This window comes from Mesorhizobium sp. NZP2298 (assembly GCF_013170825.1).
GTDB lineage: Bacteria > Pseudomonadota > Alphaproteobacteria > Rhizobiales > Rhizobiaceae > Mesorhizobium.
In genome coordinates this window covers 6,468,496-6,526,166 of the sequence record NZ_CP033365.1, presented here as the reverse complement: position 1 = coordinate 6,526,166, position 57,671 = coordinate 6,468,496, and the positions used below count along the sequence as shown (strand labels likewise).

The 57,671-nt window shown below is 63.0% G+C and carries 42 protein-coding genes and 1 tRNA gene (1 of these 43 running past the window's edge); 24 read left to right on the top strand and 19 right to left on the bottom strand.

The window, feature by feature from the left end; genetic code table 11:
* From EB231_RS31085 to EB231_RS31065, 5 genes are all read left to right on the top strand, one after another.
* Positions 1–2,480, top strand: the 3' portion of a protein-coding gene (locus EB231_RS31085; RefSeq protein WP_172352214.1) for a GumC family protein. Its footprint begins 88 nt before the window's first position; the window shows 2,480 of its 2,568 coding nt (coding positions 89–2,568); its start codon lies off the left edge, out of view; the stop codon is at positions 2,478–2,480.
* 183 nt (positions 2,481–2,663) lie between these two features.
* Positions 2,664–3,563 carry a bifunctional methylenetetrahydrofolate dehydrogenase/methenyltetrahydrofolate cyclohydrolase FolD gene (gene folD / locus EB231_RS31080; RefSeq protein ID WP_172352213.1) on the top strand — a complete coding sequence of 300 codons (900 nt, stop codon included), beginning with the start codon at positions 2,664–2,666 and terminating at the stop codon, positions 3,561–3,563.
* 28 nt (positions 3,564–3,591) lie between these two features.
* Positions 3,592–4,590: a GlxA family transcriptional regulator gene (locus tag EB231_RS31075; RefSeq protein WP_246740789.1), complete on the top strand. Its 999-nt coding sequence runs from the start codon at positions 3,592–3,594 to the stop codon at positions 4,588–4,590.
* A gap of 200 nt (positions 4,591–4,790) precedes the next feature.
* Positions 4,791–6,173, top strand: a complete 1,383-nt coding sequence (locus EB231_RS31070) for a tetratricopeptide repeat protein (protein WP_172352211.1) — start codon at positions 4,791–4,793, stop codon at positions 6,171–6,173.
* Positions 6,174–6,259: 86 nt separating this feature from the next.
* The gene (locus tag EB231_RS31065; RefSeq protein WP_172352210.1) at positions 6,260–7,927 is read left to right on the top strand and encodes a vWA domain-containing protein; all 1,668 of its coding nucleotides are present in this window, start codon (positions 6,260–6,262) and stop codon (positions 7,925–7,927) included.
* Positions 7,928–7,987: 60 nt separating this feature from the next.
* Here EB231_RS31065 and edd read toward each other — a convergent pair whose 3' ends face one another.
* The 3 genes from edd to zwf form a co-directional block, all read right to left on the bottom strand.
* Positions 7,988–9,811 (bottom strand): phosphogluconate dehydratase, encoded by a 1,824-nt coding sequence (gene edd, locus EB231_RS31060; protein WP_172352209.1) that lies wholly within the window; start codon positions 9,809–9,811, stop codon positions 7,988–7,990.
* A 70-nt stretch (positions 9,812–9,881) separates the two neighbouring features.
* Positions 9,882–10,598: a 6-phosphogluconolactonase gene (gene pgl / locus EB231_RS31055; protein ID WP_172352208.1), complete on the bottom strand. Its 717-nt coding sequence runs from the start codon at positions 10,596–10,598 to the stop codon at positions 9,882–9,884.
* Positions 10,580–12,049 carry a glucose-6-phosphate dehydrogenase gene (gene zwf, locus EB231_RS31050; RefSeq protein ID WP_172352207.1) on the bottom strand — a complete coding sequence of 490 codons (1,470 nt, stop codon included), beginning with the start codon at positions 12,047–12,049 and terminating at the stop codon, positions 10,580–10,582. The genes pgl and zwf overlap by 19 nt, the downstream gene beginning before the upstream one ends.
* A gap of 308 nt (positions 12,050–12,357) precedes the next feature.
* Here zwf and EB231_RS31045 point away from each other — a divergent pair, with 308 nt between their 5' ends.
* Positions 12,358–13,104, top strand: a complete 747-nt coding sequence (locus tag EB231_RS31045) for an SDR family oxidoreductase (RefSeq protein WP_172353103.1) — start codon at positions 12,358–12,360, stop codon at positions 13,102–13,104.
* 188 nt (positions 13,105–13,292) lie between these two features.
* On the opposite strand, the gene EB231_RS31040 is transcribed toward EB231_RS31045, so the two are convergent.
* The 3 genes from EB231_RS31040 to EB231_RS31030 all read right to left on the bottom strand — a co-directional run bounded on the left by EB231_RS31040 (position 13,293) and on the right by EB231_RS31030 (position 17,343).
* Positions 13,293–14,099, bottom strand: coding sequence for an SH3 domain-containing protein (locus tag EB231_RS31040; RefSeq protein WP_246740788.1), 807 nt, complete (start codon positions 14,097–14,099; stop codon positions 13,293–13,295).
* A 427-nt stretch (positions 14,100–14,526) separates the two neighbouring features.
* On the bottom strand, positions 14,527–15,813 hold the full coding sequence (locus tag EB231_RS31035) for an NAD(P)/FAD-dependent oxidoreductase (protein ID WP_172352205.1): 1,287 nt from the start codon (positions 15,811–15,813) through the stop codon (positions 14,527–14,529).
* Positions 15,814–15,906: 93 nt separating this feature from the next.
* Positions 15,907–17,343 carry a glutamine synthetase family protein gene (locus EB231_RS31030; protein WP_172352204.1) on the bottom strand — a complete coding sequence of 479 codons (1,437 nt, stop codon included), beginning with the start codon at positions 17,341–17,343 and terminating at the stop codon, positions 15,907–15,909.
* Positions 17,344–17,490: 147 nt separating this feature from the next.
* On the opposite strand from EB231_RS31030, the gene EB231_RS31025 reads away from it, so the two are divergent.
* Positions 17,491–18,207, top strand: coding sequence for an HAD family hydrolase (locus EB231_RS31025; protein ID WP_172352203.1), 717 nt, complete (start codon positions 17,491–17,493; stop codon positions 18,205–18,207).
* A gap of 11 nt (positions 18,208–18,218) precedes the next feature.
* Here EB231_RS31025 and EB231_RS31020 read toward each other — a convergent pair whose 3' ends face one another.
* The 3 genes from EB231_RS31020 to aceA all read right to left on the bottom strand — a co-directional run bounded on the left by EB231_RS31020 (position 18,219) and on the right by aceA (position 20,493).
* Complete coding sequence (locus EB231_RS31020; protein ID WP_172352202.1) at positions 18,219–18,662, bottom strand: response regulator; 444 nt, start codon at positions 18,660–18,662, stop codon at positions 18,219–18,221.
* A gap of 241 nt (positions 18,663–18,903) precedes the next feature.
* Entirely contained in the window at positions 18,904–19,146 is a 243-nt protein-coding gene (locus EB231_RS31015) for an SMc00767 family acetate metabolism repressor (protein WP_006202762.1), read from the bottom strand.
* A gap of 57 nt (positions 19,147–19,203) precedes the next feature.
* Positions 19,204–20,493, bottom strand: a complete 1,290-nt coding sequence (gene aceA / locus EB231_RS31010) for an isocitrate lyase (RefSeq protein WP_172352201.1) — start codon at positions 20,491–20,493, stop codon at positions 19,204–19,206.
* Between the two features lie 228 nt (positions 20,494–20,721).
* Between aceA and EB231_RS31005 the strand changes: the two genes are divergently transcribed.
* The 6 genes from EB231_RS31005 to EB231_RS30980 all read left to right on the top strand — a co-directional run bounded on the left by EB231_RS31005 (position 20,722) and on the right by EB231_RS30980 (position 27,691).
* On the top strand, positions 20,722–22,170 hold the full coding sequence (locus EB231_RS31005) for a helix-turn-helix domain-containing protein (RefSeq protein WP_172352200.1): 1,449 nt from the start codon (positions 20,722–20,724) through the stop codon (positions 22,168–22,170).
* A gap of 134 nt (positions 22,171–22,304) precedes the next feature.
* Positions 22,305–23,258, top strand: coding sequence for a DMT family transporter (locus EB231_RS31000; protein WP_172352199.1), 954 nt, complete (start codon positions 22,305–22,307; stop codon positions 23,256–23,258).
* 321 nt (positions 23,259–23,579) lie between these two features.
* The gene (locus tag EB231_RS30995; RefSeq protein ID WP_172352198.1) at positions 23,580–24,677 is read left to right on the top strand and encodes a polyamine ABC transporter substrate-binding protein; all 1,098 of its coding nucleotides are present in this window, start codon (positions 23,580–23,582) and stop codon (positions 24,675–24,677) included.
* 81 nt (positions 24,678–24,758) lie between these two features.
* Positions 24,759–25,898: an ABC transporter ATP-binding protein gene (locus tag EB231_RS30990; RefSeq protein ID WP_172352197.1), complete on the top strand. Its 1,140-nt coding sequence runs from the start codon at positions 24,759–24,761 to the stop codon at positions 25,896–25,898.
* A 9-nt stretch (positions 25,899–25,907) separates the two neighbouring features.
* Entirely contained in the window at positions 25,908–26,876 is a 969-nt protein-coding gene (locus tag EB231_RS30985; RefSeq protein WP_172352196.1) for an ABC transporter permease subunit, read from the top strand.
* Positions 26,873–27,691, top strand: a complete 819-nt coding sequence (locus EB231_RS30980) for an ABC transporter permease (protein ID WP_140774844.1) — start codon at positions 26,873–26,875, stop codon at positions 27,689–27,691. The genes EB231_RS30985 and EB231_RS30980 overlap by 4 nt, the downstream gene beginning before the upstream one ends.
* A gap of 91 nt (positions 27,692–27,782) precedes the next feature.
* Here the strand turns inward: EB231_RS30980 and EB231_RS30975 are convergent, their stop codons facing one another.
* A complete protein-coding gene (locus tag EB231_RS30975) occupies positions 27,783–29,636 on the bottom strand; it encodes an AsmA family protein (protein ID WP_172352195.1) in 1,854 nt (617 codons plus the stop codon).
* Positions 29,637–29,835: 199 nt separating this feature from the next.
* Here EB231_RS30975 and EB231_RS30970 point away from each other — a divergent pair, with 199 nt between their 5' ends.
* Complete coding sequence (locus EB231_RS30970) at positions 29,836–31,806, top strand: acetoacetate--CoA ligase (RefSeq protein WP_172352194.1); 1,971 nt, start codon at positions 29,836–29,838, stop codon at positions 31,804–31,806.
* A gap of 245 nt (positions 31,807–32,051) precedes the next feature.
* Here EB231_RS30970 and EB231_RS30965 read toward each other — a convergent pair whose 3' ends face one another.
* The gene (locus EB231_RS30965; protein ID WP_172352193.1) at positions 32,052–35,966 is read right to left on the bottom strand and encodes a PAS domain S-box protein; all 3,915 of its coding nucleotides are present in this window, start codon (positions 35,964–35,966) and stop codon (positions 32,052–32,054) included.
* 247 nt (positions 35,967–36,213) lie between these two features.
* Here EB231_RS30965 and EB231_RS30960 point away from each other — a divergent pair, with 247 nt between their 5' ends.
* The 3 genes from EB231_RS30960 (at position 36,214) to EB231_RS34990 (ending at position 37,748) form a co-directional block, all read left to right on the top strand.
* Positions 36,214–36,672: a phasin gene (locus EB231_RS30960; protein ID WP_056566362.1), complete on the top strand. Its 459-nt coding sequence runs from the start codon at positions 36,214–36,216 to the stop codon at positions 36,670–36,672.
* A gap of 355 nt (positions 36,673–37,027) precedes the next feature.
* Positions 37,028–37,104, top strand: a tRNA-His gene (locus tag EB231_RS30955).
* Positions 37,105–37,154: 50 nt separating this feature from the next.
* Positions 37,155–37,748 carry a hypothetical protein gene (locus tag EB231_RS34990; RefSeq protein WP_206681874.1) on the top strand — a complete coding sequence of 198 codons (594 nt, stop codon included), beginning with the start codon at positions 37,155–37,157 and terminating at the stop codon, positions 37,746–37,748.
* A gap of 51 nt (positions 37,749–37,799) precedes the next feature.
* Here the strand turns inward: EB231_RS34990 and EB231_RS30945 are convergent, their stop codons facing one another.
* From EB231_RS30945 to EB231_RS30925, 5 genes are all read right to left on the bottom strand, one after another.
* On the bottom strand, positions 37,800–38,123 hold the full coding sequence (locus EB231_RS30945) for a DUF982 domain-containing protein (RefSeq protein ID WP_172352192.1): 324 nt from the start codon (positions 38,121–38,123) through the stop codon (positions 37,800–37,802).
* A 2,457-nt stretch (positions 38,124–40,580) separates the two neighbouring features.
* A complete protein-coding gene (locus EB231_RS30940; protein ID WP_172352191.1) occupies positions 40,581–41,615 on the bottom strand; it encodes an NAD-dependent epimerase/dehydratase family protein in 1,035 nt (344 codons plus the stop codon).
* Positions 41,616–41,684: 69 nt separating this feature from the next.
* Positions 41,685–42,788 carry a DegT/DnrJ/EryC1/StrS family aminotransferase gene (locus EB231_RS30935; RefSeq protein WP_172352190.1) on the bottom strand — a complete coding sequence of 368 codons (1,104 nt, stop codon included), beginning with the start codon at positions 42,786–42,788 and terminating at the stop codon, positions 41,685–41,687.
* Between the two features lies 1 nt (position 42,789).
* Positions 42,790–43,815 carry a Gfo/Idh/MocA family protein gene (locus tag EB231_RS30930; RefSeq protein ID WP_172352189.1) on the bottom strand — a complete coding sequence of 342 codons (1,026 nt, stop codon included), beginning with the start codon at positions 43,813–43,815 and terminating at the stop codon, positions 42,790–42,792.
* 298 nt (positions 43,816–44,113) lie between these two features.
* Positions 44,114–44,599, bottom strand: a complete 486-nt coding sequence (locus EB231_RS30925) for an acyltransferase (RefSeq protein WP_172352188.1) — start codon at positions 44,597–44,599, stop codon at positions 44,114–44,116.
* A gap of 239 nt (positions 44,600–44,838) precedes the next feature.
* On the opposite strand from EB231_RS30925, the gene EB231_RS30920 reads away from it, so the two are divergent.
* The 4 genes from EB231_RS30920 (at position 44,839) to EB231_RS30905 (ending at position 49,499) form a co-directional block, all read left to right on the top strand.
* Positions 44,839–46,425 (top strand): glycosyl transferase family 1, encoded by a 1,587-nt coding sequence (locus tag EB231_RS30920; RefSeq protein WP_172352187.1) that lies wholly within the window; start codon positions 44,839–44,841, stop codon positions 46,423–46,425.
* A gap of 276 nt (positions 46,426–46,701) precedes the next feature.
* Positions 46,702–47,559, top strand: a complete 858-nt coding sequence (locus EB231_RS30915) for a polysaccharide deacetylase family protein (protein ID WP_246740787.1) — start codon at positions 46,702–46,704, stop codon at positions 47,557–47,559.
* Complete coding sequence (locus tag EB231_RS30910) at positions 47,556–48,527, top strand: glycosyltransferase family 2 protein (protein WP_172352186.1); 972 nt, start codon at positions 47,556–47,558, stop codon at positions 48,525–48,527. Before EB231_RS30915 ends, EB231_RS30910 begins: the two co-directional genes overlap by 4 nt.
* A 6-nt stretch (positions 48,528–48,533) precedes the next feature.
* Positions 48,534–49,499, top strand: a complete 966-nt coding sequence (locus EB231_RS30905; RefSeq protein ID WP_172352185.1) for a glycosyltransferase family 2 protein — start codon at positions 48,534–48,536, stop codon at positions 49,497–49,499.
* 5 nt (positions 49,500–49,504) lie between these two features.
* Here the strand turns inward: EB231_RS30905 and EB231_RS30900 are convergent, their stop codons facing one another.
* Both EB231_RS30900 and EB231_RS30895 read right to left on the bottom strand, forming a co-directional pair.
* A complete protein-coding gene (locus EB231_RS30900; protein WP_172352184.1) occupies positions 49,505–50,593 on the bottom strand; it encodes an acyltransferase family protein in 1,089 nt (362 codons plus the stop codon).
* A 21-nt stretch (positions 50,594–50,614) separates the two neighbouring features.
* Complete coding sequence (locus EB231_RS30895; protein ID WP_172352183.1) at positions 50,615–51,709, bottom strand: acyltransferase family protein; 1,095 nt, start codon at positions 51,707–51,709, stop codon at positions 50,615–50,617.
* Positions 51,710–52,464: 755 nt separating this feature from the next.
* Here EB231_RS30895 and EB231_RS30890 point away from each other — a divergent pair.
* From EB231_RS30890 to EB231_RS30880, 3 genes are read left to right on the top strand one after another with little or no spacing between them, the layout of a single operon-like run.
* Positions 52,465–53,688 carry a DegT/DnrJ/EryC1/StrS family aminotransferase gene (locus tag EB231_RS30890; RefSeq protein WP_172352182.1) on the top strand — a complete coding sequence of 408 codons (1,224 nt, stop codon included), beginning with the start codon at positions 52,465–52,467 and terminating at the stop codon, positions 53,686–53,688.
* 9 nt (positions 53,689–53,697) lie between these two features.
* Positions 53,698–55,374 (top strand): lipopolysaccharide biosynthesis protein, encoded by a 1,677-nt coding sequence (locus tag EB231_RS30885; protein ID WP_172352181.1) that lies wholly within the window; start codon positions 53,698–53,700, stop codon positions 55,372–55,374.
* A complete protein-coding gene (locus EB231_RS30880; protein ID WP_172352180.1) occupies positions 55,361–56,413 on the top strand; it encodes a GNAT family N-acetyltransferase in 1,053 nt (350 codons plus the stop codon). Before EB231_RS30885 ends, EB231_RS30880 begins: the two co-directional genes overlap by 14 nt.
* 491 nt (positions 56,414–56,904) lie before the next feature.
* Here EB231_RS30880 and EB231_RS30875 read toward each other — a convergent pair whose 3' ends face one another.
* Entirely contained in the window at positions 56,905–57,636 is a 732-nt protein-coding gene (locus tag EB231_RS30875) for a hypothetical protein (protein WP_246740786.1), read from the bottom strand.
* Between the last annotated feature and the right edge of the window lie 35 nt (positions 57,637–57,671).

Genomic DNA, 57,671 nt, shown 5'->3' with positions numbered 1-57,671 from the left:
CCCTGGTCTCGATAGGGGATCGGGCGGACCCGTCATGGCGCGAAGATGCCGCCACGCGCCATCGCCTTGCCCGTTCACGACGTGAGGCGCGGACGAACCCAACGCCATCGGCGGCCGCCGTCGAAACTGACCCGTTCCGGCGGGACGAGCAGCCGGAAGCGGCCGCACAGGACGACGCCTGGCGCTCGCGGGAGGACGCCGGCAGCGGCGATCTGCCGCCGGCCGTGCAGCGCGCACGGATGGCACCTGAAGAAACTTACGGCAGCGCTCGATCTGGTGACGCATCCCGCCGATCCGGCGAAACGGATGCCTCTTTCGGCGGGCGTGGGGACGACCAGCAATGGAAACCGCTGATCGATCCGATGCAGGTGGTGCGCGGCATTGCCAGGTCAAAGCTGCTGATCATCACGACCACCCTGATCGGTGCCGGGCTCGGCATCGCGATCGCGCTGTCGACACCGAAGAAATATGAAGCCACCGCCGAACTGATCGTCGATCCGCGCGACCTCAAGCTCACCGATCGCGACCTCACCCAGAATGTTGTCGCCTCCGACGCCACCCTTGCCATTGTCGAGAACCAGGTCAGGGTGCTGACCTCGGGTACCGTTCTCAACAAGGTTGTCGACAAGCTCAACTTGACCAACGATCCGGAGTTCAATGGCCAGGGTGCTGGCGGGCTCGGCATCAGGTCTCTCATTCGCTCGGTTCTGTCGCGCCAGGATGGCGCGAGCGGTGCCGACGAGGTTCGCCGGCGCGCGCTCGCCGTTGGCAATCTGGCCGAAAGCCTTTCGGTCGAGCGCGGCGGCAAGACCTTCGTCATCACCGTCAGCGCGACCACGCAGAATGGCGAGAAATCGGCTCTCATCGCCAACACGATGACGGATGTGTTTCTGCAGACTTTCGGCCAGATCCAGTCGGACACGGCCGGCCGCGCGACCGACGAACTGACGGCAAGGCTCGATGAACTGCGCAAGGGCGTCGAGGCGGCAGAGCGCAAGGTCGAGGATTTCAGGGCTTCGCATGACCTCGTCGACGCACAGGGTCATCTGATCAGCGACGACGAGATGCTGAAGCTCAACGAGCAGCTCTCGGTCGCCCGCGCCCGTACACTGGAGCTCAATGCAAGGGCGGCTTCGGCGCGCTCGATCGACGTCAATTCGGTTCTTTCCGGCACCTTGCCGGAGGAGATCAACTCCAACACGATGAGCGACCTGCGCTCGCAATATGCGACGCTCAAGCAGGAGGCCGACCGCGCCGCCATCCGGCTCGGCCCGCGTCATCCCGAACTTCAGGCGCTCAACGCGCAGATCGCCGGCGCGCGCGACCGCATCGCGGGTGAATTGCGCCGCATCGCCTCTTCGCTGCAGGTCGACCTGAAACGCGCCGTCCAGCTCGAACAGGATCTCTCCTCCCGCCTTGCCCAGCTCAAGGTGCGCAGCGGCGACGTCAACAATGACCTGGTGTCGATGCGTGAACTGGAGCGCGAGGCCAGCGCCAAGCGCTCCGTCTATGAACAGTACCTTCTGCGCGCCAAGGAGACTGGCGAGCAGAAGGACATCAACACCGCCAATATGAACGTCATCTCCAAGGCCTTCGCGCCGCTTGAAGCGAAAGGCCCGTCGCGGGCCTTGATGGCGCTTGCCGGCCTGCTCCTGGGTTTTGCCTCTGGAATTGGTCTCGGCGCCATGCGCGGCGCCTATGAAAGCCTGCGCGAGACCGCGACATCGCGGTCGCGACGCGACCGCAAGCCGCCTCCCGAAGACCAGGCATTGCGGACAGCGCCGCCGCCCGCGCCGTCAATGCCGGCAGCGCCGGTGCCTCCGACGCCGCCGCCGCCGCCACCTGCATCACCGCCGCCCGTCGTGCAGACCGAAGCCGCTCCCGTCGAAAGGCCTGGCCGTATCGGTGCGTTCATGGCGAAGCTGCGCGATGCCGTGTCCCGCAAGCCTTCCGCAGAGGCGGATGATGCCAGCGAGTTCGCCGCCTTCGGTGAAAGCGCGCAGCCGGCGGATGCTGCCATGCCTTCCGGCTTTCCGAATCCGGATTCCGCCTTCATGCCTCGGTCGTCGGACTATGCGCGGCCGCCTTTCCCGCCAGGCTTCGACGCCGCCTATTCCCAGCCGATGGGGCCGCCGTCCCGGTCGCCGATAATGCCGCTGCAGCCGCTCTATCCGCCGCCGCCATCCTATCCCCATGCACAGCAGGCCGGCTATCCGCAAATGCAGCCGTGGCAGGCGCAGTCGCCGGCTGGCAATCCCTACGCCCAGGCCATGGCGCCCTATGCCGGGCAAATGCCGCATCCATCGCAGCCCGTTCCGCCGCAGTCACCGGCCTATCCGGCTCAACCACCGGTGGAGCCTCCGCAGGCCGAGGAAAGCGCCGAACAAGCGCCGATCGAGGAAATCCGCGCCAGCCTGCGCGAATTTCGCGAGGCAGTTCGCGAACTCACCGAGAGCCGCGCCCGTCGCCGCTACTTCTGAGCCACAAGACACGTCGTCGAGGCCGAACAAAACCATCCCGGTTTTCGCGTAAACGGCATGGGACGGCGCTTTGACGGGATTGCGTGCCGGAATTTTCGTGACAATGCCGCGCTGCATGTTGCCGGCGCCGTTGCATAGTGTTCCCGAAAGCGGCGTTGGGCGAAACAGGGTTGAGGATGGTTCATGGCCGAAGTGATTGACGGAAAGAGCGTTGCCGAGGATGTGGTGCGGACGGTCAAGACCCTGACTGCCGAACTGGTCGCCAAGGGTAAGGCCAAGCCCGGTCTCGCCGTGGTCATCGTCGGTGAGGATCCGGCGAGCCAGGTCTATGTCGCGTCCAAGTCGCGCACCGCCAAGGAATGCGGCTTCCACTCGCTCCAGCACACGCTGCCGGCCGAGACGTCCGAGGAGGCGCTGCTCAAGATCATCGGCGACCTCAACGCCGATCCGGCCATCAACGGCATCCTGGTTCAACTGCCGCTGCCCGCCCATGTCGACGCAGGCAAGATCATCCAGGCTATCGCGCCGGAGAAGGATGTCGACGGCTTCCATTTCATCAATGTCGGCAAGCTCGGCACCGGTGAGCTCGACACGGCCTTTGTGCCCTGCACGCCGGCCGGCTCGATGCTTCTGATCGAGCGCGTGCGCGGCAAGGACCTGTCCGGCCTCAACGCCGTCGTCGTTGGCCGCTCCAACATCGTCGGCAAGCCGATGGCCAATCTGCTACTTGCCGCCAACTGCACCGTCACCATTGCCCACAGCCGCACGAAGGATCTGCCGGCGCTGGCCCGCACGGCCGACATCCTAATCGCCGCCGTCGGCAGGCCGGAAATGATCAAGGGGGATTGGGTGAAGCCCGGCGCCACCGTCATCGATGTCGGCATCAACCGCATTCCCGCACCCGAGAGGGGCGAGGGCAAGTCGCGCCTCGTCGGCGATGTCGCCTATGCCGAGGTGGCCAAGGTCGCCGGCGCCATCACGCCGGTGCCTGGCGGTGTCGGGCCGATGACCATTGCCATGCTGATGGCCAATACGTTAGCTTCCGCCTACCTTGCGGCCGGATTGAAGCGGCCCTCCTTCTGAGCCCGGGTTGACCCTGAAAGCGCCAGTTTTGCCGAATCCCACCATTTCCCCGGAACGGCCGGTCACGAGTGATCCCGTTCAAGGTGGCCGGCAGTTCGCCTTCCTGCTGGTCGACAAGTTTTCCATGTTCTCGCTGGCCGCCGCCATCGACACCTTCCGTTCGGCGAACCGTCTGCTCGGCCGCGATTTCTATGGCTGGACCACGGTGTCGGCAGACGGCGATCCGGTGATGGCCTCCAACGGCCTCCCGCTCAAGATCGACTACAGCGTCGCCGACCTGCCGCCGGTCGACATCCTCTTCGTCTCGGTCGGCCTGACGACGGAATTTCCAGGCAAGAGCAAGGTGCTGGCGGCCCTGCGCAGCTGGGGCCGGCGCGGCAACGCGCTCGGCGCGCTGTCGGTTGGTTCCTACCTGCTGGCGGAGGCCGGACAGCTCGACGGCTACCGCTGCACCATCCATTGGGAAAACCGCGCCGGCTTCATGGAGCGCTTCCCCGACATCAATTGCACCGGCAATGTCTTCGAAATCGACCGCAAGCGCTACACCTGCGCCGGCGGCACCACCTCGATCGACCTGATGCTGGAGATCGTGCGTGGCGATTTCGGCTCGAACCTCGCCAATGGCGTCGCCAACCAGTTCCAGCACGAGCGCATCCGCTCGGCCGGGGACCGCCAGCGCGTCGGTCCGGAGCGCGACCTGACCGGCAAGTCGGAGAAGTTGAGGCGCATCGTCGAACTGATGGCCGACCATCTCGATGAACCCCTGTCAGCGGTGCAACTCGCCAAGTCGGCGGGTCTATCGGTGCGCCAGGTGGAGCGTCTTTTCCTGCGCCACCTCAATGTCACGCCCGGCCGCTACTATATGCGGTTGCGGCTGGAGCGGGCGCGCGAATTGCTGCGCCAGACCAACATGCCGATCCTCGACGTGGCGATCGCCACCGGCTTCACCTCGCATTCCTATTTTGCTCAAAGTTACCGGCTGCAGTTTGGCCGGCCGCCCTCGGAAGAGCGCCGCACCACCTACTGAGCCGCCCGCAAGCAGCCCCAACGCCCCCACCTTTTCGCCGGGTTGAAAACCGCGATAGGCCAAGCAATGCTGCCCGCCGGCAGGGGCCGTCGGTCGGCATCGAAGCGCTGATGTCGACGGCGATGATAGCTCGCCCTGGTGTTGGAGGGCATCAGGCGAAAGCGGGCAAATACGGGCGTTAGGGGACAATGGGGCTGGTCTTGGCAAACAAGCGCGATCGTCGCCTTCGCGATTGGAAGGAAATCGCCGCGTTCTTCGGACGAGACGAACGCACGGTGCGGCGTTGGGAGCGACAGCGCGGGCTGCCCGTGCACCGCATTTCGGGCGGCGCCAGGAGCCTGGTGTTTGCCTATACGGACGAGCTCGAGGCGTGGCTGCGTGGCGGTGAGCCGGTCGTATCCGACAACGTCGAGCCTCCGGGCGAGGAGCCGGTCTCGCCGCCCTTGGCTATGACTGCTCCAGGTGTTTCGGCCAGATTCTCGAAATGGCCCCAAATCTCGCTGCTGGCGCTCGGTGCGGTCGGATTGGTGTTGCTCGCGGTTGCCGGCACCCTCGCCATGCAACGTGCCGATGCGCCTCCGGCATGGACTATCTACCGGCCCGATTCCCGGGTCCAGGATCTCTACCTCGATGCCGTCTATCATCTCGGTACCCGCCAGGCGGACGGCTTCACCCATGCGATCCAGTTGCTGACCGAGGCGACGACGCTCGACCCGAACTATGCCGATGCCTATGTCAAGCTTGCCGAGGCCTACAACACGATCAGCCAGTTCACGCTGATGCCGCCGAACGAGGCCTATCCACGCGCCGTCGCCGCCGCCGAGCGGGCGATCGCGCTCGATCCCGACAATGCCGGTGCCTATGCCGCCCTTGCCTTCACCACCTTCTACTGGACAAAGGATTTTCCGAGATCGAGGGAATTGTTCGAACGCGCGATCCGGCTCGATCCGAACGCGGCCCAGACCCATCACTGGTACGCCTTGACCCTGATGGTGACAGGCGAGACCGCCGCGCCCTTGGCCGAGATAGGCAAGGCGCAGCAGTTGAATCCGGAATCCCGCGCCATCATAGCCAACAAGGCGCTCATCCTGTTTTATGCCGGTCGCGTCGACGACGCCGTGATGATCCTGCAGCAACTGGCCAAGGCCGAGCCGAATCTGCGCTCCGCGCCCGAATATCTGGCCACCATCTATCTCGATCAGGGCCGCTTCACCGATTTCCTGCGCGAATACCGGCGCGCCGCCGAGATCGCCAACAATGATGCCCGCCTGGCCATTGCCAATGCAGCCGAGAAGGGTTTGAGCGAAGCCGGCGGCGAGGGCCTGTTGTCGGCCATGTATGCCGAGCAGATACGCCAGTATGAAAGGAACCTGGAGCCCGCCTACAAAGTGGCCGGTACGGCGGCGATGCTCGGGCGTTATGACGAAGCGATCCGCTACCTCGAAGAGGCGATGCGGCGCAAGGAGGACGATATGCTGGGCATCCGCATAGAGCCTCCCTTCAAGGGATTGCGGTCCGATGCCCGATACCGCGCCATCGTCGAACATGAAGGCTTCAGGCCAGCTCCACCGGTTGGCGCCTGAGCGAGATGGCCGCGTCCGGGCTTGTGTCGCGACGCGCGCTCAAATAGTTTTGGGCCGCAGGCGGGGCGGCTACTCAGGAGATTTTGATGGTGGGACTTGCACGGAGCATCGCTGCGGCGATCCTCCTTTTGTCGATGACGACGTTCGGCTTTGCCGCGAACAAGGTCATCATCATTCTCGATGCTTCCGGGTCGATGTGGGCGCAGATCGATGGCAAGCCCAAGCTCGAAATCGCCAGGGAATCGCTAAGGACCGTGCTTCAATCCGTTCCCTCCGACGACGAGATCGGATTCATGGCCTATGGCCATCGCGAAAAAGGCAGCTGCGAGGATATCCAGCTGATCGTGCCGCCCCAGGCGGGCTCGGCAAGCGCCATCACGGATGCCGCGGACAGTTTGAAATTCCTCGGCAAGACGCTGCTGACGGCGGCCGTCAAGCAGGCGGCCGAAGCGCTGAAATACACCGAGGACAAGGCGACCGTCGTCCTCATCACCGACGGGCTGGAGACCTGCGGCGGCGACCCGTGTGCGCTTGGCAAGGAACTCGAGGCGTCCGGCGTCGACTTCACCGCCGACGTCGTCGGCTTCGGCCTGACCGCCGATGAAGGCAAGCAGATCGCCTGCCTTGCCGACAACACCGGCGGCAAGTACATCCAGGCCTCCGACGAGAAGGCGCTGCAGGAAGCGCTGGTCGAAACCGTCGCGGCTCCCGAACCAGCTCCCGCGCCGGCTCCAGCACCAGCCCCGGCTCCCGCGCCTGAACCGAAAGCAGCCGAGGTCGACTACAATCTGATCCCGACCGCGTTGCTGAAGGATGGCGGTCAGGCACCAAAGTCCGACGTCTACTTCGAAATCTTCAAGGATGATGCCAAGGGGAGCGGCGGCGACCATGTCGACTCCGGCTACAACGTCGTCAAGTTCCATCTTGCTGCCGGCAACTACATCGTCGTCGTCACTAGCGGCGCCGCCAAGGCCGAGCAGAAGGTCTCGCTGACAGCCGACAAGGCGACGGAGGTGGCGCTTAACCTGAATGCCGCGGAGATCTCCATCCATGCGCGGCCGGCCCCTGGGGCCGATGTCGACCGCAATGCGCAGATCAGCATCGCCTATCCCGGCGGCACGTCGGACAGCAATTACGGCGAGGTCAAGTACGTCGTTCCGGCCGGCGAGACCAAGGTCACGGTGAAGCTGGGAGCCGGCGAGGCGAGCGAGACCATGCAACTCGTCGCCGGCCAGGTCGTCGACAAGGATATCATCGTCGGTGTCGGCAAGGCCAAGGCTAACGCTTTCTACACGCAGGGCGGCGAAAAGGCCGAAACCGATGTGGGTTGGAAGGTTTACAAGGCGGCCAAGAAGCTCGACGGCACCCGCGATCAGGTGACCTACGCCTACGGCCCCGATAGCCAGTTCGACCTGCCCCCGGGCGACTATGTGATGGGCGTCGATGTGCAGGCCGTGTCCACGGAACAGCCCTTCAGCGTGACGGTCGGGCAGATGACCGACGTCAACGTGACGCTGAACGCGGGCGTCCTCGCCGTCGACGCGCCCGGCGCGGATGGCTTCAAGATCTTTGAGGCCAAGAAGAACATCCAGGGCGAGCGCAAGCAGGTGACCTATGCCTATGGAGAGAAGATGCAGACCACGCTGGCGGCGGGCGACTACGTGCTCGTAACCAATTTCACCACCGACAAGGCCGACAAGGAGACGCCCTTTACGGTCAAGGCCGGCGAGCGCAGTGAGCTCAAAGTCGAATAGCATCCGGCAGGACAAGAAAAAGGCGGCTCAAGGCCGCCTTTTTTTTGGGCATGAGAGAGCTCAAGCCGTTCCGAAGGCGCTGGCGCCGTGGTCAGCACGGCCCACCAACTGGCGGAAGCCGGCGAAAAGCTCGCGGCCAAAGCCGAACTCGTTGCCGATGAGATCGGCTTCGGCGGTACGGCGCAGCGCGAACTCGGTCCCTGGCACCAGCACTTCGAGCGTGCCGGCGTCGGCGTCCAGCCGGATGATGTCGCCGTCATGGAGCCTGGCGATCGGCCCGTCCTCGACCGCTTCCGGTGTCACATGGATCGCCGCCGGCACCTTGCCGGAGGCGCCCGACATGCGCCCGTCGGTGACCAGTGCGACGCGCTGGCCGCGATCCTGCAGGATGCCGAGCACGGTGGTCAATTTGTGCAGTTCCGGCATGCCATTGGCCTTCGGCCCCTGGAAGCGGATGACGGCGATGAAATCGCCGGTGAGTGTACCGGCCTTGAACGCATCGTTCAGGCCCTGCTGGCTGTCGAACACCTTGGCCGGCGCCTCGATGATACGTCGTTCCGGCTTGACGGCGGAAGTCTTGATGACGGCGTGACCGAGATTGCCAGCCAGCACCTTCAGGCCGCCGGTCGGCTGGAAGGCCTTGCTGAACGGCGCCAGCACCTTTTCGTCGCCGCTGGCACGCGGCGAAGCCTCACGCACCACGGAGCCATCGGCGCCGAGCTTTGCCTCGACCGCGTAGGGCCGCAGGCCTTCGCCCCACACCGTCTGCACATCCTCGTGCAAGACGCCCTCGTCGAGCAGTTCGCGGATCAGGAAGCCGAGCCCGCCTGCGGCGTGGAAATGGTTCACGTCTGCAAGGCCGTTGGGGTAGACGCGCGCCAAGAGCGGCACTGCTTCCGAGAGGTCGGAAATGTCCTGCCAGGTCAGGGCGATGCCAGCTGCAGCCGCCATCGCGATCAGGTGGATGGTGTGGTTGGTCGAGCCGCCGGTTGCGTGCAGGCCGACGACGCCGTTGACGATCGAGCGTTCGTCGATCATCCGTCCGACCGGCGTATAGGCATTGCCGAGCGCGGTGATCGCCAATGCCCGCTTCGTAGCCTCGCGGGTCAGGGCCTCGCGCAATGGGGTGCCGGGATTGACGAAGGAGGCGCCCGGCGTGTGCAGGCCCATGATCTCCATCAGCATCTGGTTGGAGTTGGCCGTGCCGTAAAAGGTGCAGGTGCCCGGCCCATGGTAGGATTTGGACTCGGCTTCCAGAAGTTCGGCGCGTCCCGCCTTGCCCTCGGCATAAAGCTGGCGAACCTTGGCTTTCTCATCGTTGGGCAGGCCGGTTGTCATCGGCCCGGCCGGGATGAACACCGCCGGCAGATGGCCGAAGGTCAATGCCGCGATCACCAGGCCCGGCACGATCTTGTCGCAGACGCCGAGAAAGACCGCGGCGTCGAACATGTTGTGCGACAGGCCGACCGCCGCGGCCATGGCGATCACGTCGCGTGAAAATAGCGACAGCTCCATGCCGGGCTGGCCTTGTGTCACACCATCGCACATCGCCGGCACGCCACCGGCCACCTGGGCGATGCCGCCGGCCTCGCGCGCTGCCTGCTTGATCAGGGCAGGGAAGGTCTCGAAAGGCTGATGCGCTGAAAGCATGTCATTGTAGGAGGTGATGATGCCGAGATTGGGCACCTTGTCGGCACCGAGCGCCAGCTTTTCCGAAGGACTGCAAACCGCGAAGCCGTGGGCGAGGTTGCCGCAGGACAGCACCGAGCGGTTGGCGGTCTGGTTCGACGCTTCGGCGATACGGCCGAGATAGCGCTCGCGGCCCGGTCTGGAGCGCTGGCGGATCCGCTCGGTGATGGCTTCGATGTCGCGTCTTGCGGTCATGGCGGTCGGTCCTTTCAGGCGAGGTCCCGGAAACATCCTCCCGCCGTTGCCGGGACCACTAAATGTAAAATCAGGGCGCCCAGAAAACCTCTACGGGCCTGGGTGCGGCATCGAGCACGGCTCGGATCGGCTTTCGTGGTCCGGGCGAGACCGCGCCGTCGAAGGCAGTGCGCTTGTCCTCGCCCTCAATGTGCAGCGCGATGAAGCCGGCATCGATGATGCGCGCGAGCGTCAGCGTCAGCCGCGGTTCGCCCGCACTGGCCGCATGAACCGGCAGGATGATCCTGTCCGAGGCCGGGTCGAGCAGCCTTGCCAGATCGTCGGCATCGGGAAAGAACGAGGCGGTGTGGCCGTCCGGCCCCATGCCGAGCACCACGACATCGAGCGGCCAGGGCAGGGATCGCAGTGCCGCATCGTCGGATGCGGCAGCATCCTCGATACCTGATGCCTCATGGTAGAGCGGCACGAAGCGTGCTGCCTTGGCCGCGTTCTGCAACAGATTGGCGGCCACCAGCCCGGCATTGGAGCGCGGCGAGGAGGCCGGCACGAAACGCTCGTCGACGAGCGTCACGATCACCTTGTCCCAGGCGATCGGCGCCACCGAAAGCGCGGCAAAGAACTTTGCCGGCGTCGTACCGCCGGAGACCGCCAGCACTGCCGTGCCGCGTTCGGCGATCGCCCTGGTCAGGCGATCGGCAACGCGGCCGGCCAGCGCCGCGGCCAGTTGCGGCCGGTCGGGGAAAGCGTTCCAGTTGTAGCTGGCGCTGGTCAATTGCTCTCGTGCCATGTCCGCCCGTCACGTTCGATCAGCGCTATCGAGGCCGATGGCCCCCATGTCCCTGCCGTATAGCCCTGCGCCTCCTGCTTGGCACCCTCCCAGGCATTCTGGATCGGGTCGATCCACTTCCATGCCGCCTCGACTTCGTCACGGCGCATGAACAGCGTCTGGTTGCCGCGGATGACATCCATGATCAGCCGTTCATAGGCATCGGGCGCACGGCCATCGAAGGATTGCGCGAAGCTCATGTCGAGCGAGATCTGGCGCAGCCGCATGCCGCCCGGGCCTGGATCCTTGATCATGATGAACTGCTTGACGCCTTCATCGGGCTGCAGCCGGATGACCAGCTGGTTGGCGAAGATCGGCCCGGCGCTGTCGCCGAAGATCGAATGCGGGATCGGCTTGAACTCGATGACGATCTCCGAAACCCGGGTCGCCAGCCGCTTGCCGGTCCTGAGGTAGAACGGAACGCCCGCCCAGCGCCAGGTGCCGATCTCGGCCTTGATGGCGACGAAGGTCTCGGTGTTGCTGTCCTTGCCGAGCTCCTCGACATAGCCTTTCACCGGTCCGCCGGCAGAGGCACCGGCGCGGTACTGGCCGCGCACCGTGTGTTTCGGCGCCTCGTTGCCGTTGATGCGCTTCAGCGCGCGCAGCACCTTCAGCTTCTCGTCGCGCACGGCGTCCGCGTCCATCGACGACGGCGCCTCCATGGCGACGAGGCAGAGCAACTGCAGCATGTGGTTCTGCACCATGTCGCGCAGCGCGCCGGCCTTGTCGTAGTAGGTGACGCGGTCTTCCAGGCCGACTGTCTCGGCGACGGTGATCTGCACATGGTCGATATGGGCGGAGTTCCACAGCGGCTCGTAGAGCGCGTTGGCGAAGCGCAATGCCATCAGGTTCTGCACCGTCTCCTTGCCGAGATAGTGGTCGATGCGGAAGATCTGGCTTTCGTGGAAGTCGTCGCCGACCAAATCGTTGAGCGCCTGCGCCGAGGCAAGGTCGCGGCCGATCGGCTTCTCCAGGACGATGCGTGAATTCGGCGTGATCAGCTTGTGCTCTTTGAGCTTGTGCGAGATATCGCCGAACAGCGCCGGCGCAACGGCGAGATAAAAGGCGCGGATGCTGCCGCTCTCGCCGATCGCCTTTTTCAGTTTGTCGAAGCCCGCACCGCTCGTCGCATCGGCCGAGACGTAGGAAAGCCGCGCCAGGAAGGTCTTCAGCTCCTTGGCGTCAATATCTGCCGGCTTGACGTGATCGGAGATCGCCTGGCTGGCGAAAGCCCGGAATTCCTCGTCGCTCATTTTCGAGCGCGAGGTGCCGATGATGCGCGTCGGCTCGGAGAATTGATGGTCACGCTGGCGGTAGTAGAGCGACGGCAGCAGCTTGCGTTCCGACAGGTCGCCGGTGCCGCCGAAAATGATGAAGTCGAAAGGGTCGACGGGAATGATCTGGCTGGTCATGGTCTGTCCGCTTTGACGCCGGTCGCGAGTACGCGGCTGATATATTCTAATCGATTTAAATTTTCCAGTGCCATGGTGTCACATCAAGGACCAATCGCAGGATATTGATTGGGTCCATATGTGCGGTTGACACTGGCGCTTGCCGGAGGCTTGTCGGTGGACGAAGACCCCGGAAGCTTTCGCAGTTGCAGCATAGAACGTGAATGTGACGAAAGCTAAGGGAGAAATGGGGCGCCGTCTGTTGCCGAGTGGGCCATGGCGGTCGGCCGCCTATTAATTCCGGGAAGACATCAATGAGCGGAAAAAGCATGCGTCTGGAAAACAAGGTTGCCGTCGTCACCGGCGCGGCATCGGGATTTGGCGAAGGCATGGCCAAGCGCTTCGCGCAAGAGGGTGCCAGGGTGGTTGTCGCCGATCTCAATGCCAGGGGCGCGGAGCGCGTCGCCAATGAAATCGGCGAGGCGGCGATCTGGACGCAGACCGACGTTTCGCTGCGCTCCGAATTCGACGAGATGGTCTATGCCGCAAAAAGCGCCTTCGGCCGCATCGACATCATGGTCAACAATGCCGGTTACACCCATCGCAGCGGCGACATGCTCAAGGTCGACGAGGAGACTTTCGACCTGATCACCGCTGTCAATATGAAGGCGATCTATCACGCGGCCCTTGCCGTGGTGCCGATCATGGACCGGCAAGGCGGTGGCGTCATCCTGACCACGGCCTCCACCGCGGGCCTGCGGCCGCGGCCCGGCCTCACCTGGTACAATGCCTCGAAAGGCTGGGCGATCACCGCCACCAAATCGATGGCGGTGGAGCTGGCTCCCAAGAACATCCGCGTCAACTGCCTCTGCCCCGTCGCCGGCGAGACCGGCATGCTGGAGAAATTCATGGGCGCCGACACCCCCGAGATCCGCGAGAAATTCCGTGCCTCGATCCCGCTCGGCCGGCTTTCGACCCCGCTCGATATCGCCAATGCCGCGCTCTGGCTGGCATCGGATGAAGCCGCCTTCATCACCGGCGTGGCGCTGGAGGTCGATGGCGGCCGCTGCATCTGATGCAACGCAAATCGGCGCGTCGCCTGCGGCGTTTCCGGCTGCTCTTCAGCCGATGAGCCTGTATCGATCAGGCCGCGGAAAAATCCGTAACGACCTGAGACGTCGAGCGCGGCGCCATCGGACCCTGCAGGCTCACAAATAGCACGGCAGCAGGCGTCGCTTTGGGTGGTCGCTTGGCGGTTTAAGCCTCACGCGCCGGGTTTGATGTAGCTCTTGTAGACCCAGCCGTGCTTGCCGTTGTAGACGATCTCGCACCACTGCTTGCAGCCCATCAATTGCACTGAAGTCCGGGCGGGCACGGTGCCGATGGGGGTAGCCCCCTTCTTCGGAGCATTGCGCATGGTCACAGCCCGCAGGACGCGGCCGGTGCCTGCCGCCGCCACTTTTCGCGGCTTCGCTTTGGCCGCGCCATCGTCGCCTTGTGCATTTGCGGGTTTTTGTTCCGGCACTTGCGGCTGCGTCTCGGGGATGGCAGCGGTCTGCGCGTCATCGGGTTTGCTGCCATTCGCAGACGGCCCTGGCGTGGCAACCTTGGCAAGTTCGTTGACGGCATCGGTACTGGTTGACGGCTGCGCGAACGCCACTGCCTTGCCCGCCGCCGGCTCAGCCTGATTGGCCGTTTGATTGGGGGCAGTGGAGTCGGAAGCGGGCTCCGGCTGCGCCTCGGTCCAGCGGGGATCGTTGGCCGCAAGCGCCTGTATGCTTGCCTTCGCTGGCGCCACGGTCGATGAAACCTGGTCGGGCTTGCGGGCAGGCACGACCGCCGCGGCCACCGTGGTTCCTGCGGGGACGATCTTCGTCGTCTTCACCGGAATGGCCGGAATGCTTCGTTCCGGGCTGGCGGCTGCCTGCCGCTCGCTCGTCGGCAATGCCAGCCAGAGCGCCACCGCGGCGACACCAAGCAGCGCGGCGGTGCCGACCGCGGCAATCACCAGATGCGAGTTCGAACGGACTTCCTGCCAGAAGGACGGCCGCATGTCGTATCCAAACTGCATGGCAAAGCGCCGACGTTCCGGCGTACCGAAACTGAAGGGCTCTCTCACTCTCGCCACCTCCATAAGCGGGCCAATGTTCTTTCGATCGGTGCCGGAAGTCCGGCGTCTGATCGGCATCGGTCCCTAATCAACACGGGCAAGCCCGCAGCAATCCCCGAATAATCGCCCAGAAGCGGGAACCTTTCGCCCGCGATTGTGGCATCAGTACGCCATTATAGGGGATTCTGCGCCTTTGCCGGCATTTCCGCAATGTGCCGCTAGGGCAACAAATGTTACAATGAATATTACAATATTACATGAGATCGTGATGGCGATCCGATCCCGCCCGAGGGCGTCGCGCCGAAACGGATTCAGGCGACGCGCTTCAGGCCTTCTTTTTGTTGATGTTGATCTCCCAAACCCCGGAGCCAGTTTGGGGGGAGATGCACTAGATCCTGTCGCGAAGCGCGAACCAGTTGAGCGCCAGGAAAAGCAGGGGCGTACGGAAACGGCGGCCGCCCGGAAATGGCGGAATTTTCAGGTCCTCGATCAGCTTCAGCCGGTCGCGGTTGCCAGCAACGGTCTCGGCATAGAGTTTGCCGAAGAAGTTCGACAGCATGACGCCATGGCCGGAATAGCCGCCGGCCGAGATCACATTGGGCATCACTTCGCGCACGAACGGTTTCCTCGGCACCGTGATGCCGACATAGCCGCCCCAGCCATGGGTGATCTCGATATCCTTCAATGCCGGATAGAGTTCCACGATCTGACGGCGGATATGGATGTGGATGTCCTTGGGGTCGTTGACCCCATAGACTTCGCGTCCCCCGAACAACAGCCGTCCATCCCTCGACTTGCGGAAATAGCGCACGACAAACCGGGAATCGTCGACCGCTTCGCCGCCGGGCAGCACTTTCAAGTCCGCCCCCAAAGGCACGGTCGCACCGATGAAGGAACCGATCGGCATGATGTGCGCCGCACTCACCGGCTCGAGTGTGCCGCCATGCGCGTTGACCGCGATCAGGCACTTCTGCGCCGTCACGGTGCCTCTTGGCGTCGAAACCCTGACCTTGCCGCCGGTCGAAACGATGCCGGTCGATGGCGTCCCTTCGAACAGCTGCGCGCCCGCCTGCGCCGCCACCCGCGCCGTGCCGATCACCAGCTTCATGGGATGGATATGGCCGGTGCCGGTGTCGCGCGTGCCGCCGAAATAGGCGGTCGAGCCAAGCCGCTCCGCCGTCTCCCTGGCATCCATGAACGAGATGTGCGGGTAGGAGAAACGGCTGGCCATGATCTCCGCATGCGCCTTGTAGTCGTCGACATAGCGAGGCTTGTGCGCCACGGAGAGCTGGCCCGGCATATAATCGATATCGATCTGGTTGGCGGCGGCGAATTCGATGAGATGCGCCTTCGCCTCCTCGGCAAGATCGAACAAAGCTTTGGCACGGGACAAGCCGTACTCCGCTTCCAGGTCTTCGGCCCAGGCGCGCTGGCCGGTGCCGAGCTGCCCGCCATTACGCCCGGAAGCGCCGTCGCCGAAGCGATACGCCTCGATCAGAACGACGTTGGTTCCAGCCTTGGCTAGATGTGTCGCCGCCGACAGCCCGGTAAAGCCGCCGCCGATGACGACCACGTCGCAGGTCCGGTCGCCGTCAAGCGCAGGATACTCCGGCCGCGGGCCAACCGTGTCTTCGTACCAAGACCGGCCAGGGGAAATTGGGGATTGGTAGGGCATGATGAGGCGAAGACTCGGGAGATTTGGAGGGGGTAGAGGAGCGAGTAGCGAATAGGGAAGAACCGATATTGTTTCTATTCGCTATTCGCTTCTTCAAACGTTGAGCAGAAGGTACTCCCGCTCCCACGGACTGATCACTTCCATGAACGTCTCGAATTCCGCCCGCTTGATCGCCGCGTAGGTCGCGGCGAAGGATTTGCCCAGCAGCGCGCAGAGTTCCTCGTCGCCCTCGAACAGGTCGACAGCTTCGAGCAGGCTGCGCGGCAGGTCTATCTCGTGCGCATTGGCGGTCGTCAGCACCGGAGGCTCGGCCTTGATCTTCCTGGTGATGCCGATCAGCCCGCAAGCGAGCGAAGCCGCCAGCGCCAGGTAAGGATTGGCATCGGAGGACGGGATGCGGTTTTCGACACGCCGCGCCGCAGGATCCGAACGCGGCACGCGGAACGCCGTGGTGCGGTTGTCATAGCCCCATTTGTTGTTGACTGGAGCCGAGGCCGCCTGTGTCAGCCGACGGTAGGAATTGACATAGGGCGCGAACATCACCAGCGCGTTCGGCACGTGCTTTTGCATGCCGCCGATGAAATGGAAGAACTCCTGGGTTTCCGAGCCGTCCTCGGCCGAAAAGATGTTCCTGCCTGTCTTCTTGTCGACGATCGACTGATGGATATGCATGGCCGAACCCGGTTGGCCCTGGATCGGCTTGGCCATGAAGGTCGCATAGATTTCATGCTTGAGCGCGGCTTCGCGAATGGTGCGCTTGAACATGAACACCTGGTCGGCGAGCTCGATCGGGTCGCCGTGGCGCAGATTGATCTCGAGCTGGCCCGCGCCCTCTTCATGAATGAGCGTGTCGATCTCCAGGCCCTGGCTTTCGGAGAAATGGTAGATGTCGTCGATCAGTTCGTCGAACTCGTTGACGCCGGCGATCGAATAGCCGGCGCCGCCGCCGATTGCGCGCCCCGAGCGGCCGACGGGCGGGGTGAGCGGATAGTCCGGGTCCGGATTCTTGCGCACCAGGTAGAATTCGATCTCGGGCGCCACCACCGGCCTCAGCCCAAGCTTGTCGTAGGCTGCAAGCACGCGCTTCAACACATTGCGCGGCGTGAATTCGACCGAGCGGCCATCCTGGTGGACGAGGTCGCAGATGACGGCCGCCGTTGGGTCTTCTTCCCACGGCACCACCGTCAGTGTCGAAAGATCCGGCATCAATTTGAGATCGCCGTCATCCTCGGGATAGTGGAAGCCGTTGCCATCTTCGGGATAGCCGCCGGAAATCGTCGTCATGAAGACGGCCGAAGGCAGCGCCAGCGAGGTGTTGGAGGTGAATTTCTTCGACGGCATCATCTTGCCGCGTGCCACGCCTGCCTGATCAGGCGTGATGCATTCGATATCCTCGATGCCGCGCCATTCCAGCCATTCGCTGACTTCCTTCCAGTTCTTCACACCACGCAGGTTTTTCACGAAGGCAGGCGTGCGAGCCCGTCCTCCGCGGCTCGACGGACGGACTTCCTTTTTTGCAGGCGGCATCATTCACCAGATTGGGTTGCGGATTTCGGAGTATAGCCGTGCCCCACTGTGGAAGGGAAGGGGAGCCGCTGCCGGCATTTGCCGCCGCGGTTGAAAATCGCGCCCGGCTCGGCTTAGGCTCGGCCTGTCCCTGAACTCAAGAGCTCGACGATGCGAACCAGTAGCGAAGTGACCACGATAGGCTTCGACGCCGACGACACGCTTTGGCAGAACGAACAGTTCTTCCGCATGACGGAGAAGCGCTTCGCCGCCATGCTTGCCGACCATGGCGAGGAGAAACAGATCTCGGCTCGGTTGCTCGACGCCGAACGGCGCAACCTTGCCGTCTATGGCTTCGGCATCAAGGGATTTACGCTGTCGATGATCGAGACAGCGATCGAGGTAACCGACGGACGGGTCCCGGCTTCGGTCATAGCGCAGATCCTAGATGCCGGCCGCGAGATGCTGAGCCACCCGATCGAAGTCTTGCCATATGTGCGTGAGACGGTGGAGAAGCTCGCCGGCGCATACCGCCTCGTCATGATCACCAAGGGCGATCTCTTCGACCAGGAGCGCAAGCTGGCTGGCTCCGGCCTCGGCGACCTGTTCGATGCGGTCGAGATCGTCAGCGACAAGAATGCCGCCACCTATGCCCGCCTCTTCAGCCGCCACGGCGACGGTCCGGCAAAGAGCATGATGGTCGGCAATTCGCTGAAGTCGGACGTGGTGCCGGCCATCGAGGCCGGCGGCTGGGGTGTCCATGTGCCGCACGAACTGACCTGGGTGCTCGAGCATGTCGAGGCGCCGGTCGCCGCCCCGCGTTTCCGCCAGATATCCGACCTTGGGCAATTGCCCGAACTGATACAGAACATCACGAAGCGAGATTGATCGCGCTTTGGCTAGCGGCTGATCAGGCGCTCGATCACCGGTTGCAGCCGCTCGGGCGTGATCGGCTTCGCGACCACGACGTCAATCACGCTCGGCAGGCCCAAGCTTTCTGGCGTGCCGTTCTTGGTTGAAAGCAGGATGACGGGAGGAAGCGATTTGCCCGAGCCCCGACGCAACGTTTCAATGCCGGACATCAGATTATCGCAGTCCTTGTTGTCCGCGCCGCCGTCCAGGACAATCACGCTTGGCACAAGTGTTCGCAATGTCTTCACCGCCATGTCAGGCGATTCCGAGATTGGCCGGAGCCCGGATCGCTCGACGATCTTCGACACCACCACACGATTGATCGGCGATTTCCCGACAACAAGCACTTGCGAGGGACTGCGGATCGTTTCGGCGCTTGAACCCTGGGTCACCAGATTCGGATGTTTCGCGGTCTCGCCCTTGCTACTCACTGGGCACCCAAGTCGGCCAAAAAGCTCGCCCCTATTTCAATGCAGAGTTGAAATCTGGGTGACAATTGGCGTGAGATCGCATCCCATGTCAAGTTGAAATAAAGGACCTTGGAGACGCCTCCTCCAACAATGGAGTCAAGCAATAGTACTGTACTGTCCTGTCCATGGATTGGTTGCATAAAAATAAAATTCACCTGCGCATACGCTGCGCAGGTGAGAGGTCGGTTGCAACGATTGCCGGTCAGCCATGGCTCTGCTGTGTGACGATCACCGGGATCAGCAGATCGCCCCAATTGCCGTCGCCGCCATGGTGCCTGGCCGAGCGCACCAGCTCCACAGAGACGCCCGCCTCGACCGCCTTCATCACCGACTGGTTGAGTCTGTGCAGGTCGTTGGCGAGCATGCGGATCGTCGCCTGCTGGTCGACGCTCATCGTGGTCGATTGCTCTTCCGCCCGTTCCTTGACGCGGCTTATCGATGCCATTGGTCTTCTCCTGTTTCTGAAGCCCTGCTGGGCGTTTCCTCGGTGTTTTCTGAGCCGCTATTCGGCGGCCGGCTTGAATTGTGCGTGCTCGGTCGATTCATGCATGGCGGTGGTCGATGACTTGCCGCCGGTGATCGCCATCGACACGGCGTCGAAATAGCCGGTGCCGACCTCACGCTGGTGCTTCGTGGCGGTGTAGCCATTGGCCTCCGCGGCGAACTCGGCTTCCTGCAACTCGGAATAGGCCGCCATCTGCCGCGCCTTGTAGCCACGCGCCAGCTCGAACATGCCGTAGTTGAGCTGGTGGAAGCCGGCCAGCGTGATGAACTGGAACTTGTAGCCCATGGCGCCGAGTTCCTTCTGGAACTTCGCGATCGTCGCGTCGTCGAGATTCTTCTTCCAGTTGAACGAGGGCGAGCAATTGTAGGCGAGCAGCTTGCCCGGATGGTGCCTGCGCACGCCCTCGGCGAATTTCTTGGCCTGCGCCAGGTCCGGCTTGGAGGTTTCGCACCAGATCAGGTCCGCGTAGGGCGCATAAGCGACGGCCCGCGCGATACAGGGTTCGATGCCGTTCCTGACCTGGTAGAAGCCTTCCACCGTGCGCCCGGCATCGTAGTCGACGAAGGGTTGGTCACGCTCGTCGATGTCGGATGTCAGAAGCTTGGCGGCTTCCGCGTCGGTGCGCGCCACGACGAGAGTCGGCGTGCCCATCACGTCGGCCGCGAGCCGCGCGGCGTTGAGGTTGCGGATATGCGCGGCGGTCGGGATCAGCACCTTGCCGCCGAGATGGCCGCACTTCTTTTCCGACGCCAGCTGGTCCTCGTAATGGACGCCGGCGGCACCCGCCTCGATGAACGCCTTCATGATCTCGAAGGCGTTGAGCGGTCCGCCGAAGCCGGCTTCCGCGTCGGCGACGATCGGCGCGAACCAGGTCTCGACCGAAAGCCCATTGCCCTCGGAGGTCTCGATCTGGTCGGCGCGCTGCAGCGTACGGTTGATGCGCTTGACCAGTTCCGGCGCGGCATTGGCCGGATAAAGCGACTGGTCGGGATACATCGCCGAGGCGGTGTTGGCGTCTGCCGCGACCTGCCAGCCCGACAAATAGATCGCCTTCAGTCCGGCGCGCACCTGCTGCATCGCCTGGTTGCCGGACATGGCGCCGAGCGCGTTGACGAAATCCTCCTCGTGGATCAGCTTCCACAGCCGGTTGGCACCCATTTCGGCCAGGCTCTGGCGGATCTGCACCGAACCGCGCAGCCGCTTCACATCCTCCGGCGAATAGGGGCGTTCAATGCCGTCGAAGCGACCTTCCGGCGCCGAGGGAACGAGGTTGTAAAAATCAGTCATGGGTCACTCCGAAGAATTGCTGTACTTGTCCGCGCACCATTTTTTTTGGCGAGCTGCGATGTGACTGAATTTACATTGCAGCGCAAAATCAGCTAGAAAAATCAGCAATTACGGCAGAAGATAAGGGAAAACCTGTGTTGTGTTTGACAGGTAGTCGCTGTAAATTTGTCATGATTGTAAAACTGGCGAACGATGGAATGCGGTGTAAATTCCTGTCAAGGACAGTCGATGGCTGACCAGAAGATTTTCGCGGGGCCGCGCATTCGCCGCATCCGCAACGCCAAGGGCCTCACCCAGACGGCTATGGCCGAGGGGCTCGGCATCTCGCCGTCCTATCTCAACCTTATCGAGCGCAACCAGCGGCCGCTGACGGTGCAGTTGATTCTCAAGCTGGCCTCCGTCTACAAGGTCGACCCGCATGAGCTGCAGGGCGAGGCAAGAGGGTCGGTCGCGGCCTTGAAGGAGGTGTTCACCGATCCGCTGCTAGTCGGCGAATTGCCGGGAGATCAAGAGCTGATCGAACTTGCCGAGGCAGCGCCAAATGCGTCGGCCGCGGTGATAAAACTGTTCCGCGCCTATCGCGAGCAGGCCGAGCGGCTGTCCGACCTCAACGAGCTTCTGGCGCGCGAGGGACGGGCGACGGCGCTTTCGGGCGCCCGCCTGCCGATCGACGAGGTGCACGAGACCTTCGAGCGGCGGCCGAACCATTTTACTGCACTCGAGGAGGAGGCGGAGGCGTTCACCGCGGTGCTCGATCCCGGTGATGACCTGTTCGGTGCCCTGAAGGCCTGGCTGAAGCGAGAATACGGCATCGTCGTCAAGGTGTTGCCGGTCGCCACCATGCCGAACTGGCGCCGCCGCTACGATCGCCATTCGCAGCGCCTGTTCCTGTCGGAGCGGCTGTCGCCGTTCGACCAGTTGCGCGAAGTGGCGATGGAAGCTTGCCTGATCCGCATGACGGTCGCGGTCGCCGGTCAAATCCAGGCGCTCAAGCTGAGCACCGACGAAGCCCGTCGCCTTGCCCGCTTCGAACTCGGCCGCTATGCCGCGCATGCGCTGATGATGCCCTATCAGGCCTTTCATGCGGCCGCCGTCCGCGCGCGCTACGACATCGACGTCCTTCGCTCGCGCTTCGGCGTCTCCTTCGAGCAGGCGGCGAACCGGCTGACGATGCTGCAGCGGCAGGGCGCACTCGGCGTGCCGTTCTTCATGCTGGAGGTCGACAATGCGGGCAACCGCTTCCGCAGGGCCGGCAGCCAGGGCTTTCCGCACAGCCGCTTCGGCGGCGGCTGTCCGAAGCTGCCCGTGCACGTCGCCTTCACCCAGCCCGGCCAGGTTTTCGTCGAAGCTGTGGAAATGCCCGATGGCGCCGAGTTCCTGTGCCTCGCCCGCACGCTGGAGGGGCCGCAGGGCGCATTCTCGGAGCGTCCGCGCCGCACCGCGCTGCTGCTCGGTTGCGACATCGGCTTTCGCGACGACATCGTCTATGGCGCGGCGCTGCCCGGCGCGGCCGCCGCCGGAAAGTCGGGAACAGGCGCCGTCGTGGCGACGCCGGTCGGACCCGCCTGCCGGCTTTGCGAGCGCGTCGGCTGCCTGGCGCGTGCCGAACCGCCGGTGACACGCCCGCTCGGCCTCGACGAGATGGTGACGGGCCTGAGCGCCTTCGACTTCCAGTAACGCGGCAGCAAGGTGCCACAATCGTCGCCTGTGTCTGGATCACCCGCGGCTCAAGTCTTTGCGTTACGCGAACAGGGCAGTTCTTTGTCGTCCCTTGCGCATCGTCCCGTCCACAAAGCTCGACAGTCGCGCCCATGACAGACGCAGCATCATCACCGGCCCCTGTCGCTTCGGCCTCCTCGCCGCGCGAGGAACGCGTCGGCATGCTTCTGGTTTTCCTCTCGGCGCTGATGTGGAGTTTCGGCGGCACCATCGCCCGCTTCATCACCGTCGGTGACAGCTGGACGGTTATCTTCTGGCGCTCGGTTTGGGCCGCCGCCTTCCTGCTCTCCTTCATGGCCTGGCGTGACGGCTGGCGCGGCATGCTGAGATCGTTTCGCGACATGGGCCTGCCTGGCCTTGCCGTCGGCTTCTGCTTCGCCATCGCATCGACCTCCTTCGTCGTGGCGCTAGCCTACACCACTGTCGCCAACATCCTTTTGATGCAGGCCGGCGTGCCGCTTCTGGCGGCGCTGTTTGCCTGGGCGCTGTTTCGCGAACGGGTTGGTGTCGTGACCTGGGTGGCGATTGCCGCCGTCATCGCCGGCGTCGCCATCATGGTGTCGGAATCGATCAATGGCGCCGTCTCGCCCATAGGCGACGGGCTGGCGCTGCTGATCGCGTTGATGTTCTCGATCGCCACCGTCATCACAAGGCGGTTCGCCAGCGTCAGGATGACCCCGGCGACTTGTCTCGGCACGATCCTGGCCGCGGGCCTTGCCGTCTCGCAGGCGTCGACCTTCACGGTCTCGGCCGGCGACATGGGCTTTCTCTTCGCGTTCGGCGTGGTCAATCTCGGCATTGGTCTTGCCTTCTTCGCCACCGGCGCGAGGCTGATCCCGGCTGCCATCGCGGCATTGCTTGGCACTTTCGAGCCGATCCTTGGGCCGATATGGGTCTGGCTCATCCATTCCGAAGTGCCGTCCGGACGCACCATCATCGGCGGCACGGTGGTGGTCACGGCGCTGCTTGTCCATATCGGTCTCGAGTTCAAACGCCAGGCACGGCCACAGCGAGCAGGTGTCACCGGGGTGCCGTCGCCGAATTGATGCGGGCGCCGATGCTTTGCCATTGACAACCTCGCCGCCGCCCGGGCAGGCTGGGAGCACGGCAACAACAAGACAGGCGTATCTTGCCAAGTCTCCCCGGCGGCCCGATCGAGACCGGACCATATTTCTGTATTTCTGTCCGCGCGGCGGCGAAAGCTTCTGACGGCACCGCGATTCCTTCCAGTCCGGGTCAATTGCGTGGCCGCGACCGGCGCGCCAATCGCCGCTTGTTGTCCCCTGGAAAGCTCAATAGTCTGAAACAAATGCCCGGACGCGCGTCGCGACGAGCCGGCGATGGAACACTCACCAAAGGAGAATAGCATGATCCGCAAAGCGCTCTGGCTTTCGGCGACCTCGGTATTTCTGACATTGTTCACGCCCGCCGGGCATGCCGAGGATCGCGTCGTCAATGTCTTCAACTGGTCGGATTATATCGACAGTTCGATCATCGACGATTTCACCAAGAAGACCGGCATCAAGGTCGTCTACGACACGTTCGATTCCAACGAGATCCTGGAAACCAAACTGCTCGCTGGCGGCAGCGGCTATGACGTCGTCGTGCCGAGCGGCAACTTCCTCGCCCGCCAGATTCAGGCCGGTGTGTTCCAGAAGCTCGACAAGTCGAAACTGCCGAACCTCTCCAACATGTGGGACACGGTTTCCGAGCGGACCGCCAAATATGATCCCGGCAACGAATACTCGGTCAACTACATGTGGGGCACGGTCGGCATCGGTTATAACACGAAGAAAGTGCAGGCGGCACTGGGCACCGACAAGATCGACAGCTGGGACGTGTTCTTCAATCCGGATAGTCTTGCCAAGTTGAAGGACTGCGGCGTCTACGTGCTGGACTCGCCGGCCGACATCATACCGGCGGCGTTGAAATATCTCGGCCTCGACCCGAACAGCACTTCGCCCGACGATATCGCCAAGGCCGAGGAAGCTTTGCTCAAGGTTCGTCCCTACATCAGGAAGTTCCATTCGTCCGAGTACATTAACGCGCTCGCCAACGGCGACATCTGCCTCGCGGTCGGCTGGTCGGGTGACGTGTTCCAGGCCCGCAACCGCGCGGTCGAGGCCAAGCAAGGCGTTGAAATCGGCTATTCGGTGCCGAAGGAAGGCGCACAGATGTGGTTCGACCAGATGGCGATCCCCGCCGATGCGCCGCATGTCGCCGAGGCACTTGAATTCATCAACTACATGATGACGCCCGAAGTGATCGCCAAATCGTCGAACTACGTGCTCTACGCCAACGGCAACAAGGCATCGCAGCAATTTGTCGACAAGGCGCTGCTGGAGGATCCGGCTGTCTATCCGGACGACGCGACCTTGCAGAAGCTCTACACGGTCTCCCCTTACGATCCCAAGACCCAGCGTATCATCACGCGCAGCTGGACCAAGATCGTCACCGGCCAATAGCATCTGAAGCGACCCCCGGCAGACAACTGCCGGGGTCGCGTATTTTGGGGCACGAAGCAAGAAACAGCACGGAGTGGGGATATGAAATCGCTTGGCAGCATCCGTAGGGATTTCGCGCCATGGAACGACCCGAACGCCAAGCCATACATCCAGTTCGACAACGTCACCAAGAAGTTCGGTGACTTCATCGCCGTCAACAATCTGTCGCTGACGATCTTCGAGCGCGAATTCTTCGCCCTGCTCGGCGCCTCCGGTTGCGGAAAGTCGACGCTGCTCAGGATGCTTGCCGGCTTCGAGGAACCGACGGCCGGCCGCATCCTGCTCGACGGCCAGGACCTGCGCGGCATTCCGCCCTATCGCCGGCCGGTCAACATGATGTTCCAGTCCTATGCCCTTTTCCCGCATATGACGGTGGAGAACAACATCGCCTTCGGCCTCAAGCAGGAAGGCATGCCCAAGCCCGACATCGAAAAGCGCGTCGCCGAGATGCTGAAGCTGGTCAAGCTCGAGCAGTTCGCCAAGCGTAAGCCGCACCAGCTTTCCGGTGGCCAGCGCCAGCGCGTCGCGCTCGCCCGCTCGGTCGCCAAGCGGCCGAAGGTGCTGCTGCTCGACGAGCCGCTGGGGGCGCTCGACAAGAAGCTGCGCGAGGAAACCCAGTTCGAACTGATGGATTTGCAGCAGGAACTTGGGCTGACCTTCGTCGTCGTCACCCACGACCAGGAAGAAGCGATGACCATGGCCGATCGCATCGCCATCATGGACAAGGGCGAGGTCATGCAGGTGGCGACGCCGGCGGAAGTCTATGAAGCCCCGGCCTCGCGCTTCGTCGCGCATTTCGTCGGCAACGTGAACATGTTCGAGGGCAAGGTCGCCGAGCGGTCGGCCAACACCACCCGCATCACTGGCGCGACAGGTGCCCAGATCGTCGTTGAAAACAGCGCCGATACCGCAGCCGGTTCCGACATCGTTTTCGCCATCAGGCCGGAGAAGATCAAGGTGTCGTCGAAGAAGCCCGCGGACGCTGTCAATGCGCTGGAAGGCGAGGTCTACGACGTCGCCTATCTCGGCGACATGACCGTCTACCACATCAGGCTGGATGACGGGCAGATCATCAGAGCAAGCGCGCTCAATGCGGCGCGGGTGACCGACGATCCGCTGACCTGGAACGACCGCGCCTGGGTGTCCTTCCGGCCCGACGCCGGCGTCGTGCTGGCGCGGTAGGGGGCTGATATGTCCAACATCGCTGTCACCGATGCCGCCGGGCCATCGACTGTCGCCAAGCCGTTCCTGACGCGGCTGGGTGCCGGCTTTGTCAACCGGCTCGTCATCATCGTCCCTTACCTCTGGCTGCTGTTCTTCTTCCTCATCCCGTTCATCATCGTCTTCAAGATCTCCCTGTCGCAGACGGCAATCGCCATGCCGCCCTACACGCCGGTGCTCGATTTCAGCGATGGCGTCTCCGGCTTCTTCGCCGGGTTCCGCGACCTCAATTTCGACAACTATGTCTGGCTGACGCAGGACGCGCTCTATTTCAAGGCCTATGTGACGAGCGTCATCATTGCCGCGATCTCGACCGCGCTGACACTGATCGTGGGCTATCCGATCGCCTATGGCATGTCACGTGCGCCGGCCACCATCCGCCCGACCTTGCTGATGCTGGTCATCCTGCCGTTCTGGACCTCGTTCCTGATCCGCGTCTATGCCTGGATCGGCATCCTCAAGCCCGAGGGCCTGCTCAACCAGCTGTTGCTTGCCACCGGCATCATCAGTCAGCCGCTGATCATCCTCAACACCTACACGGCGATCTTCATCGGCATCGTCTATTCCTATCTGCCGTTCATGGTGCTGCCGCTCTATTCGTCGCTGGAGAAGATGGACTATTCGCTGATCGAGGCCGCCAAGGATCTCGGCTGCCCGCCGACATCAGCTTTCTGGAAGATCACCTTCCCGCTGTCGCTGCCCGGCGTCATTGCCGGCTGCCTGCTGGTGTTCATCCCGGCTGTCGGCGAGTTCGTCATCCCCGATCTGCTCGGCGGATCACAGACGCTGATGATCGGCAAGACGCTCTGGAATGAGTTTTTCGCCAATCGTGACTGGCCGGTGTCGTCTGCCGTGGCCGTCATCCTGCTGTTGTTGCTGACCGTGCCGATCATGCTTTTCCAGCAGGCACAGGCACGTGCCCAGGAGCAGGGCAAATGAACGCCACCTGGAGCCGCTTCAACGTTACCTCGATCGTGCTTGGCTTCGCCTTCCTGTACCTGCCGATCGTGCTGCTCATCGTCTTCTCCTTCAACGAATCCAAGCTCGTCACAGTCTGGGGCGGCTTCTCGACCAAATGGTACGTGTCGCTGTTCCACAATCAGGGCCTGATGGACGCCACCTGGGTCACGGCGCGTGTCGGCGTCATTTCGGCGACGGTGGCGACCGTGCTCGGCACGCTGGCGGCGCTCACCCTGACGCGCTACACCCGCTTCCGGGGCAGGGTGCTGTTTTCCGGCATGGTCTTCGCGCCGCTGGTCATGCCGGAGGTCATCACCGGCCTGTCACTGCTGCTGCTCTTCGTTGCAGTCGGCCTCGACCGCGGCTTCTTCACGGTAACGCTCGCCCACATCACGCTCACAATGTGCTTCGTGGCCGTCGTGGTGCAATCGCGCCTGGTCTCCTTCGATCGTTCGCTGGAGGAGGCGGCAATGGATCTCGGCGCAACGCCGGCGAAGACCTTCTTCCAGATCACGCTGCCGGTCATCCTGCCGGCGATCGTGTCCGGCTGGATGCTGGCCTTCACGCTGTCGCTCGACGATCTTGTGATCGCCAGCTTCACCTCTGGCCCGGGCGCCACGACGCTGCCGATGAAGATCTACAGCCAGGTCCGCCTCGGCGTGACACCGGAGATCAATGCCGCCTGCACCATCCTGATCGCCGTCGTCGCGGTCGGTGTCATCGTCGCCTCGATCGCCAACAAGCGGCGGGAGGTGCAGCGTCAGCTCGACGAACAGGCTGCGCAGCGCGGGTGAGCATCTCGAAAGCGTGCCCTCGGGCCTGGCCCCCCGAGGGTGGCAACCGGTTTTCGGACGAGACGATATTCAACTGAAGGAAACCGCGCTTCTATTCGCCCGAAACGCCGCGGCTAATCGGGGAAATGAACGGCGTACTCCAGGTTCCGCCGACGAAGAAGGACGACTGGTTGGGCCCCTGCTGGCCGTTCTTCTGGGCCGCCGCCTGGTCAGGCTGGATGACGCCGCCCGACAGTGCCAGCCCACGTCCCGCATAGGAGGCGATGCCGGAAAGCCAGATCTTGTATTTCGCCGAATTGGCTTCGGCCTTGTCCAACCTCGCCACGCCGCGTGAAATGGTCGCCTTCACTTCAGCGCCGTCGATCGGCAGTGTCCCGTCCGAGACATCGTCGAGCGCGAAGAAGCCGCCCTGTTCTGTATGCTTGAGAAAGGCAGGCAGGTTGAACTTGCTGAGCGCGCCGGGTCCGAAGGTCGCCGTGACCGAGCCGTCGGCGTTTTCAAAGATCGAATCCCAGGTCCTGCCCGGTCCCTTGAGGATGACTGAAACGGTGCCCGTGCCGACCGGCACCAGCCGGGTCATCCCCGCCGCCGTACCGAACGCCCCGCCATCGACATCGGAAGCAAGCAGCCGGATCTCGACCTGGGTGCCCTCGGGCTTGCGGTCGAAACGAAGGCTGGTCTGGATGTTGCCCCCAAAGGCCGACGCGTCGGAGATATCGAAGACGGAAAGACCGTCCTTGACCTGGGCGGTGGCGGCGACGTCGGCGAGCTGGATAGTGCCAGCCGTGGCATGTGCCGCCGACAATCTGAGATCGAGATTGATCCGATCGGCGAAGCTTGTGTCGACGTCACCCGGTCCAGCCCCACTCGCCGGCCCCAGCGGCGTGAAGGCGGACAGGAACGATCTGAGGTCGAGCGTATCGAAGGCGAGCGTGCCCGAGATCACCGGCTGGGCGTCGCCAAGCGACAAGTCCAGCGCGCCCATACCCGGATTGTTGTCCAGCGCCAGCGCGGTGTTCTCGAATTTGACGCGTCCGGCCGACGCCGTGACCTTGCTGGAAATGCTGACGGAACCGATCGCCGCGCTCGGTGCGATGCCGGCCTGCGACCATTCCAGCACCCGGCGCAGCGAGGGGGCCGCGAACTTCACCTGGCCGTCGAAATAGGCGTTCTGGGACATGTTGGCGGTGCCGTCGAAGGAGAAGGTGGCGGGCGCTGCCTTGAAGGACAGGGTGAGCGGCGCCATGCCGCCGGCAAACAGCACCAGCGGCTTCGGCGAGGCCGCGTCCAGGGCGACGCTTTCGCCACGCCAGATACCGGTTGCCGACAGTGTCGCATTGCTGTTCATCGCCGCCCAGGTCGCCTGGCCGCTAAGGCTGCTGAGGATCTCCACGTCCTTGCCGTTCACGGAAGCCACCATGCGGCCGTCCCTGAACTCGACCGTGCCGAAGGCGTCGGTCGGCAGCTTGTCGAGGTCGGGCTTGGCGGGATCGGCATTGACCACGCCGCGCGCCGTGTCGATGGAGCGCGCGATGCGACCGCCCGTCGGTGCGGTCGGCAGGAACAGGCCATCGGCCGTGCGCTGGACCCGGATCGTCGGACGCACCAGTCGCGCCGTGGAAAACGCCACGTCGCCTTGCAATGCCGCCATGGCCGACAGGTCGATTTCCACCCGTTCGGCTTCGACGACCGGCGGTGCATCGGTGTCCGTCCACTTGGACAGCGTCACATCGGTCAGGATTGCCCGGAATTTCGGCCAGACCTCGATGCGCGGCGAGCCTTCGATGGCGACCCGGAAGCCGCTCCAGGCGCTCATTTCCCAGGCGATGCGGTCGCGCACGATGCGCGTCGAGGCGATCAGCGGCAGCGCGGCGACCACCAGAGCAATGACGATCACGGCAGCGCCGATCGCCCATACTCCGCGGCGGATCAAGGATGATGGCATTTCGCCCTATATGCTTCCGTTCCGATTAATCGCCCGACGGGTGTAACCCCAGTCGTCACTACGACTTAGGACTGAGGCATTTCAAGTCTTTATGGCCCGGCGATGGCATTTGCGCACACCTGGTCGCTTCGGCCCAACAAAATCTTGCTCTGCTGCGCTGCGATATGCATAAGCGATGGCGACCGTGGGAGGATCGATCATGGCTGCCGAAGTACCGCTCTGGACCCCGACGCAAGACCGGATCGATGCTTTGCCCTTGACGGCTTTCCTGAAGGCCGCGGAGGCGAAAGCGGGGGCCACATTCTCTTGCTATACCGACCTTCACCGCTGGTCGATTGAGGATCGCGAGGCGTTCTGGAGCCTGATGTGGGACTTTTCCGGCATCGTCGGCGACAAATGGACCAATGGGGGCGAGCGCGTGCTGGCCGATGGCGACAAAATGCCGGGTGCCTCGTTCTTCCCCGACGCGACGCTGAATTTCGCCGAGAACCTGCTGAAGAAGACCGGCGCCGGCGAGGCGATTGTCTTTCGCGGCGAGGACAAGGTCGAGCGGCGGCTGTCCTGGAATGAGCTGCATGGCCTGGTCTCGCGTCTGCAGCAGCTCTTCCTGTCGCTCAAGGTGAAGAAGGGTGACCGCATTGCCGCGATGATGCCCAACATGCCGGAAACCGTCGCGGCGATGCTGGCGGCGGCCTCGATCGGCGCGGTGTGGTCATCCTGCTCCCCCGATTTCGGCGAGCAGGGCGTGCTCGACCGCTTCGGCCAGATCGAGCCTGTCATCTTCATCGCGCCCGACGGCTATTGGTACAATGGCAAGGCGATCGAGGTCGCCGACAAGGTCGCGGCGATCGCGGCCAAGCTCGGCAGTGTCCGCAAGGTTCTGCTCGTCGATTATCTCGGCACCTCGGTCGACGTGGCCGCGATCATCGACAAGGCCGTGGCGATGGAGGAGGCGCTGGCGCCCTTTGCCGTCAAGCCCGTCACCTTCGAGCGGCTGGCGTTTTCGCATCCGCTCTACATCCTGTTTTCATCCGGAACCACGGGCATTCCCAAATGCATCGTCCATTCGGCCGGCGGCACGCTGATCCAGCATGTCAAGGAGCACCGACTGCATGCCGGGCTCGTCGACGGCGATCGCTTCTTCTATTTCACCACCTGCGGCTGGATGATGTGGAACTGGCTGGTGTCGGGCCTCGCCTCCGGTGCGACGCTGCTGCTCTATGACGGTTCGCCCTTCTACCCCAACGGCAATGTCCTGTTCGACTTCGCCGATGCCGAGAAGATGACCTTCTTGGGCACCTCGGCGAAGTTTATCGATTCCGTGCGCAAGGCCGGTCTCAAGCCGATCGGCAGCCACGATCTGTCGACCGTGCGGGCGATATCCTCCACCGGTTCGCCGCTGTCGCCCGAGGATTTCCGCTTCGTCTACGAGGGCATCAAGAAGGACGTGCATCTGGCTTCGGTTTCCGGCGGCACCGACATCGTCTCGTGTTTCGTGCTCGGCGTACCGACCGAACCGGTGTGGACCGGCGAGATCCAGGGCCCTGGCCTTGGCCTTGCGGTCGATGTCTGGGATGACGACGGCAAGCCGATCCGGCGGGAGAAGGGCGAGTTGGTCTGCACCAAGGCCTTTCCGTCCATGCCGATCGGTTTCTGGAACGACCCCGACGGCAAGAAATACCAGGCGGCCTATTTCGAGCGTTTCGATAATGTCTGGTGCCATGGCGATTTCGCCGAATGGACTGAGCACGGCGGCATGATCATCCACGGCCGCTCCGACGCCACGCTCAACCCGGGCGGCGTGCGCATCGGCACGGCGGAGATCTACAACCAGGTCGAACAGATGCCGGAAATCCTGGAAGCGCTGTGCATCGGACAGGATTTCGACAATGACGTGCGCGTCGTGCTGTTCGTGCGGCTGGCCGCGGGCGTCCATCTGGACGAGGATCTGGAAAGACGCATTCGTGCCAAGATCCGCGGCGGCGCCAGCCCCCGCCATGTCCCGGCCAGGATCGTCGCCGTGTCGGACATTCCCCGCACCAAGTCGGGCAAGATCACCGAACTCGCCGTGCGCGACATCGTGCATGGGCGCGCCATCAAGAACAAGGAAGCACTTGCCAACCCGGAGGCGCTGGAGCTCTTCCGCAACCTGCCGCAGCTTGCCGAATGACCCGCCCGTCATGGTTAACGGATTATGTCTCGGGAATTTACCTAGATTTCACGAGTGGTACACATTCGTAAATTTTTTGGCGGCCCGGTAAGGACTTGTTAAGGCCCGACCTCGATAGTCGCATGTAACTTGAGGGAGAAATCCCGTTCCTCAGCCCCCGGAGGATCTGAATTCGCTCAAGCCCCCGTTGTGACAGCAATCCCATCTCTTAAGGCGTCCTTTGGGCGCCTTTTCTTTTGAAGTCGCTATTCCGCGAGCACCCGGGTCGAGGGAAAAGCGACCTCGACGAGCGTGCCTTCGCCAGGTGTCGAATTGATGGTGAAGCGAGCGCGGTTTGCTTCCACCATCGCCTTGGTCAGCGGCAGGCCAAGGCCGGTGCCGTCGCCGCGCCCGCGCTTCAGCGCATTGATCTGCTTGAACGGCTTCAGCGCTTGTTCGATCTCGGCCTGGCTCATGCCGATACCAGTGTCGCGCACCCGCATGACAACATCCCCCGAGGTCTCGTAGGCGGTCGAGACGATCACCTGGCCGCCGGCCTGGGTGTAGCGGATGGCGTTCGACAGGATGTTGAGCGCGATCTGGCGCACGGAGCGCAGATCCGCCACCACTTCCGGCAGCCGCGAGGCGAAGCTTGAGCGGATGATGACGCGTTCGCGGTTGGCCTGCGGCTGCATCATCGCCACCGTCTCGGCCAGCGTGTCGTTGAGCGACACCGCCTCATAGGCCATTTCCTGCTGGCCGGCTTCGATCTTCGAGATGTCCAGCAGGTCGTTGACCAAGTCGAGCACATGGTTGCCCGAGCGGTTGATGTCTCTGAGATAGTCGCGGTAGCGGTCATTGGCGACCGGCCCGAACTTCTCGTCGACCATCAATTCGGAAAAGCCGATAATGGCATTGAGCGGCGTGCGGATCTCGTGGCTGATGCGAGCCAGGAAATCGGTCTTCTGCGAGGACGCCCGTTCGGCCACCGCGCGTGCTTGCGTCAAATCCTCTTCGGCTCGCTTCCATTGCGTGATGTCGCGCACAACGGCACAGAAGCCGCTGTCGTTGGGCAGCCGGCCGATGGTCATGAACAGCGGGATGAAGCGCCCCTGCGCTTCGCGCCCGATCACCTCGCGGCCGTCATTCAGGACGCTTGCCACGCCGGGCTCGGACAGGCCGGTGAGATAGTCGCGTGCCGCGCGCTGGCTTTCGATGGCAAACAGCGAGGCGAATGGCTTTCCGGTCACCTCGTCGCTGTCGAAGCCGAACAGCGCTTCGGCCGGGCGGCTGATCGAGCGGATGGTGCCGTCGCTGCCGATCAGCACGACACCGTCGGTGGCGGTGTCGATGATGGTGCGCATCTCGGCGATGCGTGCCTTGAGTTCCGAAATGTCAGGCTGCGTCGGCTCCTCGCCGACCACGTGCAGGGCCGCCGGCGCGTCATCCTCGCCGGAACGGCGCACGACCAGCATCAGGGCCTTGCCGTCGCGCCAGGGCACGGAGCGCAGGATGGCGTCGATCGGGAATTCCTGGCCATCGCGCGTCTTCAGCCGGAGCGCCCGGTCGCTCCCGTCGGAGGCGCCGTCATCCCCATAGGGGTCGGCAAACAGCGCACCCAGGCCGCCGGCATCCGCGAGGTCCTCGAGTGCTGCGTAACCGGTCAGGTTCAGGAACTCCTCGTTCGCATAGTGCAACTGGTCGCCCGAATGGATGAGCAGCGGCACCGGCAGCTTGCCGAGCAGCAAGGTGTCCGGAGCCTTGCTTTCGTCGCCGACGGAAAAGGCCGATGGCACGAACCCTTCGGTCTTGAGCGGCGGCACCCGCAGGCGTGGGCGTCCAGCCGGGCTCTCGACGGTGTCGGCTGCACTGGCGGCTCCACCGTGGAGTGCGGCGGCCCGCCCATCAGCGGCCGCGGCTTCCTCGCCGTCGGCCCAGTCCTCATTGTCCTCGGCATCGCGAAAATCGGCCGATGTCATGCTGTCGTCATCATCGACGGCATCATGCGTGGCGTCTTTGGTATCAGGTCGTTCGGCCGCGACCGGCTCGGTCCCCCGCGGCTCCGCCACCGCGGGTTCTGAAACCGGGGGCTCGTCATTGTTCGCGACAGGACCGGGTTCATCATCCCGGTCGGCGTAGTCAAGCAACGAACCGCTCACACCAGGCACATCATCCACTTCGTCCGGGTGACCGCCATCAAGCCGTGCGAGATCCGCCTCGTCCTCGGCATCGGTCTCGGATGGCTCGGCCAGCGCCGCATCCTCCTGATCCGGCACGGCATCAGGCTCCGCTGCGACCTCGCCGGCGGGTACGATCGGAGCCTCCGTCTTCGCGGTCGGGGCCTCAGCCGGCGTCTTGACCGCCGGTTCCGTCGGGCTTTCGATGCCGGGCTTGTCGATTTCCGGCGGCTCGGCCGGCGCACTCTCCTTCTTCAGCCGCTCGCCGATCTCACGGAAGGCGCTACGCTCCAGCGTCGACAGTCCCTTGTCATTGGCCGGTTGCCGGTGTTCGGCCAGCCGGATGACCTTGTCGGCAAAGCGCCGCTCCTGTTTTGGCACGATGGTCAGCGCCGGCACCTCGCCCTTGAACGGGTCCGCCGCGTTCGGCTCCTCGGCCTTCGGCACTTCCGCCTTGGGCTCTTTGGCGGAAGCTTCGACGGTTTCCGGTACGGACGATGCTGGGGCCTGGCCATTGGGTATCAGGGCCATGCCGATCGCTTCCGGATCGACGACCGCGTCACTGGCGCGCGCAACGCCGAAGCCGCGAAAACCTTCGAAGGCGCGGTTGCGGCCATAGACAGGCAAAGCCGCGAGGTCGACGGGGATCTTGAGGTCGGTGCCGACCACGGGCCACAGCACGGAGCGGCCGGACCAGGTGTCGCGCCGCTCCAGCAGGCCGGCTATCTCGCCGGACGCGTCAAGGCCGAAGGTCGCCGCGACATCCCTGAAACGGCGGCCGATCACGTCGGCGGCCGGCTTGCCGACGATGTCGGCGAATTCCGGCGACAGCGCGCTGAACCTGCCCTCGGCGTCGGTGCGCCAGACAAAGCGCATCGGCGCCGCCGAGCGGTCTATCGTCCGGGCGGCCGAGCTTGTGGCCGGGACAGCCGGGGAGGCGGCCTCGTCTTTTTTCGCGCTGTCCGCCGAAGCCTCGGTTCCGATTGCTTCGGCCACGGCTTTTGGCTCCGGCGCGGCTGGCGCGTCCTCCTCACCCGCATTGAAGTACCAATGATCATGCTGTGCGGTCGTGCCGCCCGCGACCGGCTGATCATTGTCGGCGGCAGCTGGTATTGGCCCGGCTGGGGAGAGGGCTGGCTGCTGCTCAGGCGCGGCAGTGCCCGTCGGTCCCTCGATCGCCTTTGTCTGTGAAACAGCCGCCGGCGGCTGATTGTCCTGGTGAGACTCGGATTCTAAGGAAACGCTCTTGGCCGCTGTTGTCGCGCCGCCAATCTGATTGGCGGGGCTCTCCGTCGCTTCGGGCAGTCCGTCCGCCGAAGCTTCTGCGGCAGGCATGTTGTCCTCGAGCTGATCCTCGTCGATCACCACCAGGAGATGCCGCTCCGGCGTCAGCCGCGCTAGGCCGGCCGGGTAGGAGGTGCTGCCGCCCGGAACGAGGCGCTTGACGATACGCTCGCCTTCGGCAGTCACATCCGCCACCAGGGCGGCCAGCGTCGCGGGCTGGATGCCGAGCCTCGAAAACCCGTCCGATGCCGCCTCGACATTGCCCCCCGCATCGATGAAGGCGATGAAATGGCCGTCTTCGGTGAAGCCGCCGATCGCCCGGCTGGCGATCTCGGCGGCACTGCGCGAGCCTGTCTGCGCCGCCGGCACCGCCAGCATGATCGCCTTCTCGCCATCGGGCAGCGCCACGGCACTGGCAAGGAAGCTGACAGCGCGACTGGTCATGCCCGTTGCCAGCCGCACCATGATGGCGCGATCGCTGCCGATCTCGGGAAAGCCGCTGGTCGCCATGATCTGGCGGCGGGCGATCAGCGGCAGCCGCGCCGAGGCGCCGATGATCGCTTCAATGTCGGGATAGCCGAACACGGCTGCGCCCGGCCCGTTGGCCCAGATCACCTGCTCCAGGTCCCCCGACAGGATCGCGATCGCGTCGCCGGCGGCAAAACGCTGGCGGACCGCGTCGAGCACGGCGACGTCGAGGAAGGAATATTCGGACGGCATGCGCTTGGCGAACCCTCACGGAGCGGCGAGATTGCAGTTAACGCTTTGTTAATAAAAGCCGCAGCCACGAAGGTCCACAAGCCAGAACGTGCAAAGGCTGGAATTTGGGCTCTTGGTTAACGGCCCGAAAGATTTTTTTGTGCACTGCAACAAAGATATTGCAATGCACAAAATTTGCCTTTATATTGCCATCATACATGAACGAGACGGCTTTCTGTCAAAGCCGCTGCCGCTGAAAGGATGGAAAATGTCCAGGACCAAGACTGCCGAGACGATCGAAAACGTTGAATTCCCGAGCTTCGACGCTTCCAAGGCCACCGACCAGATCCGCGCTTTCGCCGAAAAGGGCGTTGAGCAGTCGAAAGAGGCCTATGCCAAGCTCAAGACCGGCGCCGAGGAGACCCAGAAGGCTCTGGAGTCGACCTACGAGACCGCCAAGACTGTTTCCAGCGACCTGTCGCTCAAGACCATCGCGGCACTGCGCGCCAATGCCGAAGCCGGTTTCTCGCATCTCGAAGCCCTTATCGGCGCCAAGTCGCTGTCGGAAGTCATTGAACTGCAGACCGCCTTCCTGCGCAAACGCGTCGAGTTGTCCGTCGAGCAGGCCAAGGAGTTGCAGGCTGTCGCTTCCAAGGCGGCCGAAGACGTCTCCAAGCCGATCAAGACCGCCTTCGAGAAGGCGATCAAGGACATTAAGGCTGCCTAATATTTGCGCATGATCAGGAGATGCAACAAAAGGTCGCATTTTCTTCAAACTGATCAAGCGTATGATGCCAGCCATCAAGGAATACCCGGCGAGTGGAACCTCCTCCCTCTGCTCCCCGGGGTGACCAGCCAGCTCCTCCTCCCGCTGGCTCGTAACAGGAAAAGGCCGGCACCTCCTCCCGCCGGCCTTTTTCTTTGCCCGGTGGATATTGCTCGGCGCGGCGACATGTGGGGAAGTGGTCTTTGCTTCGCAAAAGCCTTGAATTAAAATCCATAAGCCCGTAAGGACGCATCGCCGAACGACAGAGTGGGTCAAGTGGAACGCGTTTCCGACGAGATCACCCTCAGGCAAATGTGCCGTTGTAGCTCAGCTGGTTAGAGCGCCGGATTGTGGATCCGGAGGTCGCTGGTTCGATCCCAGCCAACGGTACCATCGGCTCTCCTTTTAAGTGCTTGAATTTGTGATGTAATTTACCGATTCTGGTGACCGGCATTGCGGCAATGTTGGGTGAAAATCCACAGGCGGCGCGTGTCCGATACCGCACGGCCGTCAAGCGTGCCGAGTCGCTGGGTTTCGTCTATCGACCACTCGCCGAGATCCTGGTCGCCGAGCCGCTCGATACGATTCTGCAACGGGTCGAGAGCACAATAGGGGAGCCCGCCAAATCACCATCTGTCGACGCCGTCGGCGGCGCGGTCGACCGTCCTGACGACAAGATATCGGAAGCGCTGGATCTTCGAGGTGCGCGCGATTCTGAGACATCGGCCCGAGCAACCAAGGGCTCCTTCGGCTGTAAGCGACCACCTTGCGTCCGCCAAACGTGGAGGTGCAGCACGTGCGGCAACAGAAATCCCGAATGCTTTCAGCCAGAAGCAATAGAATTCTTGCAGCGGGTCTTCAACCGCCTTTGCATTGGAGCGAGTTTTGTTCGCGGCACGTTTATCGAGGAGTTCTTGGTGGCTTCATTGATCCCTGCTCTACCAGCTGGAACTGATCGCGAGCAATTCGAGCGCGCGCCGATTGTGAAGCGAGGCATCTATGCCGACAGTTCGATATATCGATACTCCAATCCATGATGAGCTCGCACTGTTCGCTCTTCATTCCGATGATCGACTTTCAAGGTCGACCTAACGGCCAGTCAAAACCTCGGTCCGCCCATCATAGGCTGCCATCCACTCTTCTGCTGCGCGTGCCACCGCGAGTTCGATTGCGTCCGGCGCAAGAATTCCGTGGGCTAGAGCAAAGGCCTCAAAGGCAGCGCGAGCCGTCTCAACGTCTTCCTTGCGGGCAAGTGCGGATTGGCAAAGGGCAACTGACGCTGTGTATTTCGGGCTGTGCCGCCCCGTCCATTCATCAAGGATTTGACGGGCTTCCTGCACAGAGGACACCGCATGGGGAAAGCCAAGGCCCACGAATACGTGAACAGGGTGATTGAAGCGGTGAGCAGACATCGTTTGCAGCTCCGTTGGATTGAACGGTGGCCCGACTACCAAGTCTGGCGTTTGGAGGGCGCATCTGGGCAGTCGGGCCGGGGACCATTGCTGGCAATCGAATATTCTCGTGCTCTCGGCAACGATGCAAGTAAGCCTTAAGGACAGCGCATATCCTCCGAACTTGGAGTAGCCGCGCCCCAGGCGCCGGTGCCATCCGGGAAGTCTAAGCAAGAGCGCAGTTCGCGATTAGCGCCATCTTACGCCGAGACACGTCTTGCTTCTGGTTGAACCGCGGCAAAGGCCGATGGGCCGGTTTTTGCGGCGGCTGGAGCGAATGGCGGTCAGGAAATGGCGTTCGTCCTGACGGAGACCGACGGGTGTTGGGTTTCCGGCGTTCAGTCCCGGCGCTGTGTGATAGGCGCCGGTGCGGCGGCTCTCTTCTACGAATATCCAGGGGCTTTCGTCGAACTGACGAAGCAGCCCGATAGTCCGTCGTTGGGGTAGGTTTGGCTGACCCCGGGGCCTAGCCGACACGGCAAGCCGGCTAGCCCAACCCAAGTTAGCAAACCTGCAAACAACGCCCAGCAGGTCCCGCTCCTGTATTGTCCCATTGCGGGACGGGGTGCTGGCATCGCTCTTGCGTCGGAAGGGTACCGGGTGATTCCGGTCCTGATCGCGTTCCTGATCAGGTAGTGGGCTCGCCGGGCTTGAGGTGGTTGGGGTCTTCGCCCGGCGAGTTCATGTGCCCTTTGCATCCAAGCTCGATGAACTCTGCGGCGGCCCGGTGCCCGGTTGGGATTGGGGAGGACACCGGGCCTAACCGACGGGTGGTTTATGAGAACGACCCCGCGGGGGAAGATATACGCCCATGACAATCTGCTCGAAAGTCAAACGAACGAGGTACAAAGAACAACAATTCGGACGCCGGGCGATGACCGACAAACCTGTAGCAACGCATGTGGTCAGCGCGTAGAGAAGCCGCATTGGCGCACCGGGGTAAGACCCAGACACGGCCGGCGCGCTTCTGCTGGGAGCTTGCCTGAATGGCGCCGGCCGGACGGTTACTTTCCAGGTTCGCCGCAACGTTACAGTAGCTGATTCTTGACGTAACGTCAGATGGCTGGTGCGGCTGGATATACTAGCTACGATCTCATTGTCAGACGGCTCGCAAGCGCCTCAAGTTCATCAAGCGTCAACTCAATCTGGTATCGGTATTGCGAACCGCTTGCGTAGATACCGCCGGCATCTATCGAAAGTATGACCACCCCCGTCTCGGATTTGATATCGCCATCGCCCAACGGTCTATGGAAAATAGTTCGAGAAACGCCCTCTCGTTTCGCAGGTCCTACTAGGATCCGCATTGCCCACCTCGTCCTGTTGCTTCGACAACTAGGAAGCAGCTAGAAGCAATTGCGGCCAAATCAAGGCTGTCCCAATATGGGGCAAAGTACAGACGGCGCTGTTCGGCGTTTAGGGACTGCGCTTTGGCTTTCCGCTTCGCACGGCAGCCGTGATCATGCGCGCGATGGCGATGGAACATTTATGGCTGCGATACGGCCGCGAGCCAAGCGGACCGCTGAACGCGCCCGTCCCAAGAACCGCAAGCTACTAGGTGCGCGGCGATGAGCGGTGCAAAAGCATTTGCAACGCGTGGCGCCGGCACGTTGACGGACGTGAATTGAACAAGGAGAAACTCCCCAGCGGATGAGGACGAATGCAGACCAGGAACGACGAGACGCAAGTTGTCTTGCCTGCCGCCCTTCGCGGAGGTCCGAAGGGATATCCGTGAACCTCATTGCCCGCCGCCAGCATCCAAGTTGGCGTTGGGAGCTTTCGAACTTTCTGCCTAGCCACAGCCGAGTTGCGCGCACCGCCTGGGCCACCCAATTAGGGCCTCACGGAAGGAGAACCGCACAAGACGCGCGACTACACTCCGCCAGCTCAACCATCCATGTTTCTCTACCATTCTGTTGCGACCGTGGCCGAGACCGATATCGAAGGTAATTCTCGCTCATCTGGCCATGGCGCGCCGCAGAGTGATCCCGCACACGAAGCCTTGCCGAAGGCGGAACTCGCCATGTTCGACTCCGCCAATTCCTGCACTCTGTCGGACGCGGGAAACTACACATTCGCAGGCGCCTTGCGCGCCATCTTCACCAAAGGCATTGCAAGCAGTTGTCAAAGGAGGGGCATGGACGCGGTTGCCGGAGCCAGTTGTCTGGGGCTGGCCAAATTTGGTGCACGTCGATGCGCCGTGTGGTGGTAGTAGAAACGCACGGCCTCGGCACCGCGATGGACGCCATTTGAGATAAGGAGATCCGCCCCGGCGGATGAGGACCGATGCCGGCGACGGAAGGCACGTTATCCTGCCAGCGGCCGTACCAACAATGAGACGGCCGGACCGCGCTCAATTGCTTGTGACGATGCTCCGTCAATCCGATGGAAAACTGCGCCACGACGGTTCGAGCGTTACGTTCATGCGGCCGAACCACACCGTCGCAGAGCACGGAAGGCCCCAAGGCGCATCCCGAGTGGGTCGTCAGTCACCTGCTCGCGATTGGCGCGCCACCATTCGACTAGGCGGGTGAGGCCCTCGTCGAGATCGATGGTCGCCTTGAAGCCCAGCATCTTCTCTGCCTTGGACGTGTCGGCCAGTCGCCGCGAGACCGGGTTCACCTTGCGCTCGGGCCCGTACTCCGGCTGGAGGTTGGAACCCATCACGCGCAGGAGCGAGGCGGCCAGGTCGTTCAGGCTGGTCTCCACGCCGCTGGCGACGTTAAAAACGTCGTCCTCCACGTCCGACATCAGGGAAAGTATGTTGGCTCGGGCGATGTCATCGATATAGACGAAGTCCATGGTGGTGGACCCGTCGCCGAGGATCAGCGGCGGTTGGCCGGCGTCGATGCGGTCCATCCAGCGGATCAGAACCTCGGTATACTTACCATGCAGGTCCATGCGCGGGCCGTACACGTTGAAATAGCGCAGCGCCACGTAGGGCAGACCGTACATGTCGTTGAACGAGCGCAACAGGCCTTCCAGCATGACCTTGCTGGCCCCGTACCAGGTACGGTTGTTGTACGGGTGGTGGCTCTCCTCGGTCGGGAAGAGGTCGGCCAGGCCGTAGACCGAGGCAGAGGAGGCCGCACAGATTTTTTTAACGCCCTTGGCCTGGGCGGCCTCAATGACATTGTAGCTGCCGTCGCACATGACGCCCAGGGCTTCGCGAGGCTCGGCAGCGCAGGCGATGACCCTCAGGGTTGCCATGTGGATGACGGCGTCCATGCCGTCGGTGGCCTTGTGGACAGCCGCGACGTCGCGAATGTCGCCTTCGACGAGTTCGACGCGCGGGTCTTGCAGGGAGTCCTTGACGTTTTGCAGGCTGCCGCGGACCAGGTTGTCGAGGATCACGATCTTTTCGGGCGCGTGCTCCTTCAGCAGCAGGTCGATGGTGGTCGAGCCGATCAGACCGCAGCCGCCAGTCACCAGGATTCGAGAGCCTTCAAGTTTCATTGTATTTCCCTGTCATCGGTTTGGAGGCGCCTTTGCAGGCCTGTTTCCGGTTGAGCGGAGGCCCGCTCGTCAAACGCTTGCTTGCAGTTTCTTGACCGCAGCCACGACCACGTCCTGCTGCTGCTCCGTGAACTCCGGGAACATGGGTAGGGACAGAACCTCGGCCGCAGCCTTTTCGGCGTGCGGGAACTGGCCCTGCTTGTAGCCGAGGTCGGCGTAGGCGGGCAGCAAGTGCACGGGAATGGGATAGTGGATGCCCGACTGGATCCCTTGAGCGTTCAGCGCCTCCTGCCAGCCAGCGCGTTCGGGCGTGCGGACGGCGTAGATGTGGTAGACGTGGCGCACATCGTTGCGGACGAAGGGGGTTGGCAGGCCGGTGCCGGCGAACATGGCGTCATAGCGGGCGGCCGTGGCGCGGCGCTGCTCGGTCCACCTATCCAGGTGTTTGAGCTTCACGCGCAGAACAGAGCCCTGAAGGCCTTCCAGGCGGTAGTTATAGCCCTTGACTTCGTGGTGGTACTTCCGCTCGGCGCCCCAGTCGCGCAGCATGCGGACCGCCCGGTTATGATCGGCGTTGTCGGTCGTCAGCATCCCGCCTTCGCCATAGGCGCCGAGGTTCTTGCCAGGATAGAAGCTGAAAGCCGCCATGTCGCCGATGGCGCCGACGCGCTTGCCCTTGTATTCCGCGCCGTGCGCCTGGCAGGCGTCTTCCAGCACCACCAGGCCGTGCTTCCTGGCGATGGCCATGATCGGATCCATGTCGGCCGGCTGGCCGTAGAGGTGGATCGGGATGATCGCCTTGGTGGCTGGCGTGACCGCGGCTTCGATCTGGGCCGGGTCGATGGTGTAGGTCGCAGGATCGATATCGACGAGCACAGGGGTCGCGCCCGTGTAGTAAATGGCCGCCACCGTCGCCACGAAGGTGAAGGGGGAGGTGATAACCTCGTCGCCCGGCCCAATCCCGGCGGCCAGCAGGCCCAGGTGCAGGGCGCTGGTGCCGGTGTTGACGCCGACGCCGAAGGCTGCTTGCGAATAGGCAGCGAATTCCTTTTCAAATTCAGCTACGTCGGCGCCCAGGGTGAACTGACAGGTCTCCAAGGTGCGCTGAATGGCTGCATCTACCTCGAGCTTGATCGAGGTGTACTGGGTTTTCAAATCTACGAACGGAATCATATTAGGCAGCATCTTTGCGTCGCAGGTGAACGGTTTCGCCACGCCCGCGCATGGAACTGGTGGCGGCTTCGATGATCTCCACCACGCGCAGGCCAAGCCGGCCATCGGCGGTCGGAACCTTCTTTTCGATGATGCAGTCGATCCACTCCTGGCCGGCGATGCGCAGGGCCTCGGTGGAGTCGAGCTTGGGTGCCCACATGTCGCCCGTGCGGTAGCCGACGCGCATCTCATGGATCTTGGCCGGGTCGTCCGTGAAGGACACGCCCTTGTCGTACACCTTGACCTTCTCGGAGGGCTCCAGATCGTCATAGGTGATCATCTTGTTGGAGCCGCCAACCAGGATGTTGCGCACCTTCACTGGAGCCAGCCAACTCACGTTGATGTGCGCCATCATGCCGGAGTCGTAAAACAGCGAGATGTAGGCCAGATTTTCCGGGGTGCCGGGGAAATGGTTGATACCGCTGGCCGAAACCGCGGTCGGATGCTCTTCGAATAGACGGTCGATGATCGCGAAATCGTGGACCGCCAGGTCGGAGATGACGTTCACGTCCTTCTGGAAGAGGCCCAGGTTCACCCGGGTGGCGTCGTAGTAATAGATCTGGCCGAGGTCGCCGGCGGCGACGATCTCGCGCATCTTCCGGACTGCTCCGGTATAAATGAAGGTGTGATCGACAATCAGGGTCAATCCGCGCTTGTCGGCTTCATTGACCAGCATCCTGGCCTGTAGCGAGGTTTCGGTCATCGGCTTTTCGAGCCAGAGATGCTTGCCGGCCTTCAGCGCCGACATGCCCAATTCGAAGTGGCTATTGACCGGCGTCGCCACGGCGATGGCGTCGATCTCGGGATCCTGGAACAGGGACTGGACGTCCCTGGTGGTCTGGACGCCCGGATAGCGGCGTTCCACCAACTCGCGCTTCTTGGGGTCCAGGTCGGCGACTATGCGGACCCGGGCATCGGGAAGCTCCATGAAGTTTCGTAGGAGGTTCGGCCCCCAGTAGCCGTAACCGATGATACCGATATTGATCATTTGACCTACCCTACACTCCACCCCGCCCACCGGAGTCCTGAGGCCCGTTGGAGCCTGTCATTGGTTCATTGGTTGAGAAAGGATGCGCCGGTTGATCGTCGAATGCCGTGCCATCTCGACCTCTTCAAATTGAAGTTTGAGGCCGCGAAGCCGCGCGGTCACTATGGCCGTTGGGTCATCAAGACCCAACCAGGATCATCCAGCCAGGCGAGGGCAGGCGCTGGAACTACCTCAAATGATCTCTCTAAATACCCCAAAGATCGCAATTCGGTGTACGAAACCGTGCTGAAATGGGGAGTCACCCAGCCTTTGTGGTCCTTACGTCTCCGACCACGCGGGCCGGCACACCGGTTGCGATGGCGAAGTCGGGGATGTCACGGGTGACGACGGCACCGGCGCCGATCAGTGCCCGCTCTCCGATGGTCACGCCCGGGGTGATAGTGACGTTGGAGCCGACGGACGCGCCCTTCTTGACCAGGGTCGGCTCGACCTTCCAGTCGGCTTCACTCTGGGCGCTCCCGTCCAGGTTGGTTGCTCGGGGAAGGCGGTCGTTGGTGAACATCACCCCGTGGCCGATGAAGACCTCGTCCTCGATGGTCACGCCCTCGCAAATGAAGGTGTGCGAGGAGATCTTGCAGCGCTCGCCGACGTAGGAATTCTTCTGAATCTCGACGAAGGCGCCGATGCGCGAGCCGTTACCGATCTCACAGCCGTAGAGGTTCACCAGATTGGGGTGGTGGACGACAACTTCGCCACGCATCACCACACTTTCCGAAATTGGCATCGCTTCCCCCTGGAGTTGTCTGTCTCGCGCCATCGCCTGCAATCGGACGCGAGCCTTGGCCGGCCGCTGAAAGATCGGATCGCAGCGGTCGGCGACATTTTTTATGTAACCTGCCTTGTCGCTTGGCAAGCCTTGGCCACTCGGGATAACACGTTTTAGGGCAACTGCGACCGTGGGGGGGAAGGATGCCAGAGACGATGCAATCTGGAATCGAGGCCTCCGAGGCCGAGGTAGCGCGTATGCGCCACAACTACGAAGAGTTTCAAAGCCTTCGCGGTGAGGCTGAGCGCTGTCTGCAGGCTGGTGACCTCAACTCGGCGGCGGCCTATGTGGAGGCGGCGGTCACGCTTGCGCGGAAGCGGCACTGCGGCTTCTATCGGTCCGAGCCGCTTGAGCACATACTGATCGAAATCGCGCGACGGACGCTCGCCGCACAGGCCGAAGCTGCGCGACCGGCGCGGACGAAGATCGGCCGCGTGCTGCATGTGGCCACCGCTTTGAACGAAGTCGGCGGCTTGACGCGGATGATGCGCCGCTGGATCGCAGCCGACGAGGGGCGTCATCACTCACTGGCCCTGTTGCGCCATCCCGGGGCGCCGCCGTTGTCGGTATCCCAGGCCGTGGAGGCTCGTGGCGGACATATCCATATGATCGGCGCAACGCGCGGCGGACCGGTAGAATGGGCCAGCGCGCTCCGCAAGTTGTCGCTCGATTTCGACCTGGTCGTCCTGCACGTCAGCAATGAGGACCCAACGCCGGGCATAGCCTTCGCTGACGAGCGCAACCGACCGCCCGTGGTGCTGGTCAACCACGCCGACCATGCCTTCTGGGTCGGGCTCTGCGTGTGCGACCTGATCGCCAGTTCGCGCGTGTCGGGCGAGCGGCTGGTGGTGGAACGGCGTGGGATCCCGGCGGAGCGTCACGTCATCCTGCCGATTCAGATCGATCCGCCGATGCGCAAGCACAGCCGGGCCGAGGCGCGGCAGAAGCTCGGCATTCCGGCCGGCGGGCCTCTCCTGGTTTCCGTGGCCCGCGGCGTGAAATACCGCACGATGGGTGGCGTCTCCTTCGCCGACATGCATGTCGAGGCGCTCCTGGCCCATCCCGATGCGCAGTTGCTGGTCGTGGGGCCGGGGGAGCCAGCCGACTGGCAAGAGGCCATAGCGGCGACCGGCGGGCGGATCATGGGGCGGCCAGAGACGCCCGATCCTTCGCTGGCCTTCGAGGCAGCGGACATCTACCTCGACTCCTACCCCTTTGTATCGATTACCTCGATGCTGGAAGCCGGCGGGCTCGGCGCGCCCTGCATGACGCTGTTTCCCTATCCATCGGATGCGAACGTCATGAGCACCGATATGCCCGGGCTGGCGCCGACCATTGGCTTCGCCACCTCGATGGCGGAATACAACCGCATCCTGGCGGACTGGCTCGCCGACCTGCAGGCTTTGCGTCGGCGCGGCGATGAGACGGAGGCCAACGTCAAGCGGCTGCACACGGCGCCCAATTGGCTCGAAAGCCTGGAGGCGCTCTACGCCAGGGCCCTGGCGATCGCGCCAGTCACGCCGCTGCGTGAGAAGGGCGCGCCCGCGAACGAGGAGCTCTACGACGGTTATCCCGACATCCTGCTCAACGAGGTGTTCGGCGAGTTCGACAGCGTCGAGGCGATCCTGAAGCGTTCTATGCGCCTAATGTCGCTGCCGGAACGGCTCAGAGTATGGCGGCGCCTGGCGCGGACAAAGTCCTTTGACGGGACTTGGGACGCGATCCGCAACCTACTGCCCGAATGGCTGCCCCGGTGGGTGAGCCGGCTGATGGGCCGCGGCTAGATGTGAGGTTCCAATAGCATGCTTTGCCCGGCAGGCACGTCATAGGCTGCATCTGGAGCGACCAGCGCCACCTTGCTTCGATGCTGCAAAACCTTGAGCACGATAACCTGAAGTGGGTTTCCCAGTTCAGGCAAGCCATCGCGTTTTACACCTTTTGATTTAGGGCCTTACCATTTTCTTCCAAATGAACAGATTCCGTTCGACGTGATAGTGCTACCGGGCGCCTCGGATTGGACGTGGTGGTGTTGGCGATGGACGTCATAGCTATCACGAGGCTTGCTGTTCGAGACTGGTAAAAAGACCAGAGAGCGAAAACTGGATATGCTTAGGCAAGCACCGAAGATTCTCAAGCGGGCTGCCCACGCGTTCGGTGTCGAAAGGCGTCATCTGGTCGGCCCACGCATGGTCCTCGAACGTGAAGGTATGTCCGTCCTTGGCCGACGCTTGCGCCGTTCAGGAGGCCGGATCCTGGCCTACCATTCGGTCGGCCAGCCCCTGATGGCTTATAACGACGTGCCGCCGAAGCTGTTTCTTCGTCAGTTGGAGTGGGCCGTGGCGCGGGGCTATCGATTCGTCCCAGCCTCGGAGATCGCGCGGACGGGCGGCGACCCGATGGACCTCGCCATCACCTTCGACGACGGTCTGCGCAGCGTCATGACCGAGGCCGCACCGATCCTGAAGGACTTCGCGGTGCCGTGGAGCCTTTTCGTGGTCACCGATTGGAGCGAAGGCGCCTCGCCCTGGACCACTGACGAAGTTCTGGGCTGGCGCGATCTGGAGCGCCTGGCCGCCGACGGTGCCGAAATCGGCAGCCACTCCGCGACCCATCCCGATTTTGGACAGCTGGACGGCCTCGCCGCCCGCGAGGAACTGGACCGCTCGCGCGCTATGATCGAGGCGCGACTTGGTTTTGCGCCGACGTCGTTCGCAATCCCGCTCGGCCAGTCGGCCAACTGGACGCCGGTCGCCATGCGAGAGGCCAGGGCATCAGGCTATGATCTGGTCTACGCACAGGCCGAGGAGACGCGCCCGGCTGGCACCATCGCGCGGACCTTCATCACGCGCTTCGACAACAAGCGGGTATTCTCGGCGGCCCTGTCGGGCGTCTTCGATCGGTGGGAGGAGTGGGGGTGAGGCAGGCGCGCATCGTTTCGGTCGTCGTCCCGACCCGCGACCGTCCGCAGTTGCTGGACCAGGCGCTGGCGAGCATCCGCGCGCTGGAAGGCACGGACCTGACGTTCGAGATACTGGTTGGCGACAACGGCTCCAACCACGACGCCACCGGCACAGTGACGCAGGCCCACGGCGCGCAGCACCTCATCGTGACGACTGCGGGCGCCGGCGCCGCGCGTAACGCGGCGATGCGGGCGGCCACGGGGGAGTTCCTGGCCTTCCTGGACGACGACGACGTCTGGACCGAGCAACATGTAAGGCCGCACTTGGAACTCTTCGACCGCCAGCCGGAGGTCGAGGCCGTCTTCGGTCAGGTGGTGATTGCCGATCCTGACCTGCGGCCGATCGCGCGCCCCATCCCCGATGACGTCCGCTCCGACGGCGACCATCTAAAGATGATGCTGGACGGCTATTTCCCGCAGATCGGCGCCACGATGGCGCGTATCGGGGTACGTGACGCCTACGGTTATTTTGACGAGACCCTGATGGCCGACCAGGACTGGGACTGGCATTTGCGTGTCGCCGGCGGAGGGCATATGCAGCATGTGGCCGTGCCTTGCGTCTTGTTCCGTCAGCGTCCGTCGGGATCCTATGATGCCTTGGTCCTGAGCCGGATTCCCTATACGCGCAAAGTGTTCATGCGGCATGCCGTTCCCGTCTGGCGCAAGTGGCGCTCGCCGAAGGAGTGGCTGCATTCCTATTTCGCCACGCTCCTGGGATTCTACACCTATTTCGCCGATGCGGCGGTGGAGCGGGCGGCCAAGGGGGATGCCAAGGGTGTGCGATTCGCGGTGCGCCATGCGCTGTTGGTGTTTCCGTTCCGGGCGGTAAGGGATCTCGTGACGCCGACGCCGTTGCGCACGGCGTTCTTCTGGTCGATCGGCATGGGCGCCCGCCCTCCGGCCACCGAGGACGCGGCGCTGGACTGAATGGGCATGGAGCTTAAGGATCGGATCGGTATGCAGGACGCCAAGGACGCGCCGAAGGTCAGCGCCGGTGCCCCGGTCATCAGTATCGTCATCGCCACGCACAACCGAAGCCATGACGTGCTGGAGAGCGTCGAAGCCCTGCTGCCACAGTGCCGGGGCCAGCCGGTGGAGGTCATCGTCATCGACAGCGCCTCCGCGCCGGCGCACGCCGATGTGCTGCAGACCCTGAAGGCGCGCGAGGGACTGAGCTTCATTCGGCTCGACGAGCCCGGTGTTGCCCGGGCCCGCAACGCGGGTTTCGAGGCAGGAAAGGGCGAATGGATTGCGCTGTTGGACGACGACGCTGTGCCGCGCCCCGGTTGGATAGAGGCGGCGATCACTTACGCGGCCCGCTGTGACGTCCAGACCGCCATCCTCGCGGGGCGGGTGATTCCACACTGGCCCGACGACGCCAGCAGCCTTGAAATACCGCCGAGCCAGCTCGGGCCGCGAGCGCGCTTGTTGTTGTCGGTGGTCGATGAGGACGGCTTCCGGGATACGACCGATCATCCCATCGGTGTCGGCGCCAACATGCTGTTCCGCCGCAGCGTGCTAGAATCCCACGGCGGGTTCGACGTCACGACCGGTCGGGTCGGCTCGAACCTTGCCAGCGGGGAAGAGGCCCAGATGATGACTGACCTGATTGGGGCCGGCTATCGCTGCTGGTACTCGGACGCATTCGTAGTGGACCACAAGGTCCATGCCGGCCGTCTGACGCGCGCATGGCTCACGGAGCGCGCCCGCAAGGAAGGCGAGGTTGAATTGAGGGGCTTGAAAACGCCAGGCCAGAAGATTGCGCGCGCAATCAAGATGCTCATCGCCACCCCGGTGCTGGCAGTGTTCCAGATGCTTGACGGACCCGAGCGCGAATATTACCTGCGCCTGAACCACAACCTTGGCCTGCTGCGAAAGCTGTTGGCCCTGGCAAGCTGAGGGTCTCAGGCGGCGGCCGGCGCGGCTTTATGCGTCGGCCGATGGGCCCAGGCCATGAATAATCGTTCAAAGAATCGCCATGAGACGGTCGCCAGGCCGATGGTCAACACAAGTTCGATCGGAGCCGAGATCCAATCCGGCGCTTCGAATACGACGCCGAATTTCCGGGCCGCTGCCTCGATGTCATAGAAGTGAACGAACTCGTGGAAGATGTAGCAGCCATAGCTGATGCGCCCCAGGCTGCGCAGGGGCCAGGTTTCCAGAAAGGCGACGAAACGCGAGGCCTGGTTTCCCGCAATCTGGAAGACCAGAAGCGCGGCCGTAGCCGCGACTGCCGGCGCATAGAGGCGCCAGACGATCTCGTCCTTGAGGACAGTGAGGGGCACGATGAGGAGGGCGAGCGCGGCCATGGCCTGGGCCGGCCTGGAAACCAGCCATGCCGGCACTCGCCGGTCGAGGTTCAGTCCTGCCAGACCGCCTAAGGCGAGATAACCAAAGCCGGTCATGGGATTCAGGCCTATGACCTTGGCCGATACTCCGGTCCATTCGAGGCCCGCATCAGTAACGAGACCCAGAACCACAAATGCAACGCAGATGTGTCCGGCGGCCTTGCTGGGGGTGAACAGCAACAAAGGTGCAAACAATAGATAGAATTGCTCTTCGATCGCCAGCGTCCAGAAGTGGTTGAAATGGCCGACCCAGTGGCCTGTCGTGAACACATAGATGTTCGTGGCGTAGAGCAGCATGGCCATGCGCGCGCCGCCTTCGAAGCCATCGAAGTGAACGAACAACGACGCGATCAGGAAGAAGCCGATCGTCGCGTAGTAGACAGGGAATATCCTGGCCGAGCGCCGAAGATAGAAGTGCCCCAGACCCGCAAGCGTCGTCGTCTCGCCCGCCTCGACCGCCACCCGCGTGCGGGCCAGGATACGGGTGATCAAGAGGCCGCTGAGCGCAAAGAACAGCATTACCCCGTCGCCCCCGAGGGATCCATACGTCCCTTGATGGAACTTGTGGCTGATGAATACGAAAATGAAGGCGATCGCGCGTAGGCCGTCGAAACCCTTGATACGGCGTTTGTCGTCGAGTCGCATCGGCCGTCGTTCCGCCCGCCTCTATCGCGTGGCCGCTTGCCGGCCCGGGGACAAGGCGCCGGTTGCGGTGCTGGCCTCCGCGCCCTCCCGCGCGGTCAATCTGGCGCCCAACCGCAGGAGCGGCCGCTCGAAGAAATGCCAGGAGAGCGTCGCCAGCGCAACGGTAATGAAAAGCTCCAGGGGCAGTTGCACGATAGGTGGCCCGTCGATGTCTATGTGCAGCTTATGGAACACCGCCTGGACGTCGTAGAAATGAATGAACTGGTGCAGGACATAGAACGCATAGCTCACCCGGCCGAGCGAGCGCAGCGGCCACAGGTTGAGGAAAGCCACGACCGGCGTCCGTTGGTTGCGGGCGATCTGGAACAGGAACAGGCCGGCGACCGTGCAGGTCAGCGGTCCCCAGACGTTCCATGTGTCCCGGAAGTATCCGAAGACCAGCGGGATCGCGATCAGCGTCAGGCCAGCCGCCGCCTGGGCTTGCGCACTTACCAGCCAGGCGGGCGGCTTGAGGTTTTTCAAGGAGGCGACAAAGCCGCCGACGCCGAGCATGCCGAAGGCGATCAGCGGATCGACGTGAATGGCGTTCGGGTGGGCCTTCACCAACACTAGCCAAGCCAGCATGGTCGCGCCTGCTAGCATGAAGCCGATGCAAATCCTAGCCAGGTATTTGCGTGGGGTGAACAGCAGGATCGGCGCGAAGAGGAGGTAGAACTGTTCCTCCGCCGACAGTGACCAGAGGTGACCGAAATGGCCGTGGTCCCCAGTCGGCGTCATCTCGATATAGATGTTGGTGCCATAGAGGGCGTAGACCGCCGCTTCCAGATGCGAGAAGCCGACGAATGTCGTGAATAGCGATCCCAGCGCGAAAACGCCGAGACAGAGGTAGTACAGCGGGAAGATGCGCAGGCTGCGGCGCAGATAGAAGTCACCCATCGACCGCCAGCTTGACTGGGTCCCTGCTTCGACCTTTCCGCGCATTTCTGACAGGATCGAGGAGATGAGCATGCCGCTGAGCACGAGAAAGACCCAGACGCCGACGGAGCCATAGGAGTCGTGGTGCGGCAGAGTGGTCTTGTGGCTGATGAACACCATCAGGACGGCGATCGCGCGCACGCCGTCGAAGCCGGCGATACGGTCTTCTGCCTGCCGGACAACGACCTGGGCCGGCCGGACGGCGTAAATCGCACCCTGATCAATCGTTGTCATAGATCAATACTCGAGCTGATGCTCAGCAACCGAGAAATGCGTCCACCCCCGGGGAGGTCAGACTTTGTCGATTATAAGCGCCTAACCCCCTGTCACATCAATTCGACCAGAAGGCGTAGGCTCTGAGCGCGATCTTCCAGCCGTACGTCACTCCAAACCGAATTTCTAAAAAGTGTTATTCAGGCAACCGCCGAATGATAGGCCCGACGTGGCGAGTCTTTCTGGCAGAGGGTGATACGCTGGGCGTGTGTTATCCGAGAGGCCAAGACTCGAAGTAGAGCTGAGCCCACGCCAGTCCCTACTGCTGAACTCCCTAGTATTGGCGTATTGGCGTTAGCGCAATAATCTCTAACGGTCGGTGCTCTGGCCATGCACACAGCTACCTCACCGGTACGCCGGCACAATTTGGCATTGTCCCGCCGAAGTGTCGGGCCGCACATTACTTGCCCTATTGCGGTGGTGCCGGAAGGCTGCGAGCCCGTCCGCTGACCGAAAAGCGGTATCTGTATCGTCGGCCACCCCAACCATCCCAATACACCAGGCTCGCCGGCTGTCGGTGGCTATATCCCACAATAGGACAAGGTGAGCCACCGGCTTTGTCGTGATACGACCAATGCAACTTCTCGCACCCGAAGTAGGTCTTTCATTCTGAGGATCCTGACATGATTCCGATCATCAAGCCCACGATGGGTGCGGCCGAGGCCGAGGCGGCGCGCCGCGTCATCCTGTCCGGCTGGGTCACGCAAGGCCCCGAGGTCGCGGCCTTCGAGACAGAGTTCGCCACCTTCACGGGCGCGCCGTACGCTGCGGCCGTCTCGAACTGCACCACGGCCCTCCACCTGGCCCTGCTGGCGGCCGGCGTGAAGCCCGGCGACGAGGTGGTCACGGTCAGCCACTCCTATATCGCCACGGCCAATTCGGTGGCCTATTGCGGCGCGATCCCCGTCTTCGTCGACATCGATTCGGCCACCTACAACCTCGACCCGGCCCTTGTCGAGCAGGCGCTTTCGGCCAAGACCAGTGCGATCCTGGTCGTCCACCAAATGGGCTTGCCCTGCGACATGGCGGCTGTGGTCGACCTTGCCAAGGCCAAGGGCTTGCCTGTGATCGAGGACGCGGCCTGTGCCAGCGGCAGCGAGATCTTCTGGGACGGTCAGTGGGAGAAGGTCGGCAAGGTGCACGGCGACGTGGCGTGCTTCTCCTTCCACCCGCGCAAGATCATGAGCACCGGCGATGGCGGTATGTTGACCACCAAGCATGCCGACTGGGCCGCCAAATTCAAGTTGTTGCGCCAGCATGGCATGAGCGTGCCCGACACGGTCCGCCACGGCTCGGCCCAGGTGATCTTCGAGACTCACCCAGTGCTCGGCTACAACTATCGGATGACCGACATCCAGGCTGCGGTTGGCCGCGAGCAACTCAAACGCCTGCCCGGCATCGTGGCCCGCCGCCGCGCGCTGGCCGCCCGCTACGCCGAATTGCTCGGCGAGGCGCAATGGCTGGGCCTGGCGCGCGAACCGTCCTACGCGCGCACCAACTGGCAGAGCTTCTGTGTGCGTCTGCCGGACTCCGCCGACCAGCGCACCGTCATGCAAGCCATGCTGGATGCCGGTATCGCCACCCGCCGCGGGATCATGTGCGCTCATCGCGAGGACGTCTATGCCTCGCAGCCCCTGCGCATGTCCCTGCCGGAATCGGAGGCAGCCCAGGATCACGCCATAGTCCTTCCCCTATATCCCCAGATGACCGATGAGGATCAACAAAAGGTCGCCTCGACCCTGATCAAGGCCACACGGATTCCAAATCCACGGCCCATGACTCCAATTCTGGAATTCAAGCGAGATATGATTGCGGTCCCACATCGGGGCCGGTCACTTCGAAAGTGAGCGATAGGAATGGCGAGCGTCCGGCGCGCGGTGGTCGCGGTCTATTTCGAGAAGTACGCCACCCTCATCCTCAATTTGGCGACGCTGTACGTTTCGTCGCGGTTTTTGACACCCAACGAAATCGGCGCTGCCTTCCTTGGCGCCAGTCTCGTCGCGCTCGCCGAGGGTATGCGGGATTTCGGCGTCACCAACTACATCGTCAACGCCGAAAAGCTCTCAAAGGAGGAAATACGCACTTCCTTCACCATGATGCTGGTGGTCGCCATCATCCTTACGACCGCCTTCGTCGTGACGGCGGGCCTCTATGCCGACTTCGCCCACGAACCGCGTCTGGAGAACTTCGTCCGCACCGTGGCGTTCGGCTATCTGTTCTCCAGCATCGGCTCGCCGATCGTCGCTCTGCTTCGCCGCGACCTGAAGTTCTGGAACATCGCGGCCATCAACCTGGGCTCTGCACTGGTCGGCAACATCACCACCACTGGCTTGGTGATGATGGGCTTCGGTTATATGAGCTTCGCCTGGGGTTCGCTGAGCTATCCGCTCTCCACCTTCGTTTTTGCCGTCCTCATGCGCCCGGACCTGTCCATCTTCCGGATCGAGTTCACCAAATGGCGCGAGATTCTGGCGTTCGGCGGGTTCAACACCGCTACCGGCCTTCTGACCACCCTCGGCGAGGTCATTCCGACCTTCATGCTGGGCCGGGCCAGCGGCAGCACCGATGTCGGTCTCTACAGCCGAGCTCAACAGGTCACGCAGATGCCCAGCCGTTTGGTCATATCGGCTATCTCCGCGGTGGCCCTGCCAGGGTTCGCCGCCTATGCGCGCACGGGGCGTCCCCTCAAGGCCCCCTATCTCAAAGCCGCCGCCAGTCTGACCGCGTTCCACTGGCCCGGCCTGGCGATGGTCATCCTCTTAGCCTATCCCCTGGTGCACATCCTACTGGGACCACAATGGGACACCTCCATCCCGCTGGTGCAGGTGATGGCGGCGGCCACCATGCTCTGCTTCCCCGTCCCACTGATGTTTCCAGCCCTGGTAGCCGCCGGCGGGATCCGAGACACGGCCAAGGCGTGGATCATTTCCCTGCCGATCACGAGCCTGATCATGATCCTGGCGGCCCAGCATGGCCCCTTTGTCCTGGCGCTCTCGATCTTCGCCACCACGCCGATTCAAGTGGGCGTTGGCCTCTGGTTCCTGATGCGCCGGCTGAAATTGAGCGTCGGTGAATATCTGCGCGCGCTTGTGCCCAGCGCCGTCGCCACCCTCGCCACGGCGCTGGGTCCGCTCGTTGTCATCGGACTGAACGGTCTCGACATGGATCTATCGGTCTTGCAGGCGGTCCTGGGCGGGGGGCTTGGCGCAGTACTTTGGTTCCTGGCCATGGGCTGGACCCGTCATCCCTTTGCCGCCGAACTGGCTTATTTGCTAGGCAGGGTGCAAGCCTTGGCGCCTGCGTGCCTGCGAGCTCCCTTTGCCCTCATCCGGCGCTTCCTGGGTGAGGACACCGAACAGGGGCGGGCGCCTGCGCCGGCCGACGCGGACAGCAAAACAAATACTCCGCTCCGTCGGGGCGGCGTGCAATCTGTCTGGTCTGTGGTCAAAGGGCGGTCGACCGCTTCTTCGAACGATCGCCTGGATGGCAGACAAGCACTGACCGCAGGGGGAATCGGTGATGAACCACTCTGACGCCATGGAGTCCGCCGGCGCGAAAGCCGCCGGTTCGAATTTCAAGCGTGCGTTAAGCCATTTCGCCGCGCCCGCCGTGATCTCGGCTGCCCGCATCGTGACCCCCTTGACCACGCGGGGCGTTCAAATCGCCTGGTTTGACGTCTGGAACTCGACCCTCGACCAGGCCCTGGACGCCCTGCCGGCCATTCCCGGCTGCGACCGCGACCTTTATCGTGAGCTCACCCAGCCGACGAGCGCCCGGAAGCGCCACGCTCTTGCGACGGAGAACGGCCAGCCGACCGCGATCATCTCCTTGCGTCGCCGCCGCCTATACTGGGAGCCCGTCGCCTATCAGGCGCTTCCCGGTGTGATCGCGCCCGCGTCCTCTGCCGCCTCCCTTGGTCGGGCGCTGCACGCCTTGGGCGTCGAGGTGCGGATCGAGGCGGGGCTCGACAAGAGCGTCGTGGATCTCAATCCGCGATCCTACTGGTCCCCGGACAACTACCGCGTCGACCTGGAGGGCGACTATGAGGCACGGTGGAGCCGCAATCACCGCAAGAATGTGCGCAAGGCCTGCCAACGTTGCGACGAGTTCATGCGGCTTCGCGTCAACGATGTGGGCGACCTGGAATGGTGCTGCGCCCAGTGGGGCCGCGTGTGGGAAAGCAACGACGCCGAGGAGACCGTGGCTGTCGAGGACCGCCTGCGGTTCTGGCGCGCCTTCATGAAACGGCAGACCGCCGACAGTCCAATCCAGTTCCAAACCTTGGCCCTGCTCGACGGCGATAGGCGCACGGCCGGCACCGTCCTGATGTGTAGGGAAGGCATCGTGCTCGGCCAATGCATCGTCCGCGACCCCGAATATGATGGCTTTTGGGTCGGTGTCCGCATAATGGAGGCGTCGATCGAATGGGCGGCAAGCGCTGGGTATCGCCAGTTCGATCTCGGCTCCGGGCAAGATTATAAACAGAGTTGGGGTGAGCCCGTGGCCGGGCGTTATGGTGCGATCTTTCGCCCATTTGCGGTCAGCGCGCTCTATCGGTTCGGACTTCTGTGACTTCGCTGCGTGAATTCAGTTTTGTTTGAATAGCGCAGCGACATTCGCCGATTGAGCAAATCGGCTCCATCTCTGCATTGCCGAGGACGGCGACCGGTCGCAGTCAGTGATAGCTTAGAAGCCGAACAGGCACTTCACCGCTGAGTACCACAAAGCCGGGGAAAACGGTTCTGAAAGGTGTTATTTTGAAGGTGCTAATATTACCTTGGTTCCCAGCCGGCGACGCCACCCACGGAGCCGGTTAGGCTCGGCGGTCAAGAAGTTGTACCCCAACAGACTGTCGGGCCGCTTGCGTGGATTCCACACCCGGCCGAATGAGCGCGCGCGGCCCGGCGCCTGTGGGGTTGGGGCTAACGGCGCCGGGCCTGACCGGCAGGATCCTGTAATTTCGCGCGCCGGTGACAATGATATGTATGCTATTGGTAATATAAGAAGAATTCATCCAAATGAATAATGAAGGAGTAGAAGGCGCGGTATGATTGGCATTGGGCTTAAGAAACCCCCAAAAGCTCGCCTAAGCGGAGCGGCAGGTTCGGAGAGGCTTGCAACTCGGCGCAACTCTCTTTCCATCGCTGCAGATAATCACCGACGGGAATTCCGCTGCGGCCAGGCCAGCGGTTGAGCGCGCCGAGAGCCTCGACGCAGTCGGGCGCGCGATTGTACTCGGCAAGAATGGTCACCGACATTGCCTGCGCGAACGGATTGAGGCGAGGGTCCTCTATTTCGCTGCGATGATTGGTGAACCACGCGGCAGCATCGCGGGTGAGCCCCTGGCTGCCGGCGAGGGCGGTGTAGCCCTCGATGATGTTCTCGTGATACTTGGCAATGGCATCGCCGAAAGCGTTGTCGCCGGCAAACGGAGGGTTCTGCGTCCAGTCCATTGCCAGGCGCTCCAAGCCACGCAGCGAGAACGCTTCAACCATGGCTTCCTCAAGCCATTGGCAGGGTGCGGCGGGCTTGGCGTCGGCTTGCCAACTGTTGGCAAACACATGGCCGAGTTCATGGCCGAGCTGATAGGCGAGCTTCGACCAGTCCCGCTCGCCGATGTCGACGATGATCCATGCCATACTGCTGCCGTCCGGATGCAGCCAAATGGCCGGCGTGCCGGATGTGTGCTCATCGACGCGCAGCCGCGTCGGCTGCCGGTCTGAGACAAGGCGCACGCCGTGGAAGCATGCTTGTCGCGTCCGCTTGATGACCTGAGCGACAGCGCCCTCCAGCATACGGCCCCAGTCGCCAGCAAGCTCGATGGGAGCGG

Excerpts from the sequence above, each read along its gene's own strand:
- EB231_RS30985 (WP_172352196.1), top strand. The coding sequence starts at position 25,908 with ATGTCCAACATCGCTGTCACCGATGCCGCCGGGCCATCGACTGTCGCC.
- EB231_RS31040 (WP_246740788.1), bottom strand. The coding sequence starts at position 14,099 with ATGCAGTTTGGATACGACATGCGGCCGTCCTTCTGGCAGGAAGTCCGT.
- EB231_RS31000 (WP_172352199.1), top strand. The coding sequence starts at position 22,305 with ATGACAGACGCAGCATCATCACCGGCCCCTGTCGCTTCGGCCTCCTCG.
- EB231_RS30945 (WP_172352192.1), bottom strand. The coding sequence starts at position 38,123 with ATGTCTGCTCACCGCTTCAATCACCCTGTTCACGTATTCGTGGGCCTT.
- EB231_RS31005 (WP_172352200.1), top strand. The coding sequence starts at position 20,722 with ATGGCTGACCAGAAGATTTTCGCGGGGCCGCGCATTCGCCGCATCCGC.
- EB231_RS30975 (WP_172352195.1), bottom strand. The coding sequence starts at position 29,636 with ATGCCATCATCCTTGATCCGCCGCGGAGTATGGGCGATCGGCGCTGCC.
- EB231_RS30880 (WP_172352180.1), top strand. The coding sequence starts at position 55,361 with ATGAACCACTCTGACGCCATGGAGTCCGCCGGCGCGAAAGCCGCCGGT.
- EB231_RS30900 (WP_172352184.1), bottom strand. The coding sequence starts at position 50,593 with ATGCGACTCGACGACAAACGCCGTATCAAGGGTTTCGACGGCCTACGC.
- pgl (WP_172352208.1), bottom strand. The coding sequence starts at position 10,598 with ATGGCACGAGAGCAATTGACCAGCGCCAGCTACAACTGGAACGCTTTC.
- EB231_RS30925 (WP_172352188.1), bottom strand. The coding sequence starts at position 44,599 with ATGCCAATTTCGGAAAGTGTGGTGATGCGTGGCGAAGTTGTCGTCCAC.
- EB231_RS31030 (WP_172352204.1), bottom strand. The coding sequence starts at position 17,343 with ATGATGCCGCCTGCAAAAAAGGAAGTCCGTCCGTCGAGCCGCGGAGGA.
- EB231_RS30990 (WP_172352197.1), top strand. The coding sequence starts at position 24,759 with ATGAAATCGCTTGGCAGCATCCGTAGGGATTTCGCGCCATGGAACGAC.
- EB231_RS30890 (WP_172352182.1), top strand. The coding sequence starts at position 52,465 with ATGATTCCGATCATCAAGCCCACGATGGGTGCGGCCGAGGCCGAGGCG.
- EB231_RS30875 (WP_246740786.1), bottom strand. The coding sequence starts at position 57,636 with ATGCTGGAGGGCGCTGTCGCTCAGGTCATCAAGCGGACGCGACAAGCA.
- zwf (WP_172352207.1), bottom strand. The coding sequence starts at position 12,049 with ATGACCAGCCAGATCATTCCCGTCGACCCTTTCGACTTCATCATTTTC.
- EB231_RS30905 (WP_172352185.1), top strand. The coding sequence starts at position 48,534 with ATGGAGCTTAAGGATCGGATCGGTATGCAGGACGCCAAGGACGCGCCG.
- EB231_RS30930 (WP_172352189.1), bottom strand. The coding sequence starts at position 43,815 with ATGATCAATATCGGTATCATCGGTTACGGCTACTGGGGGCCGAACCTC.
- EB231_RS30940 (WP_172352191.1), bottom strand. The coding sequence starts at position 41,615 with ATGAAACTTGAAGGCTCTCGAATCCTGGTGACTGGCGGCTGCGGTCTG.
- EB231_RS30920 (WP_172352187.1), top strand. The coding sequence starts at position 44,839 with ATGCGCCACAACTACGAAGAGTTTCAAAGCCTTCGCGGTGAGGCTGAG.
- aceA (WP_172352201.1), bottom strand. The coding sequence starts at position 20,493 with ATGACTGATTTTTACAACCTCGTTCCCTCGGCGCCGGAAGGTCGCTTC.
- folD (WP_172352213.1), top strand. The coding sequence starts at position 2,664 with ATGGCCGAAGTGATTGACGGAAAGAGCGTTGCCGAGGATGTGGTGCGG.
- EB231_RS30970 (WP_172352194.1), top strand. The coding sequence starts at position 29,836 with ATGGCTGCCGAAGTACCGCTCTGGACCCCGACGCAAGACCGGATCGAT.
- edd (WP_172352209.1), bottom strand. The coding sequence starts at position 9,811 with ATGACCGCAAGACGCGACATCGAAGCCATCACCGAGCGGATCCGCCAG.
- EB231_RS31065 (WP_172352210.1), top strand. The coding sequence starts at position 6,260 with ATGGTGGGACTTGCACGGAGCATCGCTGCGGCGATCCTCCTTTTGTCG.
- EB231_RS30885 (WP_172352181.1), top strand. The coding sequence starts at position 53,698 with ATGGCGAGCGTCCGGCGCGCGGTGGTCGCGGTCTATTTCGAGAAGTAC.
- EB231_RS30980 (WP_140774844.1), top strand. The coding sequence starts at position 26,873 with ATGAACGCCACCTGGAGCCGCTTCAACGTTACCTCGATCGTGCTTGGC.
- EB231_RS30995 (WP_172352198.1), top strand. The coding sequence starts at position 23,580 with ATGATCCGCAAAGCGCTCTGGCTTTCGGCGACCTCGGTATTTCTGACA.
- EB231_RS30935 (WP_172352190.1), bottom strand. The coding sequence starts at position 42,788 with ATGATTCCGTTCGTAGATTTGAAAACCCAGTACACCTCGATCAAGCTC.
- EB231_RS31015 (WP_006202762.1), bottom strand. The coding sequence starts at position 19,146 with ATGGCATCGATAAGCCGCGTCAAGGAACGGGCGGAAGAGCAATCGACC.
- EB231_RS31045 (WP_172353103.1), top strand. The coding sequence starts at position 12,358 with ATGCGTCTGGAAAACAAGGTTGCCGTCGTCACCGGCGCGGCATCGGGA.
- EB231_RS31035 (WP_172352205.1), bottom strand. The coding sequence starts at position 15,813 with ATGCCCTACCAATCCCCAATTTCCCCTGGCCGGTCTTGGTACGAAGAC.
- EB231_RS30960 (WP_056566362.1), top strand. The coding sequence starts at position 36,214 with ATGTCCAGGACCAAGACTGCCGAGACGATCGAAAACGTTGAATTCCCG.
- EB231_RS31025 (WP_172352203.1), top strand. The coding sequence starts at position 17,491 with ATGCGAACCAGTAGCGAAGTGACCACGATAGGCTTCGACGCCGACGAC.
- EB231_RS30965 (WP_172352193.1), bottom strand. The coding sequence starts at position 35,966 with ATGCCGTCCGAATATTCCTTCCTCGACGTCGCCGTGCTCGACGCGGTC.